Raw genomic sequence first — 55,537 nt, 5'->3', positions numbered from 1 at the left:
TGACCGACGTCGACGGCTGGACCGGCCTGGTCGGCGCCCTGAGCTCAGCGGGGCTGCTGCAGCCGGTGCCGCACACCGGGCGACGACCGGTGTCGGTCCGCATCCACGGCAGCGGTCCCCTGTCGGACCTGTTGGCCGGCGCCTTGAGCTGTTCCGGAACCCGGGTGCGCACCAGCCGATTCGGCCACGTCGCCGTCACGAGGGACGCCGCCGATCTGGTGGTGCTGTCCGACTTCCTGGTCGCCGACCGCCGCCTGGTGCGCGACCTGCACCGCGCCGGGGTGCCGCATCTGCCGGTGCGGATCCGGGACGGCACCGGGTTGATCGGCCCACTCGTCCTGCCCGGCGCGACGAGTTGCCTGAACTGTGCCGACCTTCACCGCAGTGACCGCGACGCGTCGTGGCCGGTGCTGGCCGCCCAGCTCGAGGGCACTGTCGGCAGTGCCGACCGCGCCACGGTGCTCGCCACCGCGGCGGTGGCACTCAACCAGGTGGACCAGGTCATCGACGCGATTCGCGGCGGCCGAAGCCGCGCAGAACCACCGCCGACGCTCGACGCCACCCTCGAGTTCGACATCGGCTCACGGATTACCGTCGTGCGCCGATGGTCCCGCCATCCGCTGTGTGACTGGTGCGATCGACATTCGTGACAACACCCGTTGCCATGTCGCTGCCGTGCACTCAGCAACGTCATGGATGATGTAAACGTGGCTGATATCAAACGGGGCAGTGTGGCACGCAACGCGAAGCTCGCCGGTCTGGCCGGCGGCATGGCGGGACGGGCGGCGCTCGGCTTCGGCAAGCGCCTGGCGGGCAAGTCCAAGGACGAAGTGACCGCCGAATTGATGGACAAGGCCGCCAACCAGCTGTTCACGGTGCTGGGCGAGCTCAAGGGTGGCGCGATGAAAGTCGGCCAGGCCCTGTCGGTCATGGAGGCCGCCATCCCCGAGCAATACGGCAAGCCGTACCGCGAGGCGCTGACCAAGTTGCAACGCGAAGCCCCGCCCCTGCCGGCCGCCAAGGTGCACCGCGTGCTCGACGCGCAGCTGGGCACCAAGTGGCGCGACCGCTTCCAGTCCTTCGACGACACCCCCGTGGCGTCGGCCAGCATCGGCCAGGTCCACAAGGCCGTGTGGTCCGACGGCCGCGAGGTCGCGGTCAAAATCCAGTACCCCGGCGCCGACGAAGCGCTGCGTGCGGACCTGAAGACCATCCAGCGTCTGGTCGGCGTCTTCAAGCAGCTGGCGCCCGGCGCCGACGTCCAGGGCGTCGTCGACGAATTGATCGACCGCACCGAGATGGAACTGGACTACCGGCTGGAGGCCGACAACCAGCGGGCGTTCGCCAAGGCCTACGCCGGGCACCCGCACTTCAAGGTGCCGGCGATCGTGGCGAGCGCGCCGAAGGTCGTCATCGCCGAGTGGATGGACGGCATCCCGATGTCGGTCATCATCCGGGAGGGGACGGTCGAGCAGCGTGACCTCATGGGCACCCGGCTCTCCGAGCTGACATTCGACGCGCCGGCGCGCCTGGAGATCATGCACGGGGACACCCATCCCGGGAATTTCATGCTGCTGCCCGACGGCCGGATGGGCGTCATCGACTTCGGCGCCGTGGCGCCGCTGCCCGGCGGGTTGCCGACCGCGATCGGTGAGATGATCAGCCTGGCGCGGGACAAGAACTACGACAAGCTGCTGCCGGTGATGGCGGAAGCGGGGTTCATCCAGCCGGGCGAGGAAGTCCCGATCTTCGAGGTCGACAACATGTTGCGGCAGTACGTCGAGCCGGTCCAGACCGAGGTCTTCCACTACACGCGGCGCTGGATCATGAAAATGGCTGCCGGCCAGCTGGACAACGGCGTGAACCAGATCAAGATGGCCCGCCAGCTCGACATGCCGCGGAACCTGGTGATCCCCCTGCGGGTGATCGCCTCGACCGTCGCGATCTGCTGTCAGCTGGACGCCCACGTCCCCGTGAAAGCCATTGCCACGGAACTGGTTCCGGGCTTCACGCCTTAGCCCGCCGTCTGCCCGCAGTCGCTAGGCGGCCGCTCGGCGCCCGCGAGCGGCCGCGTAGTGCACACCAAACACGGTGTGTCGGTGTACAAACACGGCCGCTCGCGGGTCAAGCCGCGACAACGTCCTTGCGCGGACGACCGCGCGGACGCTTGCGTGCGATGACGGCACCCCGTTCGAGGATCTCCCCACCCCAAACACCCCACGGCTCTTCACGTTCCAGCGCCTCGTTGAGGCACTGGAGCCGGATCGGGCAGTCGGCGCACAGCGCCTTGGCCTGTTCCAGCTGCGTGGGGTTGTCGGCGAACCACATATCTGGATCGCCGATATGACATGGCACCGCCAGCCTTTGTCGGCAAGTCTGGCTAGTCATGTCCTCATCACCTCTTCCTGGTCGTCTTGCGTCTCATCTGTCTGATGGATCGGTGACCAGGTGGTGGTTTTGAGGTTGTGCCCCAAAAACATTGGCCACGGATCCGGTGGTTTCGGGTCCGTGGCCAGGTGGCTGAGGTGGGCGCTACCTAAGTAGTGCCCCGCTTCACGGACGCGAAGGTCTTGGCGTTGCGCTTGCGCTGCGGGATGTCGGCGACATGCCCGGCCGTCGCGAGACGTGCCGCCGACATAGCGGCGGCTGCAGCGGCAGCGGGAACGGCGGGGACGTCAACGATCTGATGCCAACCGGCGCCGACGCGCGATACCGCCTCATAGGCAGCAGCGGTCAACGGCGCACGGGAGCCAGAGACAGCGAGGACAGCGCCTCGGGACGCGTCAAAACTGATCATCGGGGCCACCTCCTCAGCAGTCGACTGCGGATTCACACTGTGCGAATTCGCGGGATTTCGTTGCGGCTTCGAGGCTAGACGTTACCACCAAAATCAGGCAAGCGATTTTTTGACCAGCGGTTTTGGCGCAATTTGCGCCATGTTTGGCGCAATTTAGTGGGGCTAACGGGACGCGTTCACCAATGCCAGCACATCCGGCCCGTATTGCTCCAGCTTGCGCGCACCGATCCCGGGAATGGCCACCAGTGCGGCATTGTCGGCCGGCAGGGCCTCGGCGATCGCGATCAAAGTGTTGTCGGTGAACACCACATAGGCGGGCACCTTCATCTCCTGCGCGGTACGCAGGCGCCATTCCTTGAGCCGGCCGAGCAGCTCCTCGTCGAGGTTCGACGGGCACGATTCGCAGCGCCGCAACAGGATCGCGGTCGACGTCGTCAAAGCCGCATTGCACACCCGGCAGCGCGGGGCCGGACCGCGTTTGCGTTGCGGCTGTTGGGGTTCGCGCCGGCTCTGTGGTGTGAGCCCGTTGAGGAACCGCGAGGGCTTGCGACTCTGCCGTCCGCCGGCGGCCCGGGCCAGCGCCCACGAGATGGTCAAATGCACTCTGGCCCTGGTGATTCCGACGTAGAAGAGGCGCCGTTCCTCCTCGACGGGTTCGCTGTCCGCGCCGTGCGACAACGCATGTGAGATGGGCAGCGTGCCGTCGACCAGACCGACCAGGAACACCGCATCCCACTCGAGGCCCTTGGCCGCGTGCAGCGATGCCAGCGTCACCCCCTGCACGACCGGTGGGTGCCGCGAATCGGCGCGCTGGCGCAGCTCGACGAGTAGGCCCTGCAGGTCCAGATTGGGACGTACCGCGACTTCCTGCTCGACCAATTCCACCAAGGCCAACAACGCATCCCAGCGTTCCCGGGCTTTGGTACCCGCCGGCGGTTCGGCCGTCAGACCCAGCGGTTCCAGCAAATCCCGGACCAGCTGCGGCAGCTCGACACCGGCAACGTCACCCTGGTGTCCCGCGGCGCGCTGCAGCGCCAGCAGCGCCTGCCGAATCTCCTGACGGCTGAAGAAGCCCTCGCCGCCGCGCACCTGGAACGCCACCCCGGCCGCGGTGAGCGCCTCCTCGTACACCTCGGACTGTGCGTTGATGCGGTACAGCACCGCGATCTCCGAAGGGGCCGTACCGGATTGGATGAGCTTCTTGATGGCGGCGGCGACCGCGTTGGCCTCGGCGACCTCGTCGGGATGTTCCCGGAACACCGGCTTGGGACCGGGATCGCGCTGACCGATGAGCTGCAACCGGCTGGCCGCCATCCGGCCGGACGCCGCCGAGATCACCTGATTGGCCAGCGACACCACCTGCGGCGTGCTGCGGTAGTCGCGCTCCAGCCGGATCAGCGCCGCATCGGGGAATCTCCTGGAGAAGTCGAGGAGGTACTGCGGGGTGGCGCCGGTGAACGAGTAGATGGTCTGGTTGGCGTCCCCGACCACGGTCAGGTCGTCGCGCTCCCCCACCCAGGCGTTGAGCACCCGCTGCTGCAGCGGGGTGACGTCCTGGTACTCGTCGACGACGAAGCAGCGGTAACGATCGCGGAATTCGCCGGCGACGGCGGCGTCGTTCTCGATGGCGGCGGCGGTGTGCAACAGCAGATCGTCGAAGTCGAGCAGCGCCGATCCGTCGCGACGGGCCTTGAGCCCCTCGTACCCGGCGTACACCGCGGCGACCTTGGCGGCGTCGAACGGGATGTCCCGTTCGATCTTGGCGACCTGCTCCGGGTAGAGCTCGGGACTGATCAGGGACGACTTGGCCCATTCGATCTCCCCGGCCAGGTCGCGGACATCGTCGGTGCTGGCCTGAATGCCCGCGCGGTTGGCCGCCTGCGCGACCACCGCGAACTTGCTGTCGAGCAACTCCCAGCCCGTATCGCCGACCACCCGCGGCCAGAAGTACCGCAGCTGCCGCAGCGCCGCGGCGTGGAACGTCATGGCCTGGACGGCCCCGGTGCCGGCCGCACCGTCGATCTCCTGCTCCAGGCTGCGGAGGCGGCCGCGCATCTCGCCCGCGGCGCGCTGCGTGAACGTGACGGCCAGCACCTGACTCGGCGAGACATGTCCGGCGGCGGCGAGATACGCGATGCGGCGGGTGATGGTGCGGGTCTTGCCCGTGCCGGCGCCGGCCAGCACGCACACCGGGCCACGGGGCGCGAGGACGGCCTCACGCTGCTCGTCGTCGAGGTCCTCGAGGAGCGTGGACGGGGGGGCCTCGGCTGGCATGGTCCCCATCATGGCAGGCCGGTGTGACACGTCGGCGAGCCGACTATGTGACACCGTGGCGAGCCGACTATGTGACACCGTGGCGAGCCGACTATGTGACACGTCGGCGAGCCGACTATGTGACACGTCGGCGAGCCGACTATGTGACACAGCAGGCACCGCCAAGCGGCATGATGCGGCGATCGGATACGTTGAGTCGCGTTATGAGTGCACTCATCATGTACAGCACGACCTGGTGCGGCTACTGCAAGCGGCTCAAAACCGCGCTGAAGGCCGAAGGCATCTCCTATACCGAGATCGACATCGAGCAGGATCCCGCGGCGGCCAAATTCGTCGGTTCGGTCAACAACGGCAACCATGTGGTTCCGACGGTCAAGTTCCCCGACGGCTCGACGCTGACCAACCCCAGCATCAAGGACGTCAAGGCCAAGCTGGCTTAGCCGGGAGCTACTGAGCCGCCCAGGATTCGATGATCTCCCGGGCGATCGAGATCGAGCCGGGCAACAGCAGCCGGGTGTCCGACGTGCTGTTCCAGTCGCCATGCTCGAGGGCCTCGCGCACCTCGGCCCGAGTGAACCAGTCGGCCTCGGCGATCTCACCGTCGTTGAACGAGAACGGCTGCTCCGGATCGCCGATGGCGTGGAAGCCGACCATCAGCGAGCGCGGGAACGGCCAGGGCTGACTGCCCAGGTACTTGACGTCGGTGACGGTCAGGCCGATCTCCTCGTTGATCTCGCGCACCACGCACGACTCGAACGACTCGCCGGCTTCCACGAACCCGGCCAGCAGCGAGAACAACCGCTCGGGCCAGTTGGTCTGCCGGGCCAGCACAGCGCGGTCGTGCCCGTCGTGCACCAGGCAGATGATCGCCGGGTCGATACGTGGGAATTCCTCGTGGCCGCCGATGCTGTTGGCGCGCGCCCAGCCACCCTTGATCGGCTTGGTGGGTGCGCCGTCGATGGCGCTGAAACGTGCGCTGTCATGCCAGTTCAGCAGCGCCGTCGCCGTCGAGACGAGCTGGGCGCTGATGTCGTCGAAGATGGGCCCGGCCCGGCGTAGGTCGAGCACCTCGACCGGCGCGTCCGTCCCGCCCGCGGGGTCCTCCAGTGCGGCGCGGACGCCCCACACGTGGCGGCCGTCGGGCATCCGGCCCAGGAACACCGCGTGCTCGTCGGGCTTGTCCCCCAGTTCCGCCGCGCGGCCGAGAACCACCTGGCCCCCGGAGATCAGCACCTGATTGCGGCGGTCGACGCGCAGCAGCAGGGCGTCCTTCCAGCCGGCGATCGCGGCGTCGATATCGGTGCGCAGGGCGTCGGCCCGGTCGGCGCCGACCCGGGACAGCAGCGGGACGTTACGCAGGGTGAAATCGCTCATCGCGGCGGTTACCGTTCGACTTCGGCGTTGCGGATGTAGAGCAGCCGGTCCCCGGCCGCGAGGGCGTCGACCTCAGGGGCGTCGACCCGCAGCAGCCGGCCTTCCCGGACCACCCCGAGCACGATGTCCGACAGGTGCCGCGGCGAACCGCCCAGTTCCTTGGTCTCGACCTCCCGCTCGGAGATCGCGAAACCCGCGTCCGGGGTGAGCAGATCCTCGACCATCTCCACGACGCTCGGGGTCTGAGTCGCAATACCCAGCAGCCGGCCGGCGGTCTCCGAGGAGACGACGGTCGAGTCGGCACCGGATTGCCGCAGCAGGTGCTGGTTCTCGGCCTCGCGGGCGGAGGCGACGATCTTGGCCTTGGGTGCGACTTCGCGGGCGGTCAGCGTGACCAGCACGGCGGTGGCGTCCTTGTCGGTCGCGACCACGATGGATTTCGCGTGCTGGGCCCCGGCCAGGCGCAGCACCTCCGACTTGGTGGCGTCGCCGACCACGGTGACCAGTCCGGCGGCGCGGGCCCGGTCCAGTGCCGCCGGGTTCTCGTCGACGACGACGATGTCTCCGGGTGCGACCTCGTCACCGACCATGGCCTGGACCGCGGTGCGGCCCTTGGTTCCATAACCGACGACGATGGTGTGGTTACGCACGGTGCTCCTCCATCGCTGAATCTTCAAGGCTTGGCGTGACTGCGTGGTGAGCGTCTCGACGGTCGTACCGATGAGCACGATCAGGAACGCGATGCGCATCGGGGTGATCACCAGCACGTTCACCAGTCGCGCGCTGGGGGTGTACGGCGTGATGTCGCCGTAGCCGGTGGTCGACAGCGACACCGTCGCGTAGTAGATGCAATCCAGCAGCGACATCCGGTTTTCTGTGACGTCCCGGTAGCCGTCGCGATCGATGTACACGACGAGCACGGCCGCGGCGAGCACCAGCAGTGCATAGATGACACGGCGCACGATCCGGCGGACGGGACTGACGAACGCTTCCGGAATCTGGAGCACATCAACCAGATCCGCGTTCTGGCGGCTGGTGAGGTTCTGTTCCATCGCGGCCATCCGCCGCGACAACCTAACGCGAGCCATAAAGAGCCAATATCTGGCGGAGGCTCACCACGGGACGGCTCAGCACAGCACTATGTAACCATGACCGCCGCCAGCACTTCGGATAACACCACCCCCAGCCAGACGACCGCGTACCGAATGGGTGCGCTGCTCGTCGGAATGGGCACCTTGCATTTCGTTGCCCCCAAGCCGTTCGACGGCATCGTCCCGGAAGAACTGCCCGGCACGGCCCGGTTCTACACCTACGCTTCGGGCGTCGCCGAAGTCGCCACCGGCGCCGCGCTCCTCCTGCCACGTAGCCGGAAGCTGGGCGCTCTGGCCGCTGTCGCGCTTTTCATCGGCGTGTTCCCGGCGAACGTCAACATGGTCCGGCTGTGGTGGCCCAAGGGCTGGCCCGCGCGCATCGCCGCACTGTCCCGGCTGCCGCTGCAGGTGCCGATGGTGACCCAGGCGCTCAAGGTGTATCGCAACTCACCCGAGGTGAACTAGCGCCGCCAGCTCGTCGGCGCCGGGCAGGTCGGTGGGTGCCACCGTCTGCCCGGCGCGCACGTAATGGAAGACGGCCCGCACCGAATCGACCGGCACCCCCTGGATGGACGACCAGGCCAGGCGGTACACCGCCAGCTGAATCGCCTTGTTGCGCATGGTTTCCGGGGTGGACGGCGGATCGCCCGTCTTCCAGTCGAGCACGGTGTAGCCGCCGTCGGCGTCAGCGAACACCGCGTCGATCCGGCCGCGGATCACCCGGTCGCCGATGACCATGTCGAACGGCACCTCGATGTCGGTCGGTGTCCGGGCCGCCCACTCCGAGAGGGCGAACGCGGCCTGCAGGTCTGCCAGTTCCTCGGCGACGGCCTGCCCCAGCTCGGCGTCGACCGCACCGGGCAGGTCGTCCAGATCGAACAACCGCTCGGCCGAGAAGTACCGCTGCACCCAGTCGTGAAAGGCGGTGCCCAGCAGCGCCTGCGGGTCCGGCCGGGCAGGCAGCCGTCGATGCAGCCGTTGCAGCGCACCGGACCGGTCGTTACCCAGGTCGACCAACGTGCTCACCGACAACTGCGGCGGCAAGTCGAGCGGCCTGCGCTCGTGGGCCCGCTCACGTTCGGCCAGCAGAGCATCGACATCGGCAGCCCAACCGTGCGGATCCTCGACGGTTTCCTCGGTGCCGGCGGCGAGCGCCTGCGCGACCAGGGCCGCACCCCGGTCGACGTCACCGCGCCGCGAACCGGCCGGGTCGACGGGCCATGTGCATTCGACGACGTTGTCCCGCAACGGGTTGGCGGCATTCTCGCCGGGCGGGGGTGCCCACTGCTCGATCTCGCCGCACGGGTCGTCCTCCTGTGCTGCCCGTTCGATGATGTCGCGCATCTCGATCAGAAAGTCCGAGGGTCCGGCCGGTTTCGTGGCGGTGGTCCCCCAGTGATACCCGGACAACAACAGAGTGTCCTCGGCGCGGGTGAGGGCGACGTAGAGCAGGCGGCGTTCCTCGTCGGTGCGCCGCTGAGCGAGCAGGTCCTTGTGCGCGGCGATCTTGTCCGCCAACATCTTCCGGTCGTAGACGTCGGACGTGTCGAGCACCGGCACCCCATGTTCGGACAGCTCGGCGCGGTCCCCGCGCAGCAACGGCGGCAGGTCTCCCGCATCGGTCAGCCAGGTGCGCTGCGACGCGGTGGACGGGAACACCCGGGCCACCAGATGCGGAACCGCGACGATCTGCCATTCCAGCCCCTTGGCCGCGTGCACCGTCAGGATCTGCACCCGGTCCGAGGCCACCGTCACCTGTGCCGGCGCCAGCCCGTTCTCCACCTCCGCGGCCGCGGTCAGGTACGCCAGCAGTCCGACGATGGGCGCGGAGGTGTCGGCGTCGCCGGCCGGCCGCGCGGCGTATCCCGCGACCACATCGGCGAAGGCATCGAGATGTTCGGTGCCGCGCCAGCCCTCGGAAACGCCACTGGCCGCGCGGGTTTCAGCGTCGATCCCCAGGACCCGGCGCACTTCGGCGACGAGATCCGGCAGCGGCTGGTGCAGGTGCGCGCGCAGCTGGCTCAGTTCGGCGGCCAGGGCCAGCAGCCGGCGATGTCCTTCGGGCGAGTAGCGGTCGGCCGGACCCGGATCGCTGATCGCGTCGGCCAGGCAGGCGTGGTCGGCGTCCGGGGCGACCTGCGCTATTGCCTTGTTGATGGCCTGCTCGGCGGCCGGCCCAGACGTCTGCGCGGCGTCGGGCACATCCAGTTCCGCGGCGCGACGCCAGAGTGCGGCCAGGTCCGCGGCGCCGAACCGCCACCGCGCGCTCGTGAGCACCCGCATCGCGGCGACCCCGGCGGTCGGCTCGGCGACCAGACGCAGCATCGCGACCACGTCGGCGACCTCGGGGATGGCCAGTAGCCCGGCCAGACCCACCACCTCGACGGGTACCCCACGGGCGGTCAGCGCCTCGGCGATGGGCGCGGCGTCGGCGTTGCGGCGCACCAGGACCGCGGCCGTCGGCACCGGTTCACCCGCGGCGGCGGCACCGTGGTACCGGCGGGCCAGGTGATCGGCAACCCAATCACGTTCGGCGACAACATTATCCAACAACGCGCATTGGATGGTGCCCGGCTCGGCGCCCGGCCGCGGCAGCAGTTCGCGCACGCTCACCGACCGGCGGCGGGCCTCGGCGGAGACCTCGTTGGCCAGCCTGAGCGCCCGGGGCGGGTTGCGCCAACTGGTCCGCAGCTCGAGGGTCGGGGCCGGCGAACCATCCGACAGCCGGAAGTCGGTGGTGAAACGCGGCAGGTTGGTCGCCGACGCGCCGCGCCATCCGTAGATCGACTGGATGGGGTCCCCGACGGCCGTCAGCGCCAGGTCGTCATCGACGCCGCCGCCGAACAGCGACGACAGCGCGACCCGCTGGGCATGCCCGGTGTCCTGGTATTCGTCGAGCAGGACCACGCGATACCGCTCCCGCAGCTGCGCGCCGACCTGCGGGAAACGCTCGGCCAAGCGGGCCGCGGCCGACATCTGGGTGCCGAAGTCCATCACCTGCGCATCCCGCATCCGCTGGTGCACGGCATCGATCAGCGGCACAAGCTCAGCGCGCTCGGTCTGGGTGGCCAGCAGATTCAGCAGCCACTGGGTGGGCCCGCCCCGCTGGCCGGGTCCCGCGGGAAGCGTGAGGATGAGCCGTTCGAGCTCGTGATGGGTGTCGCGCACGGCGTCGGTGTCGACCAGATGCTCGGACAGCTGGCCCGCCAGGCGCAGCACCATCTGGGTGACGGCGGCCGGGGACTTGTCGGTCTGCAGCCGGCCCGGGAAGTCGGACACCACCCGAAAAGCCAACTGCCACATCTCGGTTTCGGTGACCAGCCGGGTGGCCGGCTCGATGGGCAGCAGCAGGCCGTATTCGCGCAGCAGGGTGCCGGCGAAGGCGTGATAGGTGCTGACGGTGGCATGCTCGTCGACCGGCGAGACGCCCGGCAGCAGACCCGAACCCGCCAGGCGGGCAAGCCGGGTGCGCACGCGGCGCAGCAGCTGTCCGGCGGCTTTCCGGGTGAAGGTCAGCCCCAGCACCTGGGACGGGGTGGCGTAGCCGTTGGCCACCAGCCACACCACGCGCGCGGCAATGGTCTCGGTCTTCCCGGCACCGGCACCCGCGATCACCACCAGGGGTCCCGGCGGCGCGGCGATGACCGCGGCCTGCTCGTCGGTCGGGGTGAACAACCCGAGCGCCTCGGCAAGGTCGGCGGGGCTGTACGTCACGGGCATGCGCCCTTCGTACCCTGCGCCGGGCACATGGCCCGCACCGGGCACGTCGCACACCCCGAACCGATGCGCGCGACGAAGTGCGGCCCGGCCGTCGCCGCGGCAGCCTCGGTGACCCGCTGCCGCCACTGCGCCTGCGCCGTCTCCCCCATCGGATCCTGCTCGCGTTCGGTGGCGCCGGTCTTGGCGGGTTTGGCCGGATACACCAGCCGGCCACCGCCGGGCTGATCGCCTTGCGGCACAATGCCTTCCGCGATGGCCAGCTGGTACAGCGCGAGTTGGGCGTGCTGTTGGGCGTCGGCCTTGGTGGCCGGGCTCTTCCCGGTCTTGACGTCGACCACCACGAGACGGCCCTCGCGGTCACGTTCCAGCCGGTCGATGCGGCCCTTCACCTGTACCTGCGGCCCGTCCGGCGAACCGGCGATGGTGCCGGCCACCTCGAGTTCGGTGCCGACCTCGGTGAGCTCGCCGCGGGTCTCCTGCCGCCACGTCGTGAATGTGGCCAGCATGGCGCGGTACCGCTCCAGCTCGTTGTCGGCATACCAGTTCGAATCGAAAGGTAGTTGCTGCCAGACTTTTTCGAGTTCACCGCGCAGCTGGGCCTCGGTGCGACCGGAATCGGCGACCAGGGCGTGCACGAGCGAGCCCAGGGCCGATCGCAGGTCACGGCCGTCGCTGCCACCGTGGCGCTCCAGCATCCAGCGCAGTGGGCAGTCGGTCAGGGTCTGCACCGTCGACGGCGACACCGTGACGACGTGGTCGTCGCCCGACCACAACGGCTCGACAGTGGAGAGCTCCGTGCTCACGTACCAGTGCGCCGGGTCGGCGCCCGGCACGCCGGCCGCGGCCAGCCGGGCCAATTGCGCTGCCGCAGAAAGCCGATCGGTGTCCTCGACGGCACCGTCGGGGGCGCACACCACCGACCGCAGTCGGCCGACCAGCGCCGCCGGGGACAAGACCGCGGGCGCATGCACCGGGAGCCCGTCGGCATCAGGTGCGGTGCCGCCGGCCAGTGCCGCCAGCTCCTCGAAGAAAGTCGACGGCAGCAGCGCCTCGTCGCCGTTGTCGCTGTCGACGGCCGTCACCAGCACCCGGTTGCGGGCCCGTCCCAGTGCGGCGACCAGCAGCCGCCGTTCCTCGGCCAGCAGCGGCGCGGTGGCCGACATGCCGCGGACGTCACCCACCCCGTCGACGATGTCGAGCAGCTGTTGCGTCCCGAGCACGCCCCCACGCGGAACGGTGTTGGGCCACAACCCTTCCTGTAGACCCGCGATGACCACGAAATCCCATTCCCGCCCCAGCGCGGCATGCGCACTGAGAACCGCCACCTCGTCGGCCTCGGCGCGTTCGGGGGCCGAACCGGACCAGGAGAGGGCGCGGACGTGGTCGATCAGGCCGGCGAGCGACGCGGCTGCGGTGCGGGCCACGTACTGGTCGGCCGTGTCGAACAGCGCGGTGACGGCATCCAGATCGGCGCCCGCGGCGACGCCGGCGGCTCCCGGGCGGCCGGCCGCGGCCTGCCACCGGCGGGACAACCCACTGGCGTGCCAGGCCTGCCACAGCACGAAGTGCGGATCCTGGCCCGCGGCCGCCGACCGGCGTGCCGCATCGAGGACCCCGCGGACCCGTCGTACCGGCCGGGCCAGCTGGTCGGGCAGCTGCTGCTTGCCGTCAGCGCCCAGCGCCTCGACGAGTAGCTCACCGAACTCGCGGCCGCTGCCGTCGGCGCGGCGCAGGGCGCGCCGCAACTGGCGCAATGACACCGGATCAACCCGGCCGATGGGACCGGTCAGCAGGGCCAGTGCCCGGTCGCCGGTCAGCTGATCGGCGACGCAGTCCAGCGCCGTGAGCAGGGCGCCCACTGCCGGATGCTGGGCGGGCGGGGTGGTGTCGGCCTGCTGCTGCACCGGCACCCCGGCCGCCGTCAGGGCCCGGGCCAGCGCCGTCCCGGCCCGCGGCACCGAGCGCACGATGACAGCCATCTGTGACCACGGCACCCCGTCGACCAGATGCGCGCGGCGCAGTGCGTCGGCGATCACCGCGGACTCGGCGTGCGACGAACCCGCGACGCGCACCGCAAGCGAGCCGAGTTCGTCCGTCGTCGCCGGCGTCAGCGCCCGGGACGCGTCCACGCCAGGCAGCCGCCGCGCGACGGCCGCGACCGCGCCCGCCACCGCGGGTGAGCAGCGGTAGGACTCGGTCAGCACCACCTGCGGCTGGTCGTCGGGGCCGTACAGCAGCGTCGGCTCGGCACCGCGGTAGCCGAACACGGTCTGACTCGGATCACCGGCGATGACCGTCAGCTGGGCACCGGCCGCCAGCACCCGCACCAGGAGCGCGGCCTGCGGGTCCAGGTGCTGCGCGTCGTCGACGAGCAGCAGCTTGATGCGGGCGCGTTCGGCGTCCAGCAGCGCGGGATCGACGGCGAAGGCCTCGAGTGCCGCGCCGACCAGCTCGGCCGCGCCCAGCGCGGGCACCGTCGCCTGCGGTGCGGCCATGCCGACGGCGCTGCGCAACAGCATCACCTGCTCGTAGACCTGCGCGAACCGGGCCGCGGCCACCCACTCCGGCCGGCCGGCCTTGCGGCCGATGCGGCGCAGATCCGCGGCGTCGACGCCGCGTTCGGTGCAGCGCGCCAACAGGTCCCGCAGTTCGGTCGCGAACCCGGCGGTGGCCAATGCCGGCCGCAGGTGCAGCGGCCAATCCACGCTCGCGTCGTCACCGTCCTCGAGATCACCGGCGAGGAGCTCGCGGATGATGCCGTCCTGCTCGGCGCTGGTGACCAGCCGCGGCGGCGGGTCGCCGGCGCGCTGCGCGGCCTGCCGCAGCACGGCGAACGCGTAGGAGTGCAGGGTGCGGACGAGCGGTTCCCGAGTGACCTGGCCGCTATCGCCCAGGAGCGCCGACGTGATGGCGCCGCGGACCCGGCTGCCCAGCCGTGCCGAACCCGTCAGCAGGAGCACCGATTCGGGGTCGGTCCCGGCCGCGATATGCGTTGCCGCCGTGCGGATCAGCAGCTCGGTCTTCCCGGTTCCGGGGCCGCCCAGCACCCGTACGACACCGCGCTGCCCGGGTTCGGTCAGGGCATTAACCGAGCCGGGCGCGGTGAGTGCGGAGTGCGGGGCGGCCATGGCAGGAATGCAACCACGGGGGTACGACAAGTTCGGCCGACGGCGACGTCCGGCCGCGATGTCTGGCACCATCGATGCGTGAGCTTGCAGGTGTACCGCTACGGACCGGCGCGGCCGGTACAGATCCTGGCCCTGCACGGCCTGACCGGCCACGGAAAACGCTGGCAGACACTGGCGGACGAATATCTGCCCGAATATGCCGTGCTGGCACCCGATCTCCTGGGCCATGGCCATTCGTCGTGGGCGGCGCCGTGGAACATCGACGAGAACGTCGCGGCCCTGGCCGCCCTGCTCCAGGACGAGGCCGACGGGCCGGTGGTCGTGGTGGCGCATTCGTTCGGCGGCGCGATCGCGCTCAATCTCGCTGCCGCCCACCCGAATCTCGTGTCGGGCCTGGTGCTGCTGGACCCGGCGACCGGGCTGGACGGCAGCTGGATGAGCGAGATCGCCGACGCCATGCTCGGCTCCCCCGACTACCCGGACCGCCAAGAGGCGCACGCCGAGAAGGTGAACGGATCGTGGGGCGAGGTCTCGGCGAAGTACCCCGGCGAACTCGAGCGCGACCTGGACGAGCACCTGGTCGCACTGCCGGGCGGACGCGTCGGCTGGCGGATCAGCCTGCCCGCCATGATGTCCTACTGGAGCGAGCTGGCCCGCCCGATCGTGTTGCCGCCGCAGGGCACACCGACGACGCTGGTCCTCGCCAAGCGGACCCACCCGGCCTACGTCACCGGTGAGCTGGTGTCCGGTTTGCAGGCCCGGCTCGGCACTGACTTCGTGCTGACCGAATTCGACTGCGATCACATGGTGCCGCACGCCATGCCCGCCGAAACCGCCAATGTGATCCGGCGTCACCTCGTCTGATCATGGCTTCCTGATCATGGCCGCTGTCACCGACGAACAGGTCGAGAAGGTGCGCGACCTCGTCGCCTCGATCCCGCCCGGGCGGGTGTCCACGTACGGCGACATCGCCGATGCCGCAGGGCTTTCCAGCCCGCGGATCGTCGGCTGGATCATGCGCACGGATTCCTCGGACCTGCCCTGGCACCGGGTGATCACCGCATCGGGACGCCCGGCGCCACACCTGGCGACGCGGCAACTGGAAAACCTGCGCGCCGAAGGGGTGCTGGCGGTCGACGGCCGGGTGCGGCTACGGGAGTACCGGCACGAGTTCTGAGGCCTGGCTCACCCCACGGTGATGGCGTCCAACCGCTCCTTGATGAACTCCGAGGACACCACCGGCGCCAGCCCGGACACCGCCCCGATGGGCGGCCGCAACGGGGTGATCAGCGCATCGTGGTTGGCTTCGTAGAAGTAGATCAGCGACACCAGGTCCTCTTCCGGTGCGTGCGGCTGCGGTGGCAGCACGCGATGCCGGCCGGACGGCCAGCGTCGTCCGCTCCAATACTCCAGCAGGTCACCGATATTCACGGTCAGCGCGCCGGGTTCCCATGGCGCGTCCTGCCAGCCCCCGGCGTCCGAATACACCTGCAGCCCGCCGGCGCCCGGCTCGCGGTCGAGCACGGTGACGGTGCCGAAATCGGTGTGCGGGCCGATGCGGAACTGCCCGGGCTCGGGTTCACCCACCACGCTCACCGGCGGGTAGTGGTTGATGTTCATCGTCCACGTCGGTCGATCTGCCAGCGCGGCAAAAGGATTCGCCGGCAAGCCCAGCGCGTGCGCGAACAGCGCCAGCAGATCGTCGGACAGCCGGCGCATCTGGGCGGTGTATTCATCCACCAGCGTCTGCAGTGCGGGCACCTCGACAGGCCAGACGTTGGGCGCGAACCAGATTCGATCCACCTCGGGGTCCCCGGTCGAGGTTTCCGCGCCCAGACTGAAACTCTCTTTGAGATCGGGGGGCGTCTCGGTGCCCTCGGCATAACCGTTGGCCTCGGCGCCCGGGCCGATCCACCCGTGCCCGCCGACCGGCACCGAGTACCGCCGCTTCACCTCGTCGGCCAACGCGAAGAATTCCCGACTGGCCGTGCGGACCGCAGCCGCCAGTCCCTGGTCCACACCGTGACCGGTGACGACGATGAAACCGGCGCGCTGCAGACCCTGGTCAACTTCGGCGGCCACCGCATCAGCCTCGGCTCCGCCCGCGTACCAGCGGGAGATGTCCACTGTCGCAATAGCACTCATTCGCCGATATCCTCCGCCCACAACTCGGGACTGGCGCTGATGAACTCTGCCATCATCGCCACGCACCGCTCGTCGTCCAGAACCGTAACCGCCACACCGTGTTCGGCCAGCCAATCATGGCCACCGTAGAACGTGCGGGCCTCCCCGACCACCACCGCGCCGATGCCGAACTGCCGCACCAGCCCGCTGCAATACCAGCACGGCGAGAGTGTCGTGACCATGATGGTCGAGCCGTAGCCGCGCTGACGTCCGGCCGCGCGGAACGCGTCGGTCTCGGCGTGCACCGAGGGATCATCGCTCTGCACCCGACGGTTGTGGCCGGCGCCCAGGAGTTCACCATCGGCACGAAACAACGCCGCACCGATCGGAATACCACCTTCGGCCAACCCTTTTCGCGCTTCGGCGACCGCAACGTCGAGCATCTGCTCAGGGGTCACGCGGACGCACATTCCGTGGCGATCTTCGATCGGCACAGCACGAGGTACGCGGCACCGGCGATGACGAAGCCGACGAAGAAGGTGATATCGCCGAGTTTCGGCACCGCCCGGGCGATATAGCCGACGAACTTCTCCTGGTTGGAGAACAACAGCACCGACAGGCCCAGGCCCAGCGCGAAAGACAACAGCCCCGGCCAGTTCGAGTACGAGCGGTCGTAGAGATACCCGGCGATCTGTTGCCCACGGCGCAGATACTGATCGGCGAAGACCACACCCAGCCACGGTCCGATCCAGTACGCGATCACCAGCAGGAACGCTTCATAGCTGTGCGCGGCATCGGGCAACGCCCACCACGCGATCAGGAAACCGGCCACACCGAAGAAGACGGTCACCAGCGCCCGTGCGATGTGTGGCGGCAACGTGATGCCGATGGTCACGAAAGCCATTGCCCCGGAATAGATATTGAGCGCATTGGCGGCGATCGCACCGACCGCGATGGCCAACAGGGTCGCCTTGGCCAGCCACGGCGCCAGCTCGGCGGTGAACGACCCGGTCGGATTGCCCAGGCTCGCCGCGCCGAACGTCGTCGATGCCGCACCGACGATCTCCAGGGCGACACACGAGACGAACAGCCCGGTGGAAGCGAAGAATCCCGTCGCGAAAGAGGACACGGACGACGGCAGATAGCGGGTGTAGTCCGCGGCGTACGGGGTCCAGCCCGCCGCGTAACCGAACGCGGTGCCGACGGTGAGCAGGAAGCCCCCGAGTCCGCCGACCCCGCCCGACGGCGCCGGCGCACCCAGATTCGCATGCGCGAAAATTCCCACCGATGCCGCGCCGAAGACGATGACGAGCGCCGGGAACGACCACCGCTCGAACGCCTGCACCAGATTGTGGCCGAAGAACGCGAACGCGGTCTGCAACACCACGATGATGATCAGGCCGATCAGTGGTCCGAAGCCGAACAGGGTGGACAACGCGAACGCACCGCTGACGCTGTTGGTGGCGAACCAGCCGACGCCCGCGGTGATCGACATCAACGTCGCGGGCAGCGCGTTACCCTTGAACCCGAACGCCATTCGTCCCAGCACCATCTGCGGCACGCCGTGCAGCGGTCCGCGCGCCGACAGGAAATAGTGCGCGATGGCACCCAGCCCGGTACCGATGATGATCCCGGCGACCGCCTGCCAGAAGCTCATACCGAACGCGAGGACGGCCAGCATCCCCACGAACACCGTCGCGAATTCCATGTTGGGTGACGTCCACGTCCAGAACAGCTGACTCGGCTTGCCGTGTCGGTCCGCCTCGGCGATGAACTCGTTGCCACCGGGTTCGACCGCAGCGATCCGGTCTTTGTAAGTTCCGTCGGTGGTGGGTTCGACAGCCGTCATGCGAGGTAACTTTCCCACCGAACGGCGCATGCTGCCATTCGAACGCCGGCGCGCCGGCTACAGCACCAGGCGGACCAAGGCTGCGGTGCGGGCCAAACCGGGGAAGGCAGCCGCCGTCGACCGCGGGTGCAGCGCATGCACCGCGAGCCGGAAGATCAAGGCGCGCAACAACATCTGCGGCCACTCCGGCAGCGACGCCCAACGTTCGATGAGACCGTCGTCAGCCTCGCCCCACGACAATGCGTCGACGACGACCACACCCGCCGCCCACGACGCCGGGCGCCAGTACGGCGTGATGTCGGTGATGCCGGGCGCGGCGGTGCCGGCGAACAGCACCGTCCCGTAGAGGTCGCCGTGCACCAACTGGCTCGGGTTGCGGGTCGGCTTGCGCAGCGACGCAAGCTGATTGATCAGTTCGACCGAACGGCGGCCATCGGTCGTACCCGGCACCACGCGGGCACCGGGCGGCAACGACTGCAGTGGCCGGTCTTCCCAGGCCGCCCGGTCCGCGGCGATGAACACGTCGACGTCGCTCCACGGCACCGCGGGCGGCTGCGTCAGGAAGCGCGGACGCTCGAGCTTGGCCGTCGCCTCGTGCAGTCGAACCGCCGCCGAGACGATCTCGTCGTGTCGCGGTTCCGGGGTTCCGGTGACGAACGTATCGGCGCGCCAGCCCGCGACGACATAGCGGCCGTCGGTGGCACGCACCGGACGGGCCAGCCGGACGCCGTCGACGAACAGCGTCTCGCGCACCTTGGCCGACCAGGAGGCCCGCGCGTTGTCGGCGACCATGGACAGCACCACCTCGCCACAGCGCCAGCCGCCCTCCCAGCTCGAGCCGAGCGGCACCGGCCGGAGACCGGTCAGGCCGAACGCCGTGAGCACATGTTCGGGAGGACGGTCGTCGGTCACCCGATCAGACTAAGGTGTGCCCGGCCAGACAGACCTCTGTCCCGTCGCTTCGCTCGCCCCGGCGTGTCAGTACATGACCATGTCGGGTTCGAGTTGCCTGGCCCAGGCCACGATTCCGCCCTGCAGGTGCAGTGCGTCGGTGAATCCGGCCTGTTTGAGGGCGAGCAGGGCCTCGGCCGAGCGAATACCGGTCTTGCAGTACAGCACCGCAATTCGGTCCTGGGGTACGTGGGCCAGCCCGGCGCCGGAGTCGAGCGTCGACTTGGGGATCAGTTCGGCGCCCTCGATGTGGTTGATGGCCCACTCCGCGGGTTCACGCACGTCGATGAGCGCGAGGGGCTTGCCGGAGTCGATCATGTCCCGCAGCTCGAGGGGTGTGACCGTCGAATCCGCTGCGGCTTCGGCCGCGGCGTCGGACACCACGCCGCAGAACGCGTCGTAGTCGATGAGTGCGGTGATCTTCGGCGTCGCCGGGTCCTTGCGAATCGCGATGGTGCGGTAGGTCATGTCGAGCGCGTCGTAGATCATCAGGCGGCCCAGCAGCGGTTCCCCGATGCCGGTGATCAGCTTGATGGCCTCGGTGCCCATCACCGAGGCGACGGAAGCGCAGAGAATCCCCAGCACGCCACCCTCGGCGCACGACGGCACGGTGCCCGGGGCCGGCGGTTCCGGATAGAGGTCGCGGTAGTTCAGCCCGCGCCCGTCGGGGGCGTCCTCCCAGAACACCGACACCTGGCCGGCGAAGCGGTAGATCGAGCCCCATACGTACGGCTTGTGCGCCAGCACCGCGGCGTCGTTGACGAGGTAGCGGGTGGCGAAGTTGTCGGTGCCGTCGAGAATCAGGTCGTACTGCTCGAACAGCGGCACCGCGTTGTCGGTGTCGAGCCGGAACTCGTGCAAATTGACGGTGACCAGCGGGTTGATCTCCAGGATCGACTCGCGGGCGCTCTGGGCCTTGGACCGGCCGACGTCGGACTGGCCGTGGATGATCTGGCGCTGCAGGTTCGATTCGTCGACGACATCGAACTCGACGATGCCGATGGTGCCGACGCCGGCCGCCGCGAGATAGAGCAGGGTCGGAGAACCCAGTCCCCCGGCGCCGATCACGAGCACCCGCGCGTTCTTGAGCCGCTTCTGCCCGTCGACGCCCAGGTCGGGGATGATCAGGTGGCGGCTGTACCGCGCCACCTCGTCGCGGGTCAGTTCGGCCGCCGGCTGCACGAGCGGCGGCAACGGATTCGCCATGCCTTCAACAGTAATGACGGACATTTGGCGCACGCTCGCCGCCCGCGAGCGGCACGAAAACGCACGCCCGAAACGGCGTGTCGGCGTACAGACACGGCCGCTCGCGGGGAGGCGGCTAGGGAATGGGGTACGGCCAGGAGTTGACGTGGCAGGTCTTGCCGTCGGCCTTGACCGACTCCGGGTCGAACTTGGCGTCGTCGTTGTTGTTGGTCGAGAACGTCTGCTGCATCATGATCGGCGCCAGGCCGCCGTTGTCGCCGCAGGGCTCGTGCATCCGGAAGCCGAGGGCGTGCCCCACCTCATGGTTGATCAGGTACTGGCGGTACGAGCCGATGTCGCCCTGGAACGGCACCGCGCCGCGCACCCAGCGCGCCTCGTTGATGAAGACGCGGGACTGGGCCTTGCCGCCGTCGGCCGGGAAGTACGCCGGGTTGAAGCACGACGACTCCAGCTGGATGTCGTAGCCGCAGCCCTCACGCACCGTCATCGGCGAGGTCAGCGACACCCGGAAATCGGGCTTCTCCGGGGAGCTCTCGTCGAGCCGGGTGAAGGCGAACTTTCCGTCGTGTGTCCAGCTTTTCGGGTTGGCGAGAGTCTCGGCGACCATCCGGGCAAACGCTTCGTCGCCGCCGAAACTGGTGGTGTCGACGCCGTCTTCCACCTCGACGGTGTAGGTCACCGACTTGGTGGTGCCCTGACCGATCTTGGGGGTGGTGCCCGGCACGATGTGCCAGGCCTTGGCGCCGGCCTCGGTGAACGGGCCGCCGTCCGGGAGGATGCCGGTGGGCAGGTTGACGTCGAACTGGGTCAGGCCCTTGGGCGGTGCGCCGACGATCGCGGTGCTCGCCGAGTTGATGGTGGGCTGGCCGACCGTCGGCACATGAGGATGCGCCGGCGTGATGGGCGTCGGACCGGAGATGCTCTGGTAGACCACGATTCCGGTGACGACGGCCAGGGCCGGCAGCGCGTACGCACGCCAGCCGTAGGTGGATACGAAGCGACCCAGCCAGGACTGTTTGCGCCACTGCTGCCGGTCGTCCCGGTTGGACCGCAGCCGTCCGGAGTCCTCGGCCACCGGATCCCGCTGCGCACGCAAGGGCTCACGCCACTCATTGCGCACCACAGGGACGCGACCGGTGCCTCGGCCCGGGTCGTAGGTCACCGAACCAGGATGGCACAGAGCTGGGCGTACGCCGGTAATGGCACGCCACCGGCTGTTCGAGTGGGACCGAACACAATCGCCGAACCGCTGGTAGCGCGCAGATGCCGCGAACTAACGGTAGTAGTGTCGTGGCGATAAACTGCCGGGTCGGTCAACCTGAACAACACGTTGGGCGGCCATGAACAACTCCGGTCCTGACCGGTCCCTGAACAGTTGGTCACGGACATGTGTGCCGGACAATGCCAGATTGAGGACGTAATGAGCGAGGTTGCCAACACCTCAGACGCCAGAGGCACGCAAGCCGGAACCGACGGTGCGCAGGGTGGCCCGACCACAAATCGACGGGGCAATCGGCTGCCTCGCGACGAACGACGCGGCCAGCTGCTCATCGCGGCAAGCGACGTCTTCGTGGACCGCGGCTACCACGCGGCCGGCATGGACGAGATCGCCGAACGCGCCGGCGTCAGCAAACCCGTCCTGTACCAACACTTCTCGTCGAAGCTGGAGCTGTACCTGGCGGTGCTGCAGCGGCACGTCGACAATCTGCTGCAGGGCGTGCGCGGGGCGCTCAGCGCGACCACCGACAACCGGCTGCGCCTGCGCGCTGCCGTCGAAGCCTTCTTCGACTTCATCGAGCACGACAGCCAGGGCTACCGGCTGATCTTCGAGAACGACTACGTCACCGAACCGCAGGTCTCGGCCCAGGTGAAGGTGGCCACCGATTCCTGCACCGACGCCGTGTTCGACCTCGTGAGCAGCGATTCCGGGCTGGAGCCGCATCGGGCCCGGATGATCGCCGTCGGCCTCGTCGCCATCAGCGTCGATTGTGCCCGCTACTGGATCAACAACGACCGGCCGATCTCGAAGGACGCGGCGGTCGACGGCACGGTGCAGTTCGCCTGGGGCGGACTGTCACACGTTCCACTCACCCGCTGACGCGGCTCGAACACAAACTGCCCCTCTCCGTGCGGAGAGGGGCAGTTTTACGTGCGGGCGGAGTCAGTCCTTGCCGGTGACGCCGAAGCCGACCCGGCGGACGTCGGCAGCGCCGATCTCGACGTAGGCGATCTTGGTGGTCTGCACCAGGAACCGGCGGCCCTTCTCGTCGGTCAGCGCGAGCACGCCCGACTCCTGACCGAGCGCGTCGGTCACCAGCTTCTCCACTTCCTCGGGAGTCTGCGCGCTGTTGAGGAACAGTTCGCGCGGGCTGTCGGTGACACCGATCTTGACCTCCACGCTGACCCCTTTCATTCGTTTTCAAGACTTCAGTCGAGCTGCTATCGCACTCTCCCCAGGAGGCTAGTGGACGACGCCCGCCGCGGTACCTGCGGGCACGTTCGCCGGTGGCGAACCGGGGTTTTCGCCGCCTGCGAGGTCACGACGTCGTCACAGTTGTCGGGCCGGAAACACCACCGGTCGGCATCGCTTTTCGAGGTCGCGACGGGTCGTCTCGGTGTCGTCGACCGAACCGAGTCCCGACCGTTATCCGACGGTCAGCGAGCCGACCTCATCCGTAACTTTTGCACCACTAGCATCGACGAGGTAAGTGATACTCGACCGGGGAAAGTCGCCATGAGCAGGACATATTCGCGATATTCAACGCCGTCGGGGGCGTCCACCGGCAGCTACGGGGACACCCCGAGCGACCAGGGCTTCGACCGCGGCTACAGCTACGGCAGCTACGGCGCCGGCACCGCCTACGGCAGTGGGTACGGCAGCACCGACTACACGAGTGACCGCAGCCATTCGTACGGCTCCTACAGCTCGTATGGCTCGGCCACCGACCTTGCCGACCGCCCCACGCGTGAGTACACCAGCACCTATGGCGACACCGACCGGTTCACCGCGACCGACACGGATTACGCCGGTGGCGACGCCGACGCGGCGTACGACGACTACGACGACGACGAGATCTACGAGTACGACGACGCCATCGACCGGCGCTGGGTGTGGGTGGCCGGCGTCGCCGGCGCCATCCTGCTGGTCGCGGTCATCTGCACCGTCGTGATCCTCGGCGGCGGCGACAGCGGGCCCGTCACCGCGCCGATCACGCCGCCCGGCACCAGCCAGTCGGCGACGCCGACCGCCTCTGCCGTGCGGTCGGCCGCTCCGCGCCCCCGGGTGACGGCGGCGCCGCCGACCGCGTCGCTGGCCCCCGAGACCGTCACGACCGTCACCCCGACCGCGCCGGCCCCGACGGCCGAGGCCGTCCCGCCGGTCGACCCAGCGGCCGTGCCCGCCGCGCCGGTCCCGAACACCGTGACGTACCGCGTCGCGGGCAACAAGTCGCTGCTGGACCTGGTGACGGTGATCTACACCGACGGCCAGGGCGCACTGCAGACAGACGTCAATGTGGCACTGCCGTGGGCCAAGACGGTGACGCTCAACCCGGGCGTCACGCTGAGTTCGGTGACTGCCACCAGCGTCACCGGTCAGCTGAACTGCTCGATCAGCGACGGGTCGGGCGCAGTGGTCGCCCTGCAGAACAACAACACGATGATCGCCACCTGCACGAAGTAATCACCACGGCACCACAGGACCGGGTGTGTGAGCTCAGCCGAGGCCGAGTTCGCGCACCCGGTTCTTGTGTGTCTCCTGCAGGCGCTCGAAGAACTCGGTCATCTGGGTCAGGCCCTCGCCGCTGGACAGCACCAGGTCGACGAGTTCGTCATGCTCGGCCATCACGAACTGCGCCTGCGTGATCGCCTCCCCCAGCAGCCGCCGCGACCACAACGCCAACCGGTGCCGCTGCCGGTCGCTGGCGCTGACCGCGGCCCGCACCTCGGCCACGACGAACTGGGAGTGCCCGGTCTCCGACAGCACCGCGCGCACCACGTCGGCGGCCTCGGCAGGCAGCGAACCGGCGATCTCCAGGTAGAAATCTGCCGCGAGGGCGTCGCCGACGTAGGTCTTGACCAGCGCCTCGAGCCACGTGCTCGGCGTGGTCAGCCGGTGGTAGTTCTCCAGTGCCGGTGCGTATTTCGTCATGGCCGGGACGACGTCGACGCCGCGGCGCAGCAGCGCCTCACGCAGCACGTCGAAGTGCCCCATCTCGGCGGCGGCCATGCGCGCCAGGTTGATGCGCCCGGCCAGGTTCGGCGCCATCCGCGCCTCCTCGGTCAACCGGTAGAACGCGGCGACCTCGCCGTAGGCCAACAAGGCGAACAACTCGTTGACACCGGGATGATCGCCGGACACCGCCGGCTGCACCGGAGTTGCCGTCTGCTCGGGCCGCGCCTGGGACGTCGAAGGCATGGCCCCAACTGTAGACCGCGACTCGCGTCACAGCCGACCGGCGATGCGACCAGCTACAATGGTCTCGGCTGTAGCCAGTTCCGAGCAAGTTCCGGATCCGAGAAGGGTCTGGCCCGCGACCGGCTGCGACCAAGGAAATGTGCGTGCACGTGTTGGCCCGCCTCCATCCGCGACCTACGCGGTAGGCGGTTCTCCAGCTCGCCGGAACACCCGGCTGAATCGGCAGAATCGCCCCGAGGGCCCAAGTGTTGATCGTCAGACTCGTGCGCGCGTGGACAAACAGCGAGCACTGACTCCGATAACACTGGAAGGCATCCACGCCACCTCATGACCGCATTGACTGCAAAGACAACCGAAGAAAAAACATTCGCTGACCTCGGCGTTCGCGACGAAATCGTCCAGGCGCTCGCCGAAGACGGCAAGGCCCACCCGTTCGCCATCCAGGAGCTGACGCTCCCGTTGGCCCTCGCCGGCGACGACCTGATCGGCCAGGCCCGCACCGGCATGGGCAAGACCCTGGCGTTCGGTGTGCCCCTGCTGCACCGCGTCACCTCCGATCCGTCGCTGCCGCTGACCGGCACGCCCCGCGCACTCGTCGTCGTCCCGACCCGCGAACTCTGCATCCAGGTCTACGGCGACCTCACCATGGCCGGCAAACACCTCAAGGCCGGCGAGAACGGGGAACGCAAACTCCGCGTCGAAGCCATCTACGGCGGCCGCCCCTATGAGCCGCAGATCGAAGCCCTGCAGCAGGGCGTCGACGTCATCGTCGGCACCCCGGGCCGGCTCCTGGACCTGGCCCAGCAGGGTCACCTGCAGCTCGGTGGCCTCAGCGTCCTGGTCCTGGACGAGGCCGACGAGATGCTGGATCTGGGCTTCCTGCCCGACATCGAGCGCATCCTGCGGCTGACCCCGGATTCGCGGCAGGCCATGCTGTTCTCGGCCACCATGCCGGACCCGATCATCACGCTCGCGCGCACCTTCATGAACCAGCCGACGCACATCCGGGCCGAGGCCCCGCACTCGGCAGCCACGCACGACTCCACCAAGCAGTACGTCTACCGCGCCCACGCGCTGGACAAGGTGGAGATGGTCACCCGGATCCTGCAGGCCAACGGCCGCGGCGCGACCATGATCTTCACCCGCACCAAGCGCACCGCCCAGAAGGTGGCGGACGAGCTGGCCGAGCGCGGCTTCAAGGTCGGCGCCGTGCATGGCGACCTGGGCCAGATCGCCCGCGAGAAGGCCCTCAAGTCGTTCCGTAACGGCGACATCGACGTGCTGGTCGCGACCGACGTCGCCGCCCGCGGCATCGACATCGACGACATCACGCATGTCATCAACTACCAGATTCCCGAAGACGAGATGTCCTACGTGCACCGCATCGGTCGTACCGGTCGCGCCGGTAAGACCGGCATCGCCGTCACGCTGGTCGACTGGGACGAGCTGACCCGCTGGGCGCTCATCGACAAGGCCCTCAACCTGGACTGCCCGGACCCGGCCGAGACGTACTCGCGCTCGCCGCACCTGTACGAAGAGCTGGACATCCCGACCGATGTCACCGGATCGGTCGGCGCCTCGCGGGCCAAGCCCGCCAAGAAGTCGGCTTCTGACCCCGAGGTCAAGCGCGAGTCGAGCGCCGACAAGGACCGCCCCGCCCGCAGCCGCAGCCGGTCGCGCCGCCGCACCCGCGCCGGCGAATCGGCCACGGGTCATGTCGAGGCATCCGGTGCCGCCGAGGGCGACACCCCCGCCGAAGCGAGCGCACCCACCGGTGACAGCGCCACCGAGTCGACCCACTCGGGTCGTCGCCGCCGGCGTCGTCGTCCGAGCAAGGCCGCCGCAGAGGCCGCGGTCGTCGCCGCACCTGCCGCCGAATAGCCGCAGGTCGTCGGCGCCCTATGGTCAAACCGGAACGACGTACCAAAGCTGATCTGATCGCCGCCGCGGCCATCGTGGTGGTGGTCGCGGTCGGCGCCGCGCTGATCTGGTGGAACAGCGACGCGCGGGCCACCGTCAGCCGGCCCGCCGACCGTCCCGTCCCGGCGTTGCACGCCGCGAAGACGGTGCCCACGACGCTGCGCGAACTGTGGACCGCCGCCAGCGGCAAGACCACGCAGCCCGCGGTCGTCGGCGGTGTCGTGGTGACCGGCGACGGCGACGAGATGCTGGGTCGCGACCCGGCCACCGGCAGCACCTTGTGGAGCTACTCGCGCGGCCGCGAGCTGTGCGGCGTCACCACCGTGTACCAGTTCGCGGTGGCGGTGTACCCCGACGGCCGCGGCTGCGGGCAGGCCAGCGCCATCGACGCGAGCACCGGACGCCGCGGGCCCGCCCGCAGCAGCCTGGCCGACGCCGAGGTGAAACTGTCCACCGACGGCACGACGATCCTGTCGTACGGCGACAGCCGGCTGGAGCAGTGGCGCTCGGACCTGGTGCGGATGATCAGCTACGGCTACCTCGACGCGGTGGTCAAGCCCGGCGTGCCGGCCTCTCCCCTGTGCCGGCTGACGTCCGCGGCGGCCAGCCCGGCGTCGGTGGCCGTCATGGAGGCCTGCCCCAAACAGAACGACCTGCGGTTGACGCTGCTCAAGGCCGCCAAGGAAGAAGACCAGCCGGACGTCAAGCGGGTGGCGCTGCCCGGTGTCGGCGTGGACTCCGACGCCCAGGTGATCGCGGTGTCCGAGACCAAGGCGGCGATCTACGTGCCGACGCCGCAGCCGTGCGTGAACATCATCGACGAAACCGGCAACACCATCGCCAGCACCCTGCTGCCGCATCCCCCGACGCCGGTGACGGCGACGACCCGGGTCGGTGACGTCGTCACCTGGTACACCGGCGACTCGGTGCTGGTCTTCGACGCCAACGGGCTGCGCTACAAGTACACCGTCAGCGCGCAGGGTGGGCAGGCACCGATCGGCCCGGCCACCATGCTGGCCGGACATCTGCTGGTTCCGGTGACCAGCGGCTACGACACGTTCGACGCGCAGAGTGGTGCCGGCCAGACGCACATCGCACTGGCCAGGCCGCCGGTCAACACCGCGGTCATCCCGGCCCTCGCCGGTTCGGTGCTGCTGGAGCAGCGCGGCAGTCAATTGGTGGCGCTGGGTCAGTGACCCGCGCCGTCACACCTCAGGAGTGAAGACCGGCAGCGCCTTGTTCTTCTTCCAGTGCTTCAGCAGCGACTGCGCCAGTTCGCGATAGGCGATGGCGCCCTTGTTCTTCCGGCCCGCGAGGACCGACGAACCGGACGCGCTGGCCTCGGCGAACCGCACCGTCCGCGGGATCGGCGGGGCGAGCACCACGAGGCTGTAGCGGTCGGCCACGTCGAGCAGGACGTCGCGGCTGTGCGTGGTGCGCGCGTCATACAGCGTCGGCAGCGCGCCCAGCAGCCGCAGGTCTGGGTTGGTGATCTGCTGCACGTCGGTGACGGTCCGCAGGAACTGGCCGACGCCGCGGTGCGCCAGCGTCTCGCACTGCAGAGGCACGACGACGTCGTCGGCGGCCGTCAGGCCGTTGAGCGTCAGCACGCCCAGGGACGGCGGGCAGTCGATGATCACCACATCGAAAGGGTCGGCACTGGTCGCCAATTTTGCGAGCGCGCGCTTGAGCGCGTACTCCCGGCCGGCCCGCATCAGCAGCATCGCCTCGGCGCCCGCCAGGTCGATGTTGGCCGGCAGCAGGGTCATGCCCTCGGCGGTCGAAACCAGCGCGACATCGGGTTCCACGTCGCCGAGCAGCACCTCGTGCACCGAGACCGGCAGCTTGTCCGGGTCCTGGCCGAGCGAAAAGGTCAGACAGCCCTGCGGATCGAGGTCGACGAGCAGTACCCGCTGGCCCTCCTCGGTCAGCGCTGCACCCAGCGACGCCACTGTCGTCGTTTTTGCGACCCCACCTTTTTGGTTGGCGACCGCAAGTACCCGTGTCACGGTGCCCATCCTGACACGCGGCCATGTGGCGCCGCTCACCGTGGGGCAGAATCTCGGGCGTGGATATCGCAGTCGACCCGACCAGACACCGGCTGCTATTGCTTCGCCACGGCCAGACCGAATGGTCGCGCAGCGGCCGGCACACCGGTCGTACCGATCTGGACCTGACCGACGAGGGACTGCAGCAGGCCCGCAGCGCCGCCTCGGCGCTGGCCGAACTGAAGCTCGACGACCCATTGGTGATCAGCAGCCCGCGCCGGCGGGCGGTGGTCACCGCCGAACTCGCCGGGCTGGACGTCGCCGAGACCACCGAACTGCTGGCCGAGTGGGACTACGGCGATTACGAGGGCCTGACGACACCGCAGATTCGCGAGCAGGTGCCCGACTGGCTGGTGTGGACGCACGGCTGCCCCGGCGGCGAGAGCCTGGCCGACGTCAGTGCCCGCGCCGACCGCGCCGTGGCGCTGGCCCTCGACCACATGGCGACGCGCGACGTGGTGTTCGTCGGGCACGGCCACTTCTCGCGGGCCGTGATGACGCGGTGGATGGAGCTCCCGGTGACCGACGGCATCCGCATCTCCATGGCGGCGGCCTCGATCTCGGTGTGCGGCTTCGAGCACCGCGTGCGCCAGTTGGTCGCGCTGGGCCTGACCGGCCACCCCAACCCGTGCCTGCCCGAGTGACCCCGGTTTTCGTGCTGGCGGGTCCCGATGGGGTGATGCTGGCAGACGGTCCGGCGCGGGCGTTCCCCGACCTGGACGACGCACGACGGGCACTGTCCGCCGACGACGTGCGGATCCTGGTGGGCGCCTTGCCTTTCGACCTCGACTCCCCCGCCGCGTTGATGGCGCCGGACGCCGTCACGTATGCCGACGCGCTGCCGTTCACCGCTGACCAGCTGCCGGCCGTCCGGATCGCGGCCAGCCTGCCGTCGCCCGCCGAACACCGGGCCCGGGTGGCCGCGGCGGTACGGGCCCTGCGCGACCCTGCGGCAGGCCTGCACAAGGTGGTGCTGGCCCGGGCGCTGCAGCTCGTCGCCGACGACGCCCTGGACCCGTACGCAATACTGAGCCGGCTCGCCGACGACCGCAGCGCCACAGCGTTTTTCACCGATCTGAGCGCAGCCGGCGCACCATACTCCGGCACCGCGCTGCTCGGCGCGAGCCCCGAACTGCTGGTGGCCCGCCGCGGCGATGTCGTGACATGCAAACCGTTCGCCGGCTCGGCGCCGCGGTCGGCCGACCCCGAGACCGACGCCGCCAACGGCGCCGCGCTGGCGGCGTCGGCCAAGAACCGGCACGAGCACCAGCTGGTGGTCGACATCATGCGTGAGGCGCTCGAACCACTGTGCAGTGAACTCGACATCGCCGCCGAACCCCAGTTGAGCGCCACCACGGCCGTGTGGCATCTGAGCACCCCGATCGTCGGCCGGCTGCGCGAAACCTCTACCACCGCACTGGACTTGGCGATCGCACTGCATCCGACGCCGGCCGTCGGCGGGGTTCCCACCGCGGCGGCGGCGCGGCTGATCAACGAACTCGAAGGCGACCGCGGGTTCTATGCCGGTGCGGTCGGCTGGTGCGACAACGCAGGCGACGGCCGGTGGGTGGTGTCGATCCGGTGCGGACAACTGGCCGCGGACCGGCTGTCCGTCGACGCCCGCGCCGGCGGCGGTATCGTCGCCGAATCCGACCCCGATGACGAAGTCACCGAGACCACAACAAAATTCAGGACGATGCTGACCGCACTGGGGGTAGCGCAATGACGGGACACGACAAATGACGACGACCATCCGACCCGCCGTTCCTGGCGACGAAGTCGAGATCACCGCGATGATCCACGAGCTGGCCGCCTTCGAGAAGGCCGCCGATCAGTGCACCGTGACCGAAGCGCAGATTCGGACCGCGCTGTTCGGCGGCGCCGAATCGGGGCAGGCCGCCGTTTCGGGCCATTTCGTCGAGGTCGACGGGCGGCCGGCGGCGTTCGCGCTGTGGTTCCTGAACTTCTCGACGTGGGATGGTGTCTCCGGCATCTATCTCGAAGACCTGTTCGTGCGCCCCGACTTCCGGCGCCGCGGCCTGGCCCGCAAGCTGCTGTCGACACTGGCACAGGAATGCGTCGAGCGCGGATACTCACGCCTGCAGTGGGCGGTCCTGAACTGGAACGTGAATGCCATCGCCCTGTACGACGAGGTCGGCGGCAAACCGCAGACCGAGTGGACCACCTACCGGGTGTCCGGGCCCGAACTGGCGGCGCTGGCCGAGGGCTGACCGGCCACAGCTGACCTTCCACGTAAATTTCTTGCCCAATTCCCTTCTGCACGTGGGCCTCGGCTGCCACCATCGGTGTTGATCCGCGGCCCGACCGATGAGGCCGGGCCGGCGAAGGGACGGCAATGCGATTCCAGCGTCGCCAGCTGCTGTCCAGGGTGAGTATCCAGTCGAAGCTCGTGGTGATGCTGGTGCTGTGCACCATCATCGCGGCGACCGTCGTCGGCGTCATCGGGTTCCGGGCCGGGCGCGCCTCACTGCGCGACTCGGTCCTGAACCGGCTCACCGAACTTCGGCAGTCGCAGTCGCGCGAGCTGAAGGACCAGCTGTCCGATCTCAAGAACTCGATGATCATCTATGCGCGCGGCGCCCACACCCAGGGCGCGCTGGCGGAGTTCACCGCGGGCTTCGACGCGCTGGCCGACAAACCGATCAGCCCGGCGCAGTCGCAGTCGATCACCGACTACTACACCAACACCTTTCTCAAGGAGGTGCAGCAGGCCAGCGGCGCCAAGCTGAACGTCGATCAACTACTCCCGAGGGACAACGCCCAGCGGTATCTGCAGGCGAACTACACCGCCGTCCGGAAGGACGACGACACGGCGGTCAAGGTCGACGACGCCCACGACGGCAGTATCTGGTCAGTCGCGAACGCCCGATACCAGGATTTCTTCCGGCAGATCGTCAACCGGTTCGAATTCCAGGACGCCATCCTCCTCGACAACCGGGGCAACATGGTCTACACCGCGTACAAAGACGTCGACCTGGGCACCAACATCCTTACCGGCCCCTACAGCGGGTCCAAACTCCGTGGCGCATACGAGAAAGCGATGTCCGCGAATTCTGTCGACTACGTGGGTATCACCGATTTCGAGATATACCAACCGGCGGAGAACCAACCCACCGCCTGGATGATCACACCGATCGTGACGGCCGGCCGCGCGATGGGTGCGCTCGCCCTGCAATTCCCGGTCACGAAGATCAACCGGCTGATGACGTTCGACAAACGCTGGAAGGAATCGGGCCTGGGCAACACCGGCGAAGTCTTCCTGGTCGGCCCCGATGACCTGATGCGCTCGGATTCCCGGATGTTCCTGCAGGATCAGCAGACCTACAAGAGCGATGTCGTCGCGGCCGGCACGCCTGCCGATGTGGCCGACCGTGCCATCGAACTGGGCGGTACCACACTGGTGCAACCGGTGCCACCGACCACCAACCGGCAGGCGCTGCGGGGCGAGTCCGGAACCCGGCTGGCCACCGACTATCTCGGTCATGAGGTGTTGTTGGCCTACGCTCCCATCACGATTCCCGACGCCGAACTGCACTGGACCATCATCGGCAAGATCGATACCGCGGAGGCTTTCCAGCGGGAGACCGCCTTCACCAGGACCATCGTGTTGACCACCGTCGGCATCATTTTCGTCGTCTGCATCGCCGCGATGTTCCTCGCGCAACTCTTCGTCCGACCCATTCGGCGGCTGGAGGCGGGCGCGCAACGGATCAGCGCCGGCGACTACAACATCAACGTGCCCGTCGAGACGCGCGACGAAATCGGCGAGCTGACAGAGGCTTTCAACGAGATGAGCCGCAGCCTGACAGTCAAGGAGGAGCTGCTCGTCGAGCAACGCAAGGAGAACGCCAAACTCCTGGCGCTGTTGATGCCGGAACCGGTCGTCGAGCGCTACCAGCAGGGCGAGGAGATCGTGCCCGAGGAGCACCAGAACGTCACGGTGATCTTCACCGAGGTCATCGGGCTGGACCGACTCCAGGCACAGTTGACGTCGCAGGGGCTCGCTGTCGTCACCGAGCTCGAGCGCCAATTCGATGCAGCCGCAGACAATCTCGGCATCGAACGCGTCCGCGCGATCCGGAACGGCTACCTGGGCAGCTGTGGCCTCAACACGCCGCGACTGGACAACGTCCGGCGGACCGTCGACTTCGCGCTGGAATGCCAACGCATCATCGACCGGTTCAACAGTGAAACCGGTAACCACCTGGGTCTGCGTGCCGGCATCGACACCGGCACGGTAAGCAGTGGTCTGGGCGGCGAATACTCCGTGGTCTACGACATGTGGGGCGCCGCGGTCAACGTCGCCTACCAGGTCAAGAGCGGTTCACCGCAGCCCGGAATCGACGTCACCGACAGGGTTTATCAGGCGCTGCAGGCCACCATGACCTTCACCTCTGCCGGCACCATGTCCGTGGACGGACAGGACGAGCCGATCTGGAGACTGGTGGCGCCGCAATGATCGCCGACGTGTTCAGCTCGGCCTGGTTCTACTGGGCCGTGGGCATCGCGATCGGATTGCCCATCGCGCTGGTCGCGCTCACCGAATGGCAGCACACGCTGCGCCGCAGGCAGAGCTTCCTGGTGCGGCCGGTGACGGTGTTGCGCAACTACCTGCTGCCCCTGGGCGCACTCCTGCTGCTGTTGACCGAGGCCCGGCAGATACCGGCCGGATCCACCTCAGTGCGCACCGTCGCAACGCTTTTCGCGTTCGTCGTGCTGGTCCTGCTGCTGTCCGGCGTGAACGCCGCGCTGTTCCAGGGCGCCCCGGCCGGAACATGGCGCAAGCGGGTTCCCACGATCTTCGTCGACGTCGCCCGGTTCGTCCTCATCGCGGTCGGTCTGGCGGTGATCTTCTCGTACATCTGGGGAGCGAACGTCCGCGGCCTGTTCACCGCACTGGGCATCACCTCGATCGTCATCGGCCTGACATTGCAGAATTCGGTGGGCCAGATCATCTCGGGCCTGTTGATGTTGTTCGAGCAGCCGTTCCAGATCGGCGACTGGCTGGACACGGCCGCCGCACGCGGCCGGGTGGTCGAAGTCAATTGGCGTGCAGTACATCTGGAGACCGGTGCCGGAACCCAAATCACCCCGAACTCGGTCCTGGCCGGGGCGTCGTTCACCAATCTGAGCCGGCCGGCCGACGCGCACTCGATCACCGTGACAACCATCTTCTCGGTCGACGATCCGCCGAACCAGGTGTGCGCGCTGCTCACGCGACTGGCCGCGGACCTGCCGATGCGGCGCCCCGACGGCACCGTGTCGGCGACCCCCGCAGGCGGGCTCCAATATCAGACCACCATTCCACTGCACTCCCCCGCCGACGACGGCGAAACGAAAAAGCTTTTCCTGCAATGGGTCTGGTATGCGTCGCGGCGGGCGGGCCTGCACCTGGACGAAGCCGAGGACGATTTCCCGACAACCGAACGGCTGGCCGAGGCCGTCGCCGAGGTCGTCGCACCGACACTACGGCTCAGCGCCGACCAACAGCGCGAGCTGCTGGGCGCCGCGAACCTGGAACGCTACGGCATCGGCGAATTGGTCCAGCGGGTCGGTGAAGTACCGGACCGGATGACGTTCATCCTGTCCGGCCGTGTTCAGCTGACCGCCAGCAGTGCCGACGGAGCGGAAACCCTGATCGGAATCCTCGAGAACGGCAGCTATCTCGGCCAGAGCACACTGACCCGCCAACCGGTCATCGGCAATGCCCACGCCCTCGACGAGGTCACCGTGGTGCACGTCGAGCGCGATCACATCGAGACGGTGGTGCAGCGAAATCCGGTGCTGCTACAGGAATTCGGCCGGGTCATCGAAGACCGCCGGGCCCACGCCCGGCGCCTCCTGAGCGCCGACTGAAACCGTCACTCCCGCTTGGAGATCCACTCCACCGTGGATGGACTGAACAACAGCCCCAGCGTGACGATGGCGACGAGCCCGACCGCGATGGCGTACTGGAGTTGGCCGGATTGGAAGACGTACCAGGCGACTCCGAGCAGCAACAGGTTGGCGAACACCCCGATGCCGCGGCCCCAGCGCCGGCCGGTGATCAACGCCCAGCCGCCGGCCAGCACCGCCCCGCCGATGCACACGAGCCAGATCGCATTGCCGTAGCCATTGACGATGTGCTGATCGGCACCGGCCAGGCCGCGCACCACATACACCGCCGCTCCGATCAGGCCCAACGCACCTTCGGCAGCCACCAGGAATCCGGCCCGGCGCACGGCCGGCGGGTGGATCGTCGGATCACTCACTACGACAACCGATCTGCCAGGTACCGCACCGCCAGTTCGTAACCGATGGGCCCAGCGCCGGCGATCACCGTCTCGGCCACCGCCGACACGTAGGAATGGTGCCGGAATGCCTCGCGCTTGTGGATATTGCTCAAATGCACTTCGGCAACCGGCAATTCGGCGGCGGTGAGGGCGTCGGCGATGGCCACCGACGTGTGGCTGTATGCGGCGGGGTTGATCACGATGCCGACACAGTCGGCGCGCGCCGCCTGGATCGCGTCGACCAGTTCACCCTCATGGTTGCTCTGCACCACGCGCACGGAGAAACCCAGTTGCGCCGCGAGTTCGGTGACGGCCTGCTCGATCTGCGCCAGCGTGGTCGAGCCATAGATTTCCGGCTGGCGAGTACCCAACAGATTCAGGTTGGGCCCGTTGACGAGGAGCAGGCGGCGATCGGTCACCCACTCACGGTACCGGCTGCGTACAGGCAGAATTGCGCAGTGCCGACCAACAGCCCGCCGACCAACAGTCAACCGTGTCGCTGCGATACCGGGGCCGAATACGACATCTGCTGCGGACCGCTGCATCGGGGCGAACGTCCCGCTGCCACCGCGGTGGCGCTGATGCGCTCGCGGTTCACCGCGTTCGCCCTCGGTGACGTCGACTACCTGTTGGCGACGTGGCATCCGAGTACCCGGCCGGCAGACCTCGATCTGGATGACGCCGTGGTGTGGCGCCGGCTGCAGATCGTCGACACCGAGGCCGGCGGCGCGGAGGACCCGGCCGGCGTCGTGCAGTTCCGCGCGCAGTACGTGCGCGACGACACTCGGCACATCCTGCACGAACGCAGCCGCTTCACGCGGGACCGCGACGGGCGCTGGCTGTACGTCGACGGGGACTTCGTGGAGTAGCCATCGGCCGACCGAGTTGCCGACGGTCCCGGCGCGGATAGGCTCGTCACCCGTGCGTGCCGTGCTGATCGTGAATCCGAACGCAACCTCGACGACCCCGGCAGGCCGGGACCTCCTCGCCCACGCGCTGGAGAGCCGCGTCGACCTGACCGTCGCGCATACCGACCACCGCGGCCATGCCATCGAGATCGGGCACCAGGCCGCCGCTGACGGCACCGACGTGGTGATCGTGCACGGCGGCGACGGCACGGTGAACGAAGTGGTCAACGGCATCCTCGGGCACGCGAACGGCGTGCCGGGCGCCTCCAACACCGCCGTCGGCGTGGTGCCCGGTGGCTCGGCGAACGTCTTCGCCCGGGCCCTCGGCATCAGCCCCGACCCGCTGCAGGCGACGAACCAGCTCGTCGACCTGCTCAGCGACTATCGGAGGGGTGTGCCCTGGCGCCGCATCGGGCTGATGGACTGCGGCGACCGCTGGTCGGTGTTCACCGCCGGCATGGGCGTCGACGGCGAGGTCGTGGCGGCCGTCGAGGCGCAGCGGGCCAAGGGCCGCAAGGTGACCGCGTCGCGGTACATCCGGGTGGCGATCCGTGAGGCTGTCGGCAGTGCCCGCAAGCCCCCGCGGTTGACGCTGCACCTGCCCGACCGGGAGCCGATCCCGGGCGTGCACTTCGCGTTCGTGTCGAATGCCAGCCCGTGGACCTATGCCAACAGCCGGCCGGTCTGGACCAACCCCACGACGACCTTCGAAACGGGGCTGGGTGTGTTCGCGACCACGAGCATGGGCATCTGGGCCAACCTGCGATTGCTACGACGGATGCTGTCGCGTACGCCACAGATCGAGGGTCCGCACCTCATCCGCGACGACGACCTGCCGTGGCTCCGCGTGACAAGCGACACACCAATTGCGTGTCAGATCGACGGAGATTTCGTTGGCCTGCGCGAAAGCATGACGTTCACGTCGGTGCCGGCGGCTCTCAATGTGGTCGCGCCCCCAGCAATAACACAGTGACCAGCGATCTTGATAACACTTTGCAATATTTAGGGCGCAGGTGGGCCAAGTGTAGTACAACTGGTCCAGGGGCCTGCCAACGCGGGTCCGCAGTGACATTGCCCACGAGTTAACGCGCCGCTATTGACATCTGTCCAGCCTGTGAAAACATCAGATGCAACAGTGCAGAAACATTTCGTGTGCACCCGTTAACAGCCGAAGTGAAAAAACATTGCGCGCTTTGCTGCGCGCCCAGTGAGGAGTGTTGACCATGGATTGGCGCCACAAGGCGGTCTGTCGCGACGAGGATCCGGAACTGTTCTTCCCCGTGGGAAACAGCGGCCCGGCCATCGCTCAGATCGCTGACGCGAAGCTCGTGTGCAACCGCTGCCCCGTGACCACCGAGTGCCTGAGCTGGGCACTCGAGTCCGGCCAGGACGCGGGTGTGTGGGGCGGCATGAGCGAAGACGAGCGTCGCGCGCTGAAGCGCCGCAACGCGCGCACCAAGGCTCGCACCGGCGTCTAGCCACCACGGCATCCGAAAATGACCCCGGCGATCCGCCGGGGTCATTTTTATGGGCCGGGACCAGCCTGACCGCGAAAGATCTTGTGCGGCTGGGTTATTGCGCCGTACCTATTGCGTAGCCCTGCCGCGGCGACCGATCGGGACGCGCAGCACCACATCCGTGCCGCCGCCGGGCGCCGCATCCATGCTCAGCGTGCCGTCGAGAACCGACGACACCTGCGTCTGCACGATCTGCAGCCCCAGGCGGTCCGAGTTCTCGAGCGTGAATCCCTCGGGCAGACCGTGCCCGTCGTCGTGGATCACGACGTCGAGCCAGCGCGCCGAACGGTCCGCCTTGATGGTCACGCTGCCCTGTTCCGTCGTCGGGTCAAAAGCGTGCTCGATGGCGTTCTGCACCAGTTCGGTGATGACCATGATCAGTGCGTGCGCGCGGTCGGCGTCCAGGACGCCCAGATCACCCTCCCGCCGCACCCGGATGGGCGCGCCGAGCGACGCCAGGTCGTTCATCATCGGCAGGATCCGGTCGATCACCTCGTCGAGGTTGACTTCCTCGTCCACCGACAGCGACAGGGCGTCGTGCACCAGCGCGATCGACGACACCCGGCGCACCGAATCCAGCAGCGCCTCGCGCGCCTCGGCGTTGTTCATGCGCCGGGACTGCAACCGCAGCAGCGCCGCCACCGTCTGCAGGTTGTTCTTCACCCGGTGGTGAATCTCACGGATCGTGGCGTCCTTGGACAGCAGCGCGCGGTCACGGCGCTTGATCTCCGTGACGTCGCGGACCAGAACCGCCGCGCCCACGGCCTGGCCGCCCACGGACAACGGGATGGTGCGCAGCAGCACCGCGGCGCCGCCGGCGTCGATCTCCATCCGCATGCTGGAGCCGCCCGCCAGGAGATCCCGGACGTGGTTCGCCAGTTCCTGCGCGTCGAAAGGATCGGAGATCAACGGACGGGTGACGCTGATCAGGTTCTGACCGTCCAGCTCGGTGGCCAGCCCCATGCGGTGATATGCCGAGATCGCGTTGGGGCTGGCGAACACCACGACCCCGTCGACGTCCAGCCGGATCAGGCCGTCACCGACGCGAGGGCTGGACCGCGACATCGGCACGTCACCGACGTTCGGGAACGTTCCCTCGGCGAGCATCCGCAGCAGATCCCGGGCGCAGTCCAAATAGGCCCGCTCGAGCGGTGCCACCTTACGGCGGTCGGCGAGCGCGGTCTGGTGCGTGAGCACCGCGACCACGTCATTGCCGTAGCGGACCGGGACCGCCTCCAGGTTCAGGCGCGAATCACCTTGTACCGCAGAGCTTTCCGCTCCCCGGCCGATGAGCCCGGTCTCGAAGGCCGCGGTGACGGCGGGCATGTCCGCGGGAGAGTTGATGGTCCCGACCGCGTCGGCGAACAGCACCGTCAGCGCGGTGTTGGGCCGAATCTGCGCCACGCACACCAGCGTCCCGTCGTCGCGCCGAACCCACATGAGGTAATCGGCGAACGACAGGTCGGCGAGCAGCTGCCATTCACCGACCACGGCATGCAGGTGGTCGACCGCATTGCCGGGCAGGACAGTGTGCTCGGCGAGCAGATCACCGAGGGTGGACACGTCGCGTTATCCCGTTCTGGGGTTGCCTAGCCGATGACGGCGATGAGGTCGCCGGCCTGGATCACGTCGCCGACGGCCACGTTGACGGACGTCACCGTGCCGGCAACCTCGGCCAGCACCGGAATCTCCATCTTCATCGACTCGAGGAGCACCACCGTGTCACCCTCGCCGATCTGGTCGCCCTCGCGAACCACGACCTCGAGCACACTGGCCACGATTTCAGCGCGAACGTCCTCGGCCATCTTCACCCCACTCGTCTACGTATCTGTACGCAGGCGGTGCCTGCGGCCTCTATTGCACCACAGCACCGCGGTTTGCAATTGGGTGGCGTGGCCGTGCGACACTGTAGGGCGAGCAACCGAACCTTTGGAGGACCATCATGGCCAAGCGTGGCCGCAAGAAGCGTGACCGTAAGCACTCGAAGGCCAACCACGGCCGGCGTCCCAACGCCTGACCTACGCCTTCAAAAACCGCCCGGCTCCTCACGGAACCGGGCGGTTTTCGTTTTCAGCCCCGCACGATGGTGGTGCGGCTGATCTCGAGTTTCAGGCGCGCACGCAGGCCCTCAGGGGCCTTCTCGCCGCTGCACTTGGTGGCGATGAGCGCCTTGACGCGCTCCTCGATGCCGTACTGGCGCAGGCAGGTGGGGCATTCCTCCAGGTGGAACCGCAGCTTGTCGCGCGTCTCCGTGGTGCATTCCCCGTCCAGCAGCGTCCAGACCTCGGCGATCACCGCGGCGCATTCGGGATGCTCCGGGTCGACCGGGCCGATCGGCGGCTCGAAATCGTGGCCCTCGGGGCGGGTGAACTCTTCGCCCATCAGGACACCTCCTGGGTGTCGAGGCTCTCTCCACGGAGGAAGCCCCGGTCCCGGGCCACGCCCGTCAACAATTCACGCAGCTGCTTGCGGCCACGGTGCAAACGGGACATCACCGTCCCGATCGGGGTATCCATGATTTCGGCGATCTCCTTGTACGGGAATCCCTCGACGTCGGCGTAGTACACCGCCATCCGGAACTCTTCCGGCAACGCTTGCAGCGCCGCCTTGATTTCAGTGTCCGGCAGCGCCTCCAGCGCCTCAACCTCAGCTGACCGCAGACCGGTCGACGAGTGCTCGGCGTTGGACGCCAGCTGCCAGTCGGTGATCTCGTCAGTCGGGTATTCCGCCGGCTGCCGCTGCTTCTTGCGGTAGCTGTTGATGTACGTGTTGGTCATGATGCGGTACAGCCAGGCCTTGAGGTTGGTGCCCTCACGGAACGAATGGAAGGCCGAATAGGCCTTCACCATGGTTTCCTGCACCAGGTCCTCGGCGTCCGCCGGATTGCGCGTCATGCGCAGCGCGCCGCCGTAGAGCTGATCGAGCAGCGGAATCGCGTCGCGCTCGAACCGCGCCGTCAGCTCCGCCTCGCTCTCTACCGCGGAACCCAGCCCGTCGATGTCGGTCATCGTGATCGAGACCGTCCCTTCTGTCGCGGCGCCACGCAACAGGTCCGGCAACTCGACCGGACGTTCCAGACATGCCGTTGGCACCTATGTCCCCTTCCGTCCGATCCTAGAGGCTGCGACCGACAACTTCGCGAGCCATTAATTGACCATGCTGACGGGAGTAACAGCACCGGACCACGCGCTTGTTCCCGGCCTCTACGCTCGCAGCCATGGCGAGCGCGGCAACCCCGGCGATCAAGGCCCTCCAGGCCGCGGGGATCAGCTACGAGATTCGGCAGTTCCGGCACGACCCGCGGGCCACGTCGTTCGGCGACGAAGCCGTCAACGAGCTCGCCGCGGACGGGTTCGTCGCGGCACAGATCTTCAAGACGCTGGTGCTCGCGGTCCCCGGCGGCCTGGCCGTCGCGGTGCTGCCCGTGCCCGACAAGCTGTCGTTCAAGGCCGCGGCGGCCGCGCTCGGTGTATCCAAGGCCGAGATGGCCGAGCAGGCCGCCGCGCAACGCTCCACCGGATACGTCGTCGGCGGTATTTCCCCGCTGGGACAACGCAAAGCGTTGCCGACGGTCGTGGACCGGTCGGCACTGGGCTGGGACCGGGTGCTGTGCAGCGCGGGAAAACGCGGATTGGACATCGTTCTGGCGCCCGCCGACCTGGTCACCGCGACCTCTGCAGTGACTGCCGAGATATGCGCTCCGCGGCAACTCCGGCGGCATAGGGTGTGCGCATGACACTGTCCGGGAAGACCATGTTCATCTCCGGTGCCAGCCGTGGCATCGGCCTGGCCATCGCCAAGAAGTTCGCGGCTGACGGCGCGAACGTCGCGCTGCTCGCCAAGACCGCCGAGCCTCATCCCAAGCTCGACGGCACCGTCTATACCGCGGCCAAGGAGATCGAAGCGGTCGGTGGCCAGGCGCTGCCGATCGTCGGTGACGTCCGCGACCCCGACTCCGTCACCGCCGCCGTGGCCCAGGCGGTCGAGCAGTTCGGCGCCATTGACATCTGCGTGAACAACGCCTCGGCCATCAACCTCGGCTCCATCGAGGAAGTGCCGATGAAGCGCTTCGACCTGATGAACGGCATCCAGATCCGCGGCACCTACGCGGTCTCACAGGCCTGTATTCCCCACATGAAGGGCCGGGAGAACCCGCACATCCTGACCCTGTCGCCGCCGATCCGGATGGAATCGGAGTGGCTGAAGCCGACCGCCTACATGATGGCGAAGTACGGAATGACGTTGTGCGCGTTGGGTATCGCCGAAGAGATGCGCGAGGCCGGCATCGCCTCGAACACCCTGTGGCCGCGCACCCTGGTCGCCACCGCCGCGGTGCAGAACCTGCTCGGCGGTGACGAGGCAATGGCCAAGGCCCGCCGCCCAGAGGTGTACTCCGACGCCGCCTACGCCATCTTCAACAAGCCGGCCCGCGATTACACCGGGCAGAGCCTGCTGTGCGAGGACGTACTGCTGGAATCCGGCGTCACCGACCTGTCGGTGTACAACTGCACCCCGAACGCCGAGCTCGGCGTCGACCTCTGGGTGGACACCCCCAACCCGCCCGGATACACCGGCCCCTGAGCCGACTACGCCGACTACGCCGACTACGCCAACTACTCGGCGGCCGGGCAGATCTCCACACCCGTGACCATGGGCGGCCACGCCACCGTCACCTCGACGAGCGCGGCCAGCGGCGCGATCGCGGGAAACGCGCGGTCCCACTGTTTCTGCACCTCCTGCACCGCATGCGGGTGCAGAAACGTCCAGGCCATCCCGATCAGCAGGTACGGCAGCGCCATCCACAGCAAGAATTCGGTCATTGCGCCGACGCTGACGCGCCGGCTGAGCAATCGGCGCATCAGATCAACTCCCCGTCCCGGCGAATCTGCCTGCGTACGTACGCCAGCAGCACATAGCTTCCGGCCTGCCGCACGAAAAGCGGCAGGAACCGGTTGACGAATGCGACCAGCCGGAACAGCGTTTCGAACAGATACTGGCGCCCGCTGCCCCACGACATACGCATCGCGTCCCGGAACACCGGCGCCAGGAAGCCTCCGGTGAGGAACGTCAGCAACGGCCGAAACGGCAGTGCCAGAACCGGATTGATCATCTTCAGGCGCACGAGGTCCGTCAGATAACCGCGGACGGCGTCGTCCATGGCGACCTTGGTACAGGCCGCGGTCCAGTAGTCGTCGAACTCGGCCCGGGTGGCCGGCCACTGGTCGGCGGTGACCTGCAGCGTGGTGCCCAGCGGGGCGGCCGACCGGTAGAACTGTTCGGCCAGTTCGGGTGTCAGCTCGCCGCGCAGCAGTTGGTAGACGTCCTCCATGCCGACGAACAGGCACGCGGCGACCCACATCTGCAGATCGCGGTCAAAAGCGTTGTAGCGCACCGGACTGTCCGGGCCGGACTGCACCTGCCGGTGCGCGGAATCGACAGCCTTGCGCATGGCCGCGCGGTCCTCCTCATTGCCGAGGATGGCCACCGCGAGGTACTGGAACGTGGTGCGGGCGCGCTTCCACGGATGCTTGAGCAGGTTCCCCGAATCCACCTTGCTCTCCACCACGCCGTACCCGACACCCGGCCACGACAGCTGCATGATGACGTTCGCCGCGCTGGCCGCCGCGCCCCAGAAGTCGGCGGCGTCGGCGATGGTCACCGGGTGCTCGTCCCAGCGTGCGGTGCGGTGCCGAATCTGGATGCGGCAGTCCGCGAGGGTGAGCGCGGGTGAATCGCCGGTCATGGCAGGCACATGTTCGTCAGCAACAGCATCGGCCAGAACACCACGGTCCGGGCGAAGACCAGCACGCGCCCGGTGCCGTGGGCCGCCTCGAAGGCGGCGGTGTGGGTCACGGCCCACAGCACACCGAGCAGCAGATACGGCGCGGCGAGCATGGCGGCGGTGCCCAGCCACTCCGCGATCGTCATCTCGAAACCGAAGATGCCCGGTGCACGTTCTTCGTCGTCGGTCATGGTGCTTTCAACCTAGGCATACAGTGGCCGCATGTCGACGTGGTCAGTCGGACGGTATGAGACCGTCGCCGAATTCATCGCCCCCATCGCCGCCGAGGTGGTCGCCGCCGTACCGCATGGCCCCGGCACCGCGCTGGTCGATCTGGCCTGTGGAACCGGCAATGCGTCCCTGCACGCCGCCGGCCTCGGTGCGCAGGTCACCGGCGTCGACATCACGCCGGAGTTGCTGGCCATCGCCGCCGAAAAGCCCGGCGGCGATGCGGTCGAGTGGGTGGCCGCCGATGCCTCCGCCACCGGACTGCCCAGCGCCTCCTTCGACGCCGCGGTGTCCAACATGGGCATCATCTTCGTCGAGCCGGCCAGCATGGTCGCCGAGATCGCCCGGCTACTCAAACCCGGTGGCGCTCTCGGATTCTCAGCGTGGGTCAGGGCCGCGGACAATCCGTTCTTCACCCCGGTCGTCGAGGTCCTGGGCCAACCGCAACCCGGCCCGTACTCACCGGAGCAGTGGGGCGTACCCGAGCTGGTCCACGAGCGGCTCGCCACCGACTTCACCGATGTGGACATCCAAAACCGAACGCTCGTCTGGCGATTCGGGTCAGTGGACGACGCGGTGCGGTTCATCACCGCGGAATCGCCCGTGCACGTGACCACCTTCACGTACCTCGACGACGACACCCGGGCCCGACTCATCGAGGCCTTCACCGCGGCGTTCGCTGCCCACGAATCATCCGACGGCACCGTCGCTTTCGACGCACCGTACGCGGTGATCACGGCGCACCGGCGCTGATCAGTTGGCCTGGTAGAGAATTCCCCGGCCGATGGCCTCGCGAATCTCCGGCAGCGCCGCCTCGGCGAGGGCGTCGGCATCCACCCCGTGATGCGCGGCCAGCAGTCCGATGAGCGTGCCCAGCGGCACCTCGCCGCGGCACCCGGCCAGCAGTGCCGTGAACACCTCGTCCACCCCGAGCACCGCACCGGGCCCGCCGGGGCGACGAACCGCGCATCCGATCTCCTGCCAGCCGTCCGGCCCGGGCAGCGAATGTTGTTCCAGCAGAACCGGGGCGGTCGACAGGCGGGCGGCCAGCAGCACGTCGTCCGAGGTGTCGCGCAGGTAGGCGCGACGGGCGAAGAACGCCTCCACCTCGATACCCGTGATGGGTTCGTCGGTGATCTCCTCGAGAATCTGCTCGGGCTCTTCACCCGGACGCGGCACGCGCAGCGAGATCAGTCCCATGCCGATCCCGCTGATGCCCTCGGCGTCGAACCAGTCCAGCCAGTCCGCGCCGCGCTGCGCGATCTGTTCCGCGGACTCACCCGCGTCGGCCAGCCACAGCGACACATAGCTGACCGGGTCGGCCAGCTCCCGCTGCACCACCCAGGCGTGCAGCCCGGTGCCGGCCAGCCAGCCCTGCACCCTGGTCCGCCAATCATCTTCCCGGACAATCCAATTGGCCATAATCTGGGCGGTGCCACCGGGCGTCAGGTAATTGCCGACGTTCTCGATGATGGTGCGGCACAGTCCATCTCCGGCGACACCCGAATCGCGATAGATGTAGTCCTGGGCACCCGCGCCGACCACGAACGGCGGGTTGGACACGATGAGGTCGAACCGCTCCCCCTCCACCGGCTCGAACAGGCTGCCGGGCCGCAGATCCCACGACATCCCGTTGATGTCCGCCGTGGCCCGCGCCAGCGTCAGTGCCCGCGGGTTGGTGTCGGTGGCCACGATGTCGGCGCAGTGCCGGTTCAGGTGCAGCGCCTGGATGCCGCAGCCGGTGCCCAGATCGAGCGCGCGTTGTACCGGAGTGCGGATCACAGCCCGCGCCAACGACATCGACGCACCGCCGATGCCGAGCACATGCTCATGCTCGACCGGCCCGGCGCGTAGCGCGGCATCCTGATCGGAGACGACGTAGAAATCGCGTTCGCCGTCGCTGTGCGGGCGGATGTCGAGGGCCGCGCTGACGGTGTCGCCCACCTCCAGCACGCCGGCCGCCGCCAACTCGGCCACACCGGCCGATGGGAACGCCGCCCGCACCCGGTCCGCCGGTTCGTCGGCACCGAGCAGAAACAGCCGCACCAACGTGGCCAGGGGGCCGCCTCCGGACGTCGCCCGCAGCGCCGGCCACCACACGCCACGGCCCATGGCGGCGTTCGCGTCGTCGCCGAGCAGTTCGGCCACGCCGTCGGTGGTGTATCCGGCCGCGCGCAGATCAGCGCCGAGGGCTTCCACCAACAACGGGTCCAGGGCGGTCAAAACAGCGTCCCTTCGGATTCGTCCGTTGCGGGCTCGATGAGTTCGGGGCCGTTGTTGCGGATGCTGTTGACCAACTTCGACACCTCCCGCGTGACGATGCGGTCCAGGTCGCCGTGCCCGCGCAGCAGCCCCTCGTCGATGGGCGCGTCGGGATCGAGCCAGCGGTCCCAGTCGCCGGCGCTGATGGTCAGCGGCATGCGGTCGTGGATGCCGGCCAGCGGACCGACCGACTCAGTCGTGATGATCGTGCAGCTGACCAACGGAAGACTGTCGCGTGACGCGCCTGCAGCCTCCCCCGTCGCTTCGCTCGCCCCTTTCGGGCGCCACGTCGTCCACAGACCCGCCATGAAGAGCAGGTCATCGTCGGCGGCGTGCATGTAGAACGGCGTCTTGGTGGCCTTCTTGCCGTCGGCGGCCGGGTTGGGCCGCCACTCGTACCAGCCGTCCATCGGGATGAGGCACCGCTTCGATTTCGCCGAACCCCGGAACGCCGGTGACGTGGTCAGTGTCTCGGCGCGCGCGTTGATCAGGAGCGGCCCCTTGGTGTCCGGCGCGCCGTCGGCCGTGGTCTTCACCCACGGCGGGATCAGGCCCCAGCGCATGGACCGGACCCGGCGGGTGGGCTCGTCGTCAGGCTCGGAATGCCGCCGCACCACGGTGCTGATGGTCGTGGTGGGCGCCACGTTGTAGTTGGCCGACGGCGCGGTGCTGCCCTGTTCACCGCCGTCTTTTGCCGCTTCCGGCGCCTTGGCGGCGCTCTCGTCCAGAGCCTGGATCTTCTCCGCCAGCAGAGCCGGGTCGGTGGTGACTGCAAATCGCCCGCACATACCAGGCAGGATAGGGGCATGGAAACGTGGCCCGCACCGTCGGTGACCGGTCCGGTGCAAGCCACTGTCACCGTGCCGGGATCGAAGTCGCAGACCAACCGAGCGCTGATCTTGGCAGCCCTGGCCACACCGCAGGGGACCTCGACCATCAGCGGCGCACTGCGCAGCCGCGACACCAACCTGATGATCGGCGCCCTGCAGGCGCTGGGCGTGACGATCAGCGGTGACGGCACCGAACTGACCGTGGGCGGCGCCATCTCCCCCGCCGACCAGGTCCGCATCGACTGCGGGCTGGCCGGCACCGTGCTGCGCTTCGTCCCGCCGGTGGCGGCTGTCGGTCGTCGTCTCGTCACCTTTGATGGCGACGAGCAGGCCAAGACCCGTCCCATCACGCCGCTGCTGGACGCCATGCGCGGCCTGGGCGTCGACATCGACGGCGACGGCATGCCATTCACCGTGTCGGGCACCGGGTCGGTGGCCGGCGGCGAGGTCCGGATCGACGCGTCGTCGTCGTCGCAGTTCGTGTCCGGACTGTTGTTGTCGGGAGCCACTTTCCGTGACGGCCTGACCGTGATCCACACCGGCGAAACGGTGCCGTCGCAGCCGCACATCGAGATGACCATCACGATGCTGCGTGAGGCGGGCGTCGAGGTCGACGACAGCGAGCCGAACCGCTGGCAGGTGTCGTCCGGCCCGATCGCCGCGCGGCACTGGGCCATCGAACCCGATCTGTCGAACTCGGTACCGTTCCTGGCGGCCGCCGCGGTGACCGGCGGCACGGTACGACTGGCCCACTGGCCGCAGCAGAGCGTGCAGCCCACCGGTGACGTCCTGGAGCTGCTGGGCAAGCTGAATACCGTTGTCCGCATTGTTGATTCGCACCTGGAGGTGCGTGGCGCGCAGGGCTACGGCGGCTTCGAGGCCGACTTGAAGGCCGTCGGTGAGCTGGCACCGTCGATGGCCGCCCTGGCCGCACTGGCCAGCCCGGGTTCGGTGTCGACGCTCTCGGGCATCGCGCATCTGCGCGGCCACGAGACCGACCGCCTCGCGGCGCTGACCAACGAGATCAACGGGCTGGGCGGCCAGTGCCGGGAGACCGACGACGGTCTGGTGATCACGGCCGTGCCGCTGCACGAAGGTCTCTGGCGGTCCTATGCCGACCACCGGATGGCCACCGCCGGCGCGATCATCGGCCTGCGGGTGCCGGGCGTCCAGGTCGAGGACATCGCCACCACAGCCAAGACGCTGCCCGATTTCCCTGGTATGTGGGCAGACCTGCTGGCCGGGAAATAGCTTGCGGGAGTACGACGAATCAGATGTCCGGGTGCGCTCGGGCAAAGGTTCGCGTCCCCGCACCAAGAACCGGCCGAGCCACGCCGACGCACGCGAGGCCATGGTCGTCACCGTCGACCGTGGCCGCTGGGGTTGTGCGCTCGACGGCAATCCCGACCACATCGTCACCGCGATGCGGGCCCGCGAACTGGGCCGCACCCCGATCGTCGTCGGCGACTCGGTGGGCATCGTCGGCGACCTGTCGGGCAAGCCCGACACCCTGGCGCGCATCGTCCGTCGCGACGAACGCCGAACCGTGTTGCGCCGCACCGCCGATGACACCGATCCGACCGAACGGGTGGTGGTCGCCAACGCCGACCAGTTGTTGATGGTGGTCGCGCTGGCCGATCCGCCGCCGAGGGCCGGGCTGGTGCAGCGTGCCCTCATCGCCGCCTATACCGGGGGGCTGCGACCGATTCTGTGCCTGACCAAAAACGATCTGGCGCCGGCCGAGCCATTTGCCGCGGAGTTCGCCGGCCTCGACATCACGATCGTCACCGCCGGCCGTGACGACCCGCTCGACGCCGTCGCACCCATGCTCGAAGGGCACGTCACCGTCCTGCTCGGCCATTCCGGCGTCGGCAAGTCCACGTTGGTGAATCGCCTTGTGCCAGAAGCGGGTCGGGCTGTCGGCGACGTGTCGGGCGTCGGCAAGGGCAAGCACACCTCGACGCAGTCGGTGGCGCTGCCGCTCGACGACGGCTGGGTCGTCGATACGCCGGGCATCCGGTCGTTCGGCCTCGCGCACATCAAGCCCGACGACGTACTGATTGCTTTCTCCGACCTCGCCGCGGCCATCGAGGACTGCCCTCGCGGCTGTGGGCACATGGGCCCACCCGCCGATCCGGAATGCGCACTGGACGAACTGACGGGCCCGGCCGTCGACCGCGTCGCCGCGGCCCGGCGTCTCCTCGCGGTCCTGAACGAGCCGATGTACTAACGCGAAAACCCCCAAAACCGTGAGGTTTTGGGGGTTTTCACGAGTGCTTTACGCAGCGGCTGCGGCGCGCTTGGCCCGACGGCGGCTACGCACGGTGGCGATGGCCGTCTTCAGACCGCGCTTGTTGCCCGTCGCCGGGTCGACGGCGCCGAAGCTCTCGTCGAGCTCGACGAACATCCGCTCGCTCCGGGTCTCCGGGGCGTCGTCGACGGTGTCGGTCAGGTACTTGTTCGGCACCGACAGCTTGGCGATGGTGCGCCACGTCTTGCCGTACTGCACCAGGAAGTTCCCGGTGGTGTACGGCAGGTCGTACTTCTCGCACAGCGCCCGAACGCGGATCGAGATCTCGTACAGCCGGTTGCTGGGCAGGTCCGGGTACAGGTGATGCTCGATCTGGTGGCTCAGGTTGCCGCTCATGAAGCGCAGCACCGGGCCCGAGTTGAAGTTGGCACTGCCCAGCATCTGGCGCAGGTACCACTCGCCCTTGGATTCGCCGACCATGTCCGTCTTGGTGAACTTCTCGGCGCCATCGGGGAAATGGCCGCAGAAGATCACCGCGTTGGCCCACACGTTGCGGATGACGTTGGCCAGGAAGTTGGCCTTCATCGTCGACTTGAACGTGGCACCCGGGGACAGGGACGTGAGCGCGGGGTACGCGACGTAGTCCTTGCCCAGCTGATGCGCGGCCTTGGTGCCGAACTCACGCACGCGGATCATCGTGGCCTTGCGGTCGTCACGGCCCTTGAAGATCTTGCCGAGCTCCAGGTGCTGCAGACCGACGCCCCACTCGAACAGCAGTGCCAGAACGGTGTTGAACCCGAGGTTGAACAGGTGATGGGGCTTCCATCGGATGTCCCGGGTGACACGAATGAGGCCGTAGCCCACATCGTCGTCCATCCCGAGGATGTTCGTGTACTTGTGGTGCATGAAGTTGTGGGTGAACCGCCAGTGCTTGGAGACCCCGTTCATGTCCCACTCCCACGTCGAGGAGTGAATCTCGGGATCGTTCATCCAGTCCCACTGGCCGTGCATGACGTTGTGGCCGATCTCCATGTTCTCGATGATCTTGGCCACGCCCAGGGTGCTTGCCCCGGCCCACCAGTACGACCGCTTAGAGCTGCGCAACAGCAGCAGGCGGCCGGCCACTTCGAGAGCACGTTGTGCCGCGATGGTGCGGCGGATGTAGCGCGCGTCGCGAACGCCGCGGCTTTCCTCGATGTCTTGCCGGATCGCGTCCAACTCGACGCCCAGAGCCTCGATATCGGCTTCGGTCAAGTGCGTGAATTCCGGTACGTCAGTGACTGCCATATCGACCTCCTTCCAATTACCTACGCTAGCGTAACCTACTCAACCGTAGGTTGCTAGACAGCAAATTCTATATTTCCGAGATCTGCGGTTTTGTTAAATATCCAACACGCAGTCGCCGGCCGCAGCCGAAACGCAAGTCTGCACCCGGCTTCCCGGTTCTCGCTCCGCTCCGGTCCGCAGATCCCGCGCGTGCCCCTCCAGCAAACTCACCACGCAGGACTGGCAGATACCCATCCGGCAGCCGAACGGCATCTGCACGCCGGCTTGTTCGCCGGCTTCCATCAGCGATGTCGCAGCATCGGCGACAACGGTCTTTCCGCTGCGCTGGAAGGTGACCGATCCACCGGTGCCCTCGACCGCAGCCCGCGACGCGGCGAAGCGTTCCAGGTGCAGCCGCACCCCGAGTCCCGCCGCCTCGTACTCCCGCTCGGCGTCGTGGAGCATGGCTTCCGGGCCACACGCCCACGCCTCGCGCGTCCGCCAGTCGGCGACTTCCTCGCCCAGCTTCGACAGGTCGAGGCGCCCCTCGGTGCGGGTGGCGCGCACCCGCAACTGGTAGCTCGGATGGTCCTCGGCCAGCTTCGCCAACTCGTCGGCGAAGATGACGTCGGCCGCGGTCGGAGCCGAGTGCAGGTGGACGATGTCGGTGATCTGGTCCCGGCGCGCCAGGGTGCGCAGCATGGACATCACCGGGGTGACACCCGAGCCGGCAGTCAGGAACAACACCTTTCCCGGCGCGGGGTCCGGCATGACGAACTCACCCTGCGGCGCCGCCAGCCGCACGATGGTGCCGGGTGCGACGCCACCGACCAGGTGGGTCGACAGGAAGCCCTCGGGCATGGCCTTCACCGTGATGGTGATGGTGTGGTCGCCGCGCGATTCCACCGGGCTCGACGTCAGCGAGTACGAGCGCCACCGCCAGCGGCCGTCCACCAGCAGACCGATGCCGATGTACTGCCCAGGGTGGTAATCGAACGAGAATCCCCAGCCCGGCTTGATCACCAGGGTTGCCGAATCCTCGGTCTCGCGGCGCACATCGACGACCTTGCCGCGCAACTCCCGCGCCGACCACAGCGGATTGACCAGTTTGAGGTAGTCGTCCGGCAGCAGCGGCGTGGTGATGCGCCCGACGAGCGTGCGCAGCGCGTGCCAGCCCGGCCGTTCCTTGGCACCGGCAACCTTGGGCCGCACCGTGTCGACCACATTGGCCGAGACCTTGATGGTGTTCTTGGCCACGTTCACTCCCGCTCGGTTGGTCGTCCTAACCTACGGTACCGTAACCTACGCACAAGTAGCTACCCCTGCAAGCCAGGGGCAGGGGCTACAACAGCTCCAACAAAAACGGTAACTCTTGGGCGGCGTACCACGCCAGATCATGATCCTGAGCATCTCCGACGGTGAGCTCGGCGTCCTCGTCACCGAGGTCGGCAGCGTCCACGACGGCCACCGCAGCAAGCACCGCCGGCTCGGCCGCCGAGTTGTCGACGTACGCCGCGATCACGTCGGCCAGCTTGACCGGCCCGGCCAGACGCACCACCGCGTCATCGAGGTCGGGGCGCACCGTCACGTCGTCGGCCTCGGCCACCAGCACCGCCCGCCGCGGCGGCAACCCGGCGTCCGCACCGACTCCTTCGCCGGCCAGCAGTCGCAGTGATGCCAGCGCCGCTTCCTGCAGCGCGATCTCGCCGAGCTCGTCCTCGTCACCGTGCGCGTACGCCTCACGCAGGGTCGGCGTCACCGCGAATGCGGTACCGCTGCGGGCCGGCATCACCCCGTCGCCCACGAGTTGCGTGAGCATGGCCAGGGTCGCCGGAATGTAGACGCGCACCAGGGCACTCTAAAGGGATCTCTCGGGATCGCCCATCAGCGCGGCCACGTGATCTGGCACATAGGTGGTGAGTTCCCGCGAGGGCCGGAGGTACGTCCCGGTGATCACCGGACGCTCTGGCAGCTCCACCTTCGGATGGTCGACCGGCGCGTACGGGATCGTCGACAACAAATGCGAGATCATGTTGAGCCGCGCGTGCTTCTTGATATCGGATTCGACGACGAACCACGGACTCTGCGGGATGTCACAGTGCACCATCATCTCGTCCTTGGCCCGCGAGTAGTCCTCCCAGCGGAACACCGACTCCAGGTCCATGGGCGAGAGCTTCCACTGCCGGACCGGATCGTTCAGGCGGGACCGGAACCGCTTCAGCTGTTCCCCGTCGGAGACCGAGAACCAGTACTTGCGCAGGATGATGCCGTCGTCGATCAGCATCTGCTCGAAGATCGGGGTCTGGCGCAGGAACAGCGCGTGCTCCTGAGGGGTGCAGAAGCCCATCACCTTCTCGACGCCGGCCCGGTTGTACCAGGACCGGTCGAACAGCACGATCTCGCCTTTGGCCGGCAGGTGCGCGATGTAGCGCTGGTAGTACCACTCGCCCCGTTCCCGGTCACTCGGCGCCGGCAGCGCCGCGACCCGCGCGATGCGCGGGCTCAGGTACTCGGTGATGCGCTTGATGGTGCCGCCCTTGCCCGCGGCGTCGCGGCCCTCGAAGACGATCACGACGCGGGCACCGGTGGCACGCACCCACTCCTGCAGCTTCACCAGCTCGGTCTGCAGCCGGAAGATCTCGGCCTCGTAGACGTCGTTGGGGATCTTGCGGGCCCTCTTCGCCATCAGCGTGCCGCCTCTCGCAACTCGTCGAGCGCTTCGCGCAGCAGGCTGGGAAACACGTCGACGTCGCTCATCGCCTCGCGGTCGGCGTTGATGCCGTAGTAGAGGCTGCCGTTGTACGACGTGATGCCGAGGGCCAGCACCTGATTGTTCAGCAACGGCGGCACCGCGTAGGTGTCCAGCAACTTGGTGCCCGCGACGTACATCTGCTTCTGCGCGCCCGGCACGTTGGTGATCAGCAGGTTGAACTGGCGCGCCGGGAAGCTCGTCGCGACCCGGGTGCCCATGGCGTGCAGCGTCGGCGGCGCGAACCCCGACAGCGTGACGATGGTGCGCGCGTCGACCGGGGTGGTTGTGGTGGCCTGGGTCTCGGTGGCGTGCGCGATCTGGGACAGCCGGACGAGCGCGTTGTTCTCACCCACCGGCAGGTCCACCAGGAAGGGCGTCACCTCGCTGATCGCCTGGCCGGGGCCGGCGGTCTCCAGGTGGTCGGTTTCGGGGTAGACGGACATCGGCGCCATGGCCCGCACCGTCAGACCCGTCGACACCGATTGACCGCGGGACATCAGCCAGTTCCGCAGCGCGCCGGTCACCACCGACAGCACCACGTCGTTGACGTCGCAGTCGAAGCGCGTCCGCAGCTGGCGGTACTCCTCGAGCTCGTGTTTGGCGACGGTGAAGCGCCGGTTGCGCGACACCGTGGCATTCAGCGGGCTGCTCGGGGCGGTCCCGCGCACCAGAGTGCGGGCCACGTCGATGACCCGCCGGCCGGCCTCGACGAACTGTTCGGTGCTGGAGATCATGTCCGTGGCGGCCGACTGCACGGCAGCCAGCTGTGCCGTCGGCCGGGTGATCCACTCACCGATGGCGCCCAGCAGCAGCGAGACGTCGCTGGGCTCGCGGCCCGGGATCCAGATGTCCTCGCCGAAGTCGGGCGGCTTCTGCGTCCGGTCGGCGATGACGTGCCCGATCTCCAGCGCCGTCATGCCGTTGACGAGCGCCTGGTGGGTCTTGGTGTAGATCGCCAGGCGGTTGTCGGAGAGCCCTTCGACCAGGCACATCTCCCACAGCGGCCGGGTCTTGTCCAGCGGCCGCGAGCCGAGGCGGGCCACCAGATCGTGGAGCTGGGCATCACTGCCCGGAGACGGCAGCGCCGAACGCCGGATGTGATACGTGATGTCGAAGTCGCGGTCGTCGACCCAGACCGGCCGGGCCAGACCGAGCGTGACCTCGCGGACCTTCTGCCGGTAGCGCGGGATCTGCGGCAGCCGGGCCTCGACGGTCGCCAACAGCGTCTCGTAGCTCAGGCCGGCGCGCGGCTTACGCAGGATGGACAGCGTCCCGACGTACATGGGTGTCGATGAGTCTTCCAGCCCGTAGAACGACGCGTCTGACGCCGACAACCGGGTCACCATGCAGCCCGCTCTCCTTCACCCCTGGCGGATCGACCCCGTCACGGTATCCCCGGGGCCGGTCCCCTGCAGCACCGGATCGGCGAATTGGCGTCGAGCACCTGGTGAAACCGGTGCGATGATTTAGCGGTCTGCGACTCTCCAGCAGATGCGCCTCATGCACTGACCGACCGCTGGAGAGATTTCATGACCGCATCGACCCGTATCGACGTCGACCTGACCGCGCCGATCGTCGACTACGAGCCCGCGCCGATCGAGACGGGCGCGACGGTCCGGGCTCCCAAGCGGCTGCAGGTGGTCGCCGATCCTGAACCCGGCTGCGTCACCGCATCCGCCGTCGACGCGCCGCCCGAGGTCGCGCCGCCCACGCCCGCGCTGATGTTCGCCGACGCCGCACTGCGCCGGGTCCTGGAGGTCAGCGACCGGCGCCGTCCGATGGCGCAATTGCGCCCCCTGGTCACCCCGACGTTGTTCGACGCCATGTCGTCATGGCCCCGTCACACCCGGACCGACGGCACGGCAGCGCTGCGCCGGGTGCGGATGCGGACCGCCCGCGAACGGGACGGACTGCCGACGGCGGTCGAGGTGTTCGCCACCTTCAGCCGCGGGCCACGACTGCACGCCGCCGCCGGACGCATCGAAATGCTGGGCGGGCGTTGGCAATTCGTGGCCCTGCAGCTGGGTTGAGCAGGTCAGCCGCGCTTCTGCTTCCGCGCCGCCTCACGACGTTCCCGTCGGGAGCCGGCGCCTGCAGCGTGGCGCCCGCCGCCCGGACGACGGACCTCCGCGGACCCGTCCTCGGCCGGGCCACTGTAGGTCATGGCCGGTGCCCTGTCCTCAATTCCCTTGGCGCGCAAAGCGGCCGGCACGGCCTGCTCTTGGGCGGCGTTCTGCTCGGCCTCCGCAGCGAACTGCGCGAGTCCCTGCGGTGCCGCGACCGGAGCCACCTGCGGCGCCTGCTGAGCCTCGACCTGCACGTTGAACAGGAAGCCGACCGACTCCTCCTTCAACCCTTCGAGCATGCCCGTGAACATGTCGAAGCCCTCGCGCTGGTACTCGACCAGCGGATCGCGCTGCGCCATGGCCCGCAGGCCGATGCCCTCCTTGAGGTAGTCCATCTCATAGAGGTGCTCACGCCACTTGCGGTCGATGACGTTCAGCAGCACGCTGCGTTCCAGCTGCCGCATGGCGCCGGGACCGGCGATG

58 protein-coding genes (2 of these 58 cut by a window edge) are annotated in these 55,537 nt (G+C 68.2%); 25 read left to right on the top strand and 33 right to left on the bottom strand.

Translation table 11 applies throughout. The features are described 5' to 3' along the window. Both QRN63_RS15875 and QRN63_RS15870 read left to right on the top strand, forming a co-directional pair. On the top strand, positions 1-650 hold the 3' portion of the coding sequence (locus tag QRN63_RS15875; RefSeq protein ID WP_285031603.1) for a bacteriocin biosynthesis cyclodehydratase domain-containing protein. The gene continues 208 nt to the left of window position 1, outside the view; 650 of the gene's 858 nt are visible here — the last part of the coding sequence; the start codon falls outside the window, past its left edge; the stop codon is at positions 648-650. Positions 651-692: 42 nt separating this feature from the next. Beyond that, positions 693-2,018: a macrolide-binding ATPase MABP-1 gene (locus QRN63_RS15870; RefSeq protein WP_285031602.1), complete on the top strand. Its 1,326-nt coding sequence runs from the start codon at positions 693-695 to the stop codon at positions 2,016-2,018. A gap of 106 nt (positions 2,019-2,124) precedes the next feature. Here QRN63_RS15870 and QRN63_RS15865 read toward each other — a convergent pair whose 3' ends face one another. The 3 genes from QRN63_RS15865 to QRN63_RS15855 all read right to left on the bottom strand — a co-directional run bounded on the left by QRN63_RS15865 (position 2,125) and on the right by QRN63_RS15855 (position 5,080). Next, entirely contained in the window at positions 2,125-2,388 is a 264-nt protein-coding gene (locus QRN63_RS15865) for a WhiB family transcriptional regulator (RefSeq protein WP_155899276.1), read from the bottom strand. Positions 2,389-2,536: 148 nt separating this feature from the next. Then, complete coding sequence (locus QRN63_RS15860; protein ID WP_267318062.1) at positions 2,537-2,797, bottom strand: hypothetical protein; 261 nt, start codon at positions 2,795-2,797, stop codon at positions 2,537-2,539. Positions 2,798-2,959: 162 nt separating this feature from the next. Continuing rightward, positions 2,960-5,080 (bottom strand): ATP-dependent DNA helicase UvrD2, encoded by a 2,121-nt coding sequence (locus QRN63_RS15855; RefSeq protein ID WP_285031601.1) that lies wholly within the window; start codon positions 5,078-5,080, stop codon positions 2,960-2,962. Between the two features lie 194 nt (positions 5,081-5,274). Between QRN63_RS15855 and QRN63_RS15850 the strand changes: the two genes are divergently transcribed. Beyond that, positions 5,275-5,511: a mycoredoxin gene (locus QRN63_RS15850; RefSeq protein WP_267318064.1), complete on the top strand. Its 237-nt coding sequence runs from the start codon at positions 5,275-5,277 to the stop codon at positions 5,509-5,511. Positions 5,512-5,518: 7 nt separating this feature from the next. Here the strand turns inward: QRN63_RS15850 and nudC are convergent, their stop codons facing one another. Further along, complete coding sequence (gene nudC, locus QRN63_RS15845) at positions 5,519-6,445, bottom strand: NAD(+) diphosphatase (protein ID WP_267318065.1); 927 nt, start codon at positions 6,443-6,445, stop codon at positions 5,519-5,521. An 8-nt stretch (positions 6,446-6,453) separates the two neighbouring features. Next, the gene (locus tag QRN63_RS15840) at positions 6,454-7,533 is read right to left on the bottom strand and encodes a potassium channel family protein (RefSeq protein WP_285031600.1); all 1,080 of its coding nucleotides are present in this window, start codon (positions 7,531-7,533) and stop codon (positions 6,454-6,456) included. A gap of 60 nt (positions 7,534-7,593) precedes the next feature. Here QRN63_RS15840 and QRN63_RS15835 point away from each other — a divergent pair, with 60 nt between their 5' ends. Further along, positions 7,594-8,001, top strand: coding sequence for a DoxX family protein (locus QRN63_RS15835; RefSeq protein ID WP_285031599.1), 408 nt, complete (start codon positions 7,594-7,596; stop codon positions 7,999-8,001). Here QRN63_RS15835 and QRN63_RS15830 read toward each other — a convergent pair. Then, positions 7,984-11,256: an ATP-dependent helicase gene (locus QRN63_RS15830; RefSeq protein WP_285031598.1), complete on the bottom strand. Its 3,273-nt coding sequence runs from the start codon at positions 11,254-11,256 to the stop codon at positions 7,984-7,986. The genes QRN63_RS15835 and QRN63_RS15830 overlap by 18 nt on opposite strands. Continuing rightward, positions 11,247-14,384, bottom strand: a complete 3,138-nt coding sequence (locus QRN63_RS15825; protein ID WP_285031597.1) for an ATP-dependent helicase — start codon at positions 14,382-14,384, stop codon at positions 11,247-11,249. The genes QRN63_RS15830 and QRN63_RS15825 overlap by 10 nt, the downstream gene beginning before the upstream one ends. Positions 14,385-14,462: 78 nt before the next feature. On the opposite strand from QRN63_RS15825, the gene QRN63_RS15820 reads away from it, so the two are divergent. Both QRN63_RS15820 and QRN63_RS15815 read left to right on the top strand, forming a co-directional pair. After that, the gene (locus QRN63_RS15820; RefSeq protein ID WP_285031596.1) at positions 14,463-15,248 is read left to right on the top strand and encodes an alpha/beta hydrolase; all 786 of its coding nucleotides are present in this window, start codon (positions 14,463-14,465) and stop codon (positions 15,246-15,248) included. Positions 15,249-15,264: 16 nt separating this feature from the next. Beyond that, positions 15,265-15,561: an MGMT family protein gene (locus QRN63_RS15815; protein WP_285031595.1), complete on the top strand. Its 297-nt coding sequence runs from the start codon at positions 15,265-15,267 to the stop codon at positions 15,559-15,561. 8 nt (positions 15,562-15,569) lie between these two features. On the opposite strand, the gene QRN63_RS15810 is transcribed toward QRN63_RS15815, so the two are convergent. The 6 genes from QRN63_RS15810 to QRN63_RS15785 form a co-directional block, all read right to left on the bottom strand. Next, positions 15,570-16,529, bottom strand: a complete 960-nt coding sequence (locus QRN63_RS15810; RefSeq protein ID WP_285031594.1) for an isopenicillin N synthase family dioxygenase — start codon at positions 16,527-16,529, stop codon at positions 15,570-15,572. Beyond that, a complete protein-coding gene (locus QRN63_RS15805; RefSeq protein ID WP_502888142.1) occupies positions 16,526-16,978 on the bottom strand; it encodes a nucleoside deaminase in 453 nt (150 codons plus the stop codon). The genes QRN63_RS15810 and QRN63_RS15805 overlap by 4 nt, the downstream gene beginning before the upstream one ends. Further along, complete coding sequence (locus QRN63_RS15800; protein ID WP_285031592.1) at positions 16,963-18,357, bottom strand: purine-cytosine permease family protein; 1,395 nt, start codon at positions 18,355-18,357, stop codon at positions 16,963-16,965. The genes QRN63_RS15805 and QRN63_RS15800 overlap by 16 nt, the downstream gene beginning before the upstream one ends. A 57-nt stretch (positions 18,358-18,414) precedes the next feature. Beyond that, positions 18,415-19,269, bottom strand: coding sequence for a TIGR02569 family protein (locus QRN63_RS15795; RefSeq protein WP_267318075.1), 855 nt, complete (start codon positions 19,267-19,269; stop codon positions 18,415-18,417). Between the two features lie 66 nt (positions 19,270-19,335). Beyond that, a complete protein-coding gene (moeZ, locus tag QRN63_RS15790; RefSeq protein WP_285031591.1) occupies positions 19,336-20,514 on the bottom strand; it encodes an adenylyltransferase/sulfurtransferase MoeZ in 1,179 nt (392 codons plus the stop codon). 115 nt (positions 20,515-20,629) lie between these two features. Continuing rightward, on the bottom strand, positions 20,630-21,676 hold the full coding sequence (locus QRN63_RS15785) for a DUF3152 domain-containing protein (protein WP_267318077.1): 1,047 nt from the start codon (positions 21,674-21,676) through the stop codon (positions 20,630-20,632). Positions 21,677-21,934: 258 nt separating this feature from the next. Between QRN63_RS15785 and fasR the strand changes: the two genes are divergently transcribed. After that, complete coding sequence (gene fasR, locus QRN63_RS15780) at positions 21,935-22,612, top strand: HTH-type transcriptional activator FasR (RefSeq protein ID WP_212806560.1); 678 nt, start codon at positions 21,935-21,937, stop codon at positions 22,610-22,612. Between the two features lie 63 nt (positions 22,613-22,675). On the opposite strand, the gene QRN63_RS15775 is transcribed toward fasR, so the two are convergent. Further along, a complete protein-coding gene (locus QRN63_RS15775) occupies positions 22,676-22,912 on the bottom strand; it encodes a DUF3107 domain-containing protein (RefSeq protein ID WP_267318078.1) in 237 nt (78 codons plus the stop codon). Positions 22,913-23,248: 336 nt separating this feature from the next. Between QRN63_RS15775 and QRN63_RS15770 the strand changes: the two genes are divergently transcribed. Then, positions 23,249-24,196 (top strand): hypothetical protein, encoded by a 948-nt coding sequence (locus QRN63_RS15770; RefSeq protein WP_285031590.1) that lies wholly within the window; start codon positions 23,249-23,251, stop codon positions 24,194-24,196. A gap of 33 nt (positions 24,197-24,229) precedes the next feature. Here the strand turns inward: QRN63_RS15770 and QRN63_RS15765 are convergent, their stop codons facing one another. Beyond that, entirely contained in the window at positions 24,230-24,931 is a 702-nt protein-coding gene (locus tag QRN63_RS15765) for a ferritin-like fold-containing protein (protein WP_267318080.1), read from the bottom strand. Positions 24,932-25,258: 327 nt separating this feature from the next. Between QRN63_RS15765 and QRN63_RS15760 the strand changes: the two genes are divergently transcribed. Both QRN63_RS15760 and QRN63_RS15755 read left to right on the top strand, forming a co-directional pair. Continuing rightward, entirely contained in the window at positions 25,259-26,812 is a 1,554-nt protein-coding gene (locus tag QRN63_RS15760) for a DEAD/DEAH box helicase (RefSeq protein WP_267318081.1), read from the top strand. 20 nt (positions 26,813-26,832) lie between these two features. Further along, entirely contained in the window at positions 26,833-28,047 is a 1,215-nt protein-coding gene (locus QRN63_RS15755) for an Rv3212 family protein (RefSeq protein WP_267318082.1), read from the top strand. A 9-nt stretch (positions 28,048-28,056) separates the two neighbouring features. Here the strand turns inward: QRN63_RS15755 and QRN63_RS15750 are convergent, their stop codons facing one another. Continuing rightward, positions 28,057-28,869, bottom strand: a complete 813-nt coding sequence (locus QRN63_RS15750; RefSeq protein WP_267318083.1) for a ParA family protein — start codon at positions 28,867-28,869, stop codon at positions 28,057-28,059. Between the two features lie 50 nt (positions 28,870-28,919). Between QRN63_RS15750 and QRN63_RS15745 the strand changes: the two genes are divergently transcribed. The 5 genes from QRN63_RS15745 (at position 28,920) to QRN63_RS15725 (ending at position 34,776) form a co-directional block, all read left to right on the top strand. Next, positions 28,920-29,543, top strand: coding sequence for an acid phosphatase (locus tag QRN63_RS15745; RefSeq protein ID WP_285031589.1), 624 nt, complete (start codon positions 28,920-28,922; stop codon positions 29,541-29,543). A 35-nt stretch (positions 29,544-29,578) separates the two neighbouring features. After that, positions 29,579-30,625 (top strand): isochorismate synthase, encoded by a 1,047-nt coding sequence (locus QRN63_RS15740; protein ID WP_285031849.1) that lies wholly within the window; start codon positions 29,579-29,581, stop codon positions 30,623-30,625. A 13-nt stretch (positions 30,626-30,638) separates the two neighbouring features. Continuing rightward, on the top strand, positions 30,639-31,130 hold the full coding sequence (locus tag QRN63_RS15735; protein ID WP_267318085.1) for a GNAT family N-acetyltransferase: 492 nt from the start codon (positions 30,639-30,641) through the stop codon (positions 31,128-31,130). Positions 31,131-31,255: 125 nt separating this feature from the next. Continuing rightward, complete coding sequence (locus tag QRN63_RS15730; RefSeq protein ID WP_285031588.1) at positions 31,256-33,379, top strand: adenylate/guanylate cyclase domain-containing protein; 2,124 nt, start codon at positions 31,256-31,258, stop codon at positions 33,377-33,379. Then, positions 33,376-34,776: a mechanosensitive ion channel family protein gene (locus tag QRN63_RS15725; protein WP_285031587.1), complete on the top strand. Its 1,401-nt coding sequence runs from the start codon at positions 33,376-33,378 to the stop codon at positions 34,774-34,776. The genes QRN63_RS15730 and QRN63_RS15725 overlap by 4 nt, the downstream gene beginning before the upstream one ends. A 5-nt stretch (positions 34,777-34,781) precedes the next feature. Here QRN63_RS15725 and QRN63_RS15720 read toward each other — a convergent pair whose 3' ends face one another. Both QRN63_RS15720 and aroQ read right to left on the bottom strand, forming a co-directional pair. Beyond that, positions 34,782-35,171, bottom strand: coding sequence for a hypothetical protein (locus QRN63_RS15720; RefSeq protein WP_267318088.1), 390 nt, complete (start codon positions 35,169-35,171; stop codon positions 34,782-34,784). Next, a complete protein-coding gene (aroQ, locus tag QRN63_RS15715) occupies positions 35,171-35,611 on the bottom strand; it encodes a type II 3-dehydroquinate dehydratase (protein WP_285031586.1) in 441 nt (146 codons plus the stop codon). Before aroQ ends, QRN63_RS15720 begins: the two co-directional genes overlap by 1 nt. Positions 35,612-35,650: 39 nt before the next feature. Between aroQ and QRN63_RS15710 the strand changes: the two genes are divergently transcribed. The 3 genes from QRN63_RS15710 (at position 35,651) to whiB1 (ending at position 37,578) form a co-directional block, all read left to right on the top strand. Then, positions 35,651-36,061 (top strand): YchJ family protein, encoded by a 411-nt coding sequence (locus tag QRN63_RS15710; RefSeq protein ID WP_285031585.1) that lies wholly within the window; start codon positions 35,651-35,653, stop codon positions 36,059-36,061. Between the two features lie 52 nt (positions 36,062-36,113). Then, entirely contained in the window at positions 36,114-37,073 is a 960-nt protein-coding gene (locus QRN63_RS15705) for a diacylglycerol/lipid kinase family protein (RefSeq protein ID WP_285031584.1), read from the top strand. Between the two features lie 250 nt (positions 37,074-37,323). Beyond that, positions 37,324-37,578 carry a transcriptional regulator WhiB1 gene (gene whiB1 / locus QRN63_RS15700; RefSeq protein ID WP_043392449.1) on the top strand — a complete coding sequence of 85 codons (255 nt, stop codon included), beginning with the start codon at positions 37,324-37,326 and terminating at the stop codon, positions 37,576-37,578. 108 nt (positions 37,579-37,686) lie between these two features. On the opposite strand, the gene QRN63_RS15695 is transcribed toward whiB1, so the two are convergent. Then, positions 37,687-39,180, bottom strand: coding sequence for a two-component system sensor histidine kinase PdtaS (locus QRN63_RS15695; protein WP_267318092.1), 1,494 nt, complete (start codon positions 39,178-39,180; stop codon positions 37,687-37,689). A gap of 26 nt (positions 39,181-39,206) precedes the next feature. Next, a complete protein-coding gene (locus QRN63_RS15690) occupies positions 39,207-39,422 on the bottom strand; it encodes a biotin/lipoyl-binding carrier protein (RefSeq protein ID WP_036421130.1) in 216 nt (71 codons plus the stop codon). 137 nt (positions 39,423-39,559) lie between these two features. Between QRN63_RS15690 and QRN63_RS29730 the strand changes: the two genes are divergently transcribed. Next, the gene (locus tag QRN63_RS29730; protein ID WP_085976028.1) at positions 39,560-39,634 is read left to right on the top strand and encodes a 50S ribosomal protein bL37; all 75 of its coding nucleotides are present in this window, start codon (positions 39,560-39,562) and stop codon (positions 39,632-39,634) included. Between the two features lie 53 nt (positions 39,635-39,687). Here the strand turns inward: QRN63_RS29730 and rsrA are convergent, their stop codons facing one another. Continuing rightward, positions 39,688-39,999 (bottom strand): mycothiol system anti-sigma-R factor, encoded by a 312-nt coding sequence (gene rsrA, locus QRN63_RS15685; protein ID WP_267318093.1) that lies wholly within the window; start codon positions 39,997-39,999, stop codon positions 39,688-39,690. Continuing rightward, positions 39,999-40,625, bottom strand: a complete 627-nt coding sequence (locus tag QRN63_RS15680; protein ID WP_267318515.1) for a sigma-70 family RNA polymerase sigma factor — start codon at positions 40,623-40,625, stop codon at positions 39,999-40,001. Before QRN63_RS15680 ends, rsrA begins: the two co-directional genes overlap by 1 nt. Positions 40,626-40,834: 209 nt before the next feature. On the opposite strand from QRN63_RS15680, the gene QRN63_RS15675 reads away from it, so the two are divergent. Further along, positions 40,835-41,353: an aminoacyl-tRNA deacylase gene (locus tag QRN63_RS15675; RefSeq protein WP_285031583.1), complete on the top strand. Its 519-nt coding sequence runs from the start codon at positions 40,835-40,837 to the stop codon at positions 41,351-41,353. Beyond that, positions 41,350-42,198, top strand: a complete 849-nt coding sequence (locus QRN63_RS15670; protein ID WP_267318095.1) for an SDR family oxidoreductase — start codon at positions 41,350-41,352, stop codon at positions 42,196-42,198. The genes QRN63_RS15675 and QRN63_RS15670 overlap by 4 nt, the downstream gene beginning before the upstream one ends. Positions 42,199-42,230: 32 nt before the next feature. Here the strand turns inward: QRN63_RS15670 and QRN63_RS15665 are convergent, their stop codons facing one another. Genes QRN63_RS15665 through QRN63_RS15655 form a run of 3 tightly spaced genes read right to left on the bottom strand, consistent with a single transcriptional unit; the run spans position 42,231 to position 43,590 of the window. Continuing rightward, the gene (locus QRN63_RS15665; RefSeq protein ID WP_285031582.1) at positions 42,231-42,437 is read right to left on the bottom strand and encodes a hypothetical protein; all 207 of its coding nucleotides are present in this window, start codon (positions 42,435-42,437) and stop codon (positions 42,231-42,233) included. 38 nt (positions 42,438-42,475) lie between these two features. Next, the gene (locus tag QRN63_RS15660) at positions 42,476-43,360 is read right to left on the bottom strand and encodes an oxygenase MpaB family protein (RefSeq protein WP_285031581.1); all 885 of its coding nucleotides are present in this window, start codon (positions 43,358-43,360) and stop codon (positions 42,476-42,478) included. Next, positions 43,357-43,590, bottom strand: a complete 234-nt coding sequence (locus QRN63_RS15655; protein WP_267318098.1) for a hypothetical protein — start codon at positions 43,588-43,590, stop codon at positions 43,357-43,359. Before QRN63_RS15655 ends, QRN63_RS15660 begins: the two co-directional genes overlap by 4 nt. A gap of 31 nt (positions 43,591-43,621) precedes the next feature. On the opposite strand from QRN63_RS15655, the gene QRN63_RS15650 reads away from it, so the two are divergent. Next, the gene (locus QRN63_RS15650) at positions 43,622-44,380 is read left to right on the top strand and encodes a class I SAM-dependent methyltransferase (RefSeq protein WP_285031580.1); all 759 of its coding nucleotides are present in this window, start codon (positions 43,622-43,624) and stop codon (positions 44,378-44,380) included. On the opposite strand, the gene QRN63_RS15645 is transcribed toward QRN63_RS15650, so the two are convergent. Together QRN63_RS15645 and QRN63_RS15640 are read right to left on the bottom strand one after the other, a co-directional pair. Next, entirely contained in the window at positions 44,381-45,850 is a 1,470-nt protein-coding gene (locus QRN63_RS15645) for a DUF7059 domain-containing protein (protein ID WP_285031579.1), read from the bottom strand. Continuing rightward, the gene (locus QRN63_RS15640; RefSeq protein WP_285031578.1) at positions 45,847-46,677 is read right to left on the bottom strand and encodes an SOS response-associated peptidase; all 831 of its coding nucleotides are present in this window, start codon (positions 46,675-46,677) and stop codon (positions 45,847-45,849) included. Before QRN63_RS15640 ends, QRN63_RS15645 begins: the two co-directional genes overlap by 4 nt. A gap of 18 nt (positions 46,678-46,695) precedes the next feature. On the opposite strand from QRN63_RS15640, the gene aroA reads away from it, so the two are divergent. Both aroA and rsgA read left to right on the top strand, forming a co-directional pair. Continuing rightward, a complete protein-coding gene (gene aroA / locus QRN63_RS15635) occupies positions 46,696-47,970 on the top strand; it encodes a 3-phosphoshikimate 1-carboxyvinyltransferase (RefSeq protein ID WP_285031577.1) in 1,275 nt (424 codons plus the stop codon). A 1-nt stretch (position 47,971) separates the two neighbouring features. Further along, a complete protein-coding gene (rsgA, locus tag QRN63_RS15630) occupies positions 47,972-48,949 on the top strand; it encodes a ribosome small subunit-dependent GTPase A (protein ID WP_285031576.1) in 978 nt (325 codons plus the stop codon). Between the two features lie 48 nt (positions 48,950-48,997). On the opposite strand, the gene QRN63_RS15625 is transcribed toward rsgA, so the two are convergent. From QRN63_RS15625 to QRN63_RS15605, 5 genes are all read right to left on the bottom strand, one after another. Beyond that, positions 48,998-50,257, bottom strand: coding sequence for a fatty acid desaturase family protein (locus tag QRN63_RS15625; RefSeq protein ID WP_267318104.1), 1,260 nt, complete (start codon positions 50,255-50,257; stop codon positions 48,998-49,000). A gap of 93 nt (positions 50,258-50,350) precedes the next feature. Beyond that, complete coding sequence (locus QRN63_RS15620) at positions 50,351-51,493, bottom strand: ferredoxin reductase (protein WP_267318105.1); 1,143 nt, start codon at positions 51,491-51,493, stop codon at positions 50,351-50,353. 85 nt (positions 51,494-51,578) lie between these two features. Then, positions 51,579-52,088, bottom strand: a complete 510-nt coding sequence (locus QRN63_RS15615) for a DUF6912 family protein (RefSeq protein WP_267318516.1) — start codon at positions 52,086-52,088, stop codon at positions 51,579-51,581. Positions 52,089-52,094: 6 nt separating this feature from the next. Further along, a complete protein-coding gene (ppk2, locus tag QRN63_RS15610) occupies positions 52,095-52,922 on the bottom strand; it encodes a polyphosphate kinase 2 (protein WP_267318106.1) in 828 nt (275 codons plus the stop codon). Beyond that, complete coding sequence (locus tag QRN63_RS15605; RefSeq protein WP_285031575.1) at positions 52,922-54,334, bottom strand: WS/DGAT/MGAT family O-acyltransferase; 1,413 nt, start codon at positions 54,332-54,334, stop codon at positions 52,922-52,924. Before QRN63_RS15605 ends, ppk2 begins: the two co-directional genes overlap by 1 nt. A 183-nt stretch (positions 54,335-54,517) precedes the next feature. On the opposite strand from QRN63_RS15605, the gene QRN63_RS15600 reads away from it, so the two are divergent. Then, positions 54,518-55,018 (top strand): Rv3235 family protein, encoded by a 501-nt coding sequence (locus QRN63_RS15600; RefSeq protein WP_285031574.1) that lies wholly within the window; start codon positions 54,518-54,520, stop codon positions 55,016-55,018. 5 nt (positions 55,019-55,023) lie between these two features. Here QRN63_RS15600 and secA read toward each other — a convergent pair whose 3' ends face one another. Next, positions 55,024-55,537 carry the 3' end of a preprotein translocase subunit SecA gene (gene secA, locus QRN63_RS15595; protein ID WP_285031573.1) on the bottom strand. It continues 2,258 nt past the right edge of the window, so only the last 514 of its 2,772 coding nucleotides appear in the window; the start codon falls outside the window, past its right edge; the stop codon is at positions 55,024-55,026.

It is taken from the genome of Mycolicibacterium sp. lyk4-40-TYG-92, from assembly GCF_030209435.1.
Lineage (GTDB): Bacteria > Actinomycetota > Actinomycetes > Mycobacteriales > Mycobacteriaceae > Mycobacterium.
This window is presented reverse-complemented; position numbering and strand designations above follow the sequence as displayed.

Coding starts and splice junctions, on each gene's coding strand:
- QRN63_RS15860 (WP_267318062.1), bottom strand. CDS start 2,797: ATGATCAGTTTTGACGCGTCCCGAGGCGCTGTCCTCGCTGTCTCTGGC.
- QRN63_RS15640 (WP_285031578.1), bottom strand. CDS start 46,677: ATGTGCGGGCGATTTGCAGTCACCACCGACCCGGCTCTGCTGGCGGAG.
- QRN63_RS15680 (WP_267318515.1), bottom strand. CDS start 40,625: ATGACCGACATCGACGGGCTGGGTTCCGCGGTAGAGAGCGAGGCGGAG.
- QRN63_RS15825 (WP_285031597.1), bottom strand. CDS start 14,384: ATGGCCGCCCCGCACTCCGCACTCACCGCGCCCGGCTCGGTTAATGCC.
- rsrA (WP_267318093.1), bottom strand. CDS start 39,999: ATGGGCGAAGAGTTCACCCGCCCCGAGGGCCACGATTTCGAGCCGCCG.
- QRN63_RS15865 (WP_155899276.1), bottom strand. CDS start 2,388: ATGACTAGCCAGACTTGCCGACAAAGGCTGGCGGTGCCATGTCATATC.
- QRN63_RS15870 (WP_285031602.1), top strand. CDS start 693: ATGGATGATGTAAACGTGGCTGATATCAAACGGGGCAGTGTGGCACGC.
- QRN63_RS15840 (WP_285031600.1), bottom strand. CDS start 7,533: ATGGCTCGCGTTAGGTTGTCGCGGCGGATGGCCGCGATGGAACAGAAC.
- QRN63_RS15605 (WP_285031575.1), bottom strand. CDS start 54,334: ATGGTGACCCGGTTGTCGGCGTCAGACGCGTCGTTCTACGGGCTGGAA.
- moeZ (WP_285031591.1), bottom strand. CDS start 20,514: ATGGCGAATCCGTTGCCGCCGCTCGTGCAGCCGGCGGCCGAACTGACC.
- QRN63_RS15805 (WP_502888142.1), bottom strand. CDS start 16,978: ATGTGCGTCCGCGTGACCCCTGAGCAGATGCTCGACGTTGCGGTCGCC.
- QRN63_RS15815 (WP_285031595.1), top strand. CDS start 15,265: ATGGCCGCTGTCACCGACGAACAGGTCGAGAAGGTGCGCGACCTCGTC.
- QRN63_RS15730 (WP_285031588.1), top strand. CDS start 31,256: ATGCGATTCCAGCGTCGCCAGCTGCTGTCCAGGGTGAGTATCCAGTCG.
- QRN63_RS15810 (WP_285031594.1), bottom strand. CDS start 16,529: ATGAGTGCTATTGCGACAGTGGACATCTCCCGCTGGTACGCGGGCGGA.
- QRN63_RS15665 (WP_285031582.1), bottom strand. CDS start 42,437: ATGACCGAATTCTTGCTGTGGATGGCGCTGCCGTACCTGCTGATCGGG.
- QRN63_RS15650 (WP_285031580.1), top strand. CDS start 43,622: ATGTCGACGTGGTCAGTCGGACGGTATGAGACCGTCGCCGAATTCATC.
- QRN63_RS15830 (WP_285031598.1), bottom strand. CDS start 11,256: ATGCCCGTGACGTACAGCCCCGCCGACCTTGCCGAGGCGCTCGGGTTG.
- QRN63_RS15625 (WP_267318104.1), bottom strand. CDS start 50,257: ATGGCAGTCACTGACGTACCGGAATTCACGCACTTGACCGAAGCCGAT.
- QRN63_RS15835 (WP_285031599.1), top strand. CDS start 7,594: ATGACCGCCGCCAGCACTTCGGATAACACCACCCCCAGCCAGACGACC.
- QRN63_RS15670 (WP_267318095.1), top strand. CDS start 41,350: ATGACACTGTCCGGGAAGACCATGTTCATCTCCGGTGCCAGCCGTGGC.
- QRN63_RS15760 (WP_267318081.1), top strand. CDS start 25,259: ATGACCGCATTGACTGCAAAGACAACCGAAGAAAAAACATTCGCTGAC.
- QRN63_RS15735 (WP_267318085.1), top strand. CDS start 30,639: ATGACGACGACCATCCGACCCGCCGTTCCTGGCGACGAAGTCGAGATC.
- QRN63_RS15850 (WP_267318064.1), top strand. CDS start 5,275: ATGAGTGCACTCATCATGTACAGCACGACCTGGTGCGGCTACTGCAAG.
- QRN63_RS15750 (WP_267318083.1), bottom strand. CDS start 28,869: ATGGGCACCGTGACACGGGTACTTGCGGTCGCCAACCAAAAAGGTGGG.
- QRN63_RS15690 (WP_036421130.1), bottom strand. CDS start 39,422: ATGGCCGAGGACGTTCGCGCTGAAATCGTGGCCAGTGTGCTCGAGGTC.
- QRN63_RS15660 (WP_285031581.1), bottom strand. CDS start 43,360: ATGACCGGCGATTCACCCGCGCTCACCCTCGCGGACTGCCGCATCCAG.
- QRN63_RS15770 (WP_285031590.1), top strand. CDS start 23,249: ATGAGCAGGACATATTCGCGATATTCAACGCCGTCGGGGGCGTCCACC.
- QRN63_RS15725 (WP_285031587.1), top strand. CDS start 33,376: ATGATCGCCGACGTGTTCAGCTCGGCCTGGTTCTACTGGGCCGTGGGC.
- QRN63_RS15655 (WP_267318098.1), bottom strand. CDS start 43,590: ATGACCGACGACGAAGAACGTGCACCGGGCATCTTCGGTTTCGAGATG.
- QRN63_RS15800 (WP_285031592.1), bottom strand. CDS start 18,357: ATGACGGCTGTCGAACCCACCACCGACGGAACTTACAAAGACCGGATC.
- QRN63_RS15740 (WP_285031849.1), top strand. CDS start 29,579: ATGCTGGCAGACGGTCCGGCGCGGGCGTTCCCCGACCTGGACGACGCA.
- whiB1 (WP_043392449.1), top strand. CDS start 37,324: ATGGATTGGCGCCACAAGGCGGTCTGTCGCGACGAGGATCCGGAACTG.
- QRN63_RS15755 (WP_267318082.1), top strand. CDS start 26,833: ATGGTCAAACCGGAACGACGTACCAAAGCTGATCTGATCGCCGCCGCG.
- ppk2 (WP_267318106.1), bottom strand. CDS start 52,922: ATGGCGAAGAGGGCCCGCAAGATCCCCAACGACGTCTACGAGGCCGAG.
- nudC (WP_267318065.1), bottom strand. CDS start 6,445: ATGAGCGATTTCACCCTGCGTAACGTCCCGCTGCTGTCCCGGGTCGGC.
- aroA (WP_285031577.1), top strand. CDS start 46,696: ATGGAAACGTGGCCCGCACCGTCGGTGACCGGTCCGGTGCAAGCCACT.
- QRN63_RS15855 (WP_285031601.1), bottom strand. CDS start 5,080: ATGGGGACCATGCCAGCCGAGGCCCCCCCGTCCACGCTCCTCGAGGAC.
- QRN63_RS15675 (WP_285031583.1), top strand. CDS start 40,835: ATGGCGAGCGCGGCAACCCCGGCGATCAAGGCCCTCCAGGCCGCGGGG.
- QRN63_RS15600 (WP_285031574.1), top strand. CDS start 54,518: ATGACCGCATCGACCCGTATCGACGTCGACCTGACCGCGCCGATCGTC.
- QRN63_RS15765 (WP_267318080.1), bottom strand. CDS start 24,931: ATGCCTTCGACGTCCCAGGCGCGGCCCGAGCAGACGGCAACTCCGGTG.
- fasR (WP_212806560.1), top strand. CDS start 21,935: ATGAGCGAGGTTGCCAACACCTCAGACGCCAGAGGCACGCAAGCCGGA.